Source organism: Enterobacter sp. SENG-6 (assembly GCF_001605945.1).
Classification (GTDB): domain Bacteria; phylum Pseudomonadota; class Gammaproteobacteria; order Enterobacterales; family Enterobacteriaceae; genus Enterobacter; species Enterobacter cloacae.
On the sequence record NZ_LOMM01000009.1, the window covers coordinates 57,310 to 100,595 of the forward strand.

Consider the following 43,286-nt stretch of genomic DNA (forward strand, 5'->3'; position numbering starts at 1 on the left):
AGATCCGTTTGTCAAAACTGGTGCGCCAGTTCACCTCGTCAATATAACGACGGATGAGATAACCGGATATGAAGAAAAATACCGGCATACGGAAGGGCGCGAGATAAAGGTTAAAATAGACCCAGCATTTGGCGAGAAGACCGGACAACGGATGTTGTAGCCCCGTCAGATGGGGATAAAATGTGATAACCGAATGATAGATCACCACCAGGCAGATACACAGCCCCTTTATCTGGTTAATCCATAATGCTTTTTGCTTCATTGTTCGCAACTACCTTATTGCCATAAACGAACGAACAATTGTTGGTAAACGCAGCCGGGATGTAACGGGAAACAGTCTGTATCAGGAAGTTTTTCGGAAAAGGTGGAGGGTGTAGCGCCATAATTCGAAGAGTAGCATTCTGATTTATCTGAATTTTTCAGAAAAATGATTACCAAAGCTTACGGTTTCAGTCATTTACGCTTAACGGATTCGCTTATATACTCGTGGGTCTGCTATCAGCAAACAGACGGACTTCATGTATCAACCTGTCGCACTCTTCATAGGCTTACGCTACATGCGTGGGCGCGCCGCGGACCGTTTCGGTCGCTTTGTCTCCTGGCTTTCGACTATTGGCATTACGCTTGGCGTGATGGCTCTGGTGACGGTGCTTTCCGTCATGAACGGCTTTGAGCGCGAGCTGCAAAACAACATCCTGGGGCTGATGCCGCAGGCCATTCTCTCTTCTACCAGCGGTTCCGTTAACCCGCAACAACTGCCGGAAAGTGCGGCGAAGTTACAGGGTGTCACGCGCGTTGCGCCGGTGACAACGGGCGATGTCGTCCTGCAAAGCGCCCGCAGCGTGGCGGTGGGCGTCATGCTGGGGATTGACCCGGCGCAAAAAGATCCGCTCACGCCGTATCTGGTCAACGTGAAGCAAAGCGATCTGGAAGCGGGCAAATACAACGTGATCCTCGGCGAGCAGCTTGCCGGGCAGCTTGGCGTGAACCGTGGCGACCAGCTGCGCGTGATGGTGCCGTCTGCCAGCCAGTTTACGCCGATGGGACGTTTGCCCAGCCAGCGTCTGTTCACGGTTATTGGCACGTTTGCCGCCAACAGCGAAGTTGACGGCTACCAGATGCTCATGAATATCCAGGATGCTTCGCGTCTGATGCGTTATCCGGTGGGCAACATTACCGGCTGGCGTCTGTGGCTCGACGCACCGCTGAAGGTCGATACCCTCAGCCAGCAAACCTTGCCGGAAGGCACAAAATGGCAGGACTGGCGCGAGCGTAAAGGCGAACTGTTCCAGGCCGTGCGCATGGAAAAAAATATGATGGGTCTGCTGCTGAGCCTGATCGTCGCGGTCGCGGCGTTTAACATCATCACCTCGCTTGGTCTGATGGTAATGGAAAAGCAGGGCGAAGTTGCCATCCTGCAAACCCAGGGGCTGACGCCGCGCCAGATTATGGCCGTCTTTATGGTGCAGGGGGCCAGCGCCGGGATCATTGGCGCGTTACTCGGGGCCGTTCTCGGGGCGCTGCTGGCCAGTCAGTTGAATAACTTAATGCCGATCATCGGCGCGCTGCTTGATGGCGCGGCGCTGCCGGTTGCTATCGAACCGTTGCAGGTGGTCGGTATTGCGCTGGCCGCGATGGCCATTGCGCTGCTTTCTACGCTCTATCCTTCCTGGCGCGCTGCCGCCACTCAACCCGCTGAGGCTTTACGTTATGAATAAGATCCTGTTGCAATGCGACAACCTGTCCAAACGCTATCAGGAAGGCTCTGTACAGACTGATGTGCTGCACAATGTGAGCTTCAGCGTGGGCGAAGGCGAGATGATGGCGATTGTCGGCAGCTCCGGTTCCGGCAAAAGTACCTTATTACACCTGCTGGGCGGGCTGGATACGCCGACCAGTGGCGACGTAATTTTCTCAGGCCAGCCGATGAGCAAAATGTCTTCTGCGGCAAAAGCGGAACTGCGTAACCGTGAGCTGGGCTTTATCTACCAGTTCCACCACCTGTTGCCGGATTTCACGGCGCTGGAAAACGTGGCGATGCCTTTGCTGATTGGTAAAAAGAAACCGGCAGAAATTAATGCCCGCGCCAGCGACATGCTGAAAGCCGTAGGCCTGGGGCATCGCGGTGACCACCGTCCGTCTGAGCTGTCCGGTGGCGAGCGTCAGCGTGTAGCAATTGCCCGTGCGCTGGTGAACAACCCGCGTCTGGTGCTGGCGGATGAACCAACCGGCAACCTGGATGCGCGCAATGCTGACAGTATTTTCCAGCTTCTGGGTGAGCTGAATGCCTCACAGGGGACGGCGTTTCTGGTGGTGACCCACGATTTGCAGCTGGCAAAACGGATGGGGCGCCAGCTTGAGATGCGTGATGGTCATCTGAACGCTGAACTGACTCTGATGGGAGCGGAGTAATGGCCTCACCGTTATCGTTACTCATCGGGCTACGCTTCAGTCGCGGCCGCCGTCGCGGCGGGATGGTCTCCCTGATCTCGGTGATCTCCACCATCGGTATTGCGCTCGGCGTGGCGGTATTGATTGTGGGATTAAGCGCCATGAACGGTTTTGAGCGTGAGCTCAATAATCGTATTCTGGCTGTTGTGCCGCACGGCGAAATTGAACCGGTTAATCAGCCGTGGAACAACTGGCGTGACGCCCTCAGCAAAGTGGAAAACGTGCCGGGCATTGCCGCCGCTGCACCTTACATTAACTTTACAGGGCTGGTGGAAAGCGGTGTTAACCTGCGCGCCATCCAGGTGAAAGGGGTGAACCCGGCGCAGGAGGCGCGTCTGAGCGCGCTGCCGAAGTATGTGCAGAACGGCGCGTGGGCAAACTTTAAGGCCGGTGAGCAACAGATCATCATGGGCAAAGGTGTGGCCGACGCGCTGAAGGTGAAGCAGGGCGACTGGGTGTCGATCATGATCCCAAACGCCAGCGCTGACCATAAATTGCAGCAGCCTAAGCGCGTGCGTCTGCACGTCACCGGGATCCTGCAACTGAGCGGTCAACTCGATCACAGCTTTGCAATGGTACCGCTGGAAGACGCACGTCAGTATCTGGACATGGGCGACAGCGTGACGGGCATCGCCATTAAGGTCAACGACGTCTTCAATGCCAATAAACTGGTGCGTGATGCGGGCAGCGTGACCAATAACTATGTCTACATCAAAAGCTGGATCGGCACTTACGGGTATATGTATCGTGATATCCAGATGATCCGCGCCATCATGTATCTGGCGATGGTGCTGGTGATTGGTGTGGCGTGCTTTAATATCGTCTCGACGCTGGTTATGGCGGTCAAAGACAAGAGTGGCGACATCGCGGTTCTGCGTACCCTTGGGGCAAAGGACGGTCTTATTCGCGCCATCTTTGTCTGGTATGGTCTGCTGGCGGGGCTGTTCGGCAGCCTGTGCGGGGTGGTGATTGGCGTCGTGGTGTCGTTACAGCTTACGCCAATCATCAACGGGATTGAGAAGCTGATCGGCCATCAGTTCCTGTCGGGTGATATCTATTTTATTGACTTCCTGCCGTCTGAATTGCACTGGCTGGACGTTATTTATGTGCTGGTTACAGCACTTTTACTGAGTCTGCTGGCAAGCTGGTATCCGGCGCGTCGCGCAAGCCGAATTGATCCGGCGAGGGTATTAAGTGGCCAGTAATTACGTCATGATCTAGCGGCTTACGGGCCGCCAGGTTAAAAGAGGAATGCGTTATGTATTACGGATTTGATATTGGCGGCACCAAAATTGCGCTCGGCGCGTTTGATAACGATCTCAAACTGCAGTGGGAAACCCGCGTTCCCACGCCGCGCGAAAGCTACGATGAATTTTTAACCGCCATTGCCGCGCTGGTGGCGCAAGCGGATGAACGCTTTGGCGTGAAAGGCAGCGTCGGCATCGGCATTCCAGGCATGCCTGAAACCGACGACGGCACGCTGTATGCCGCCAACGTACCTGCTGCCAGCGGCAAACCGCTGCGCGCCGATCTCTCTGCTCTCCTTGAACGCGACGTGCGTTTAGATAACGATGCCAACTGCTTTGCGCTCTCTGAAGCCTGGGATGATGAATTCCGTCACTATCCGCTGGTGATGGGGTTGATCCTTGGCACCGGCGTTGGCGGGGGAATTGTTATTAATGGCAAACCGATCACCGGGCGCAGCTATATCACGGGAGAGTTTGGTCATATCCGTTTACCGGTAGATGCGCTTGAGATCGTGGGACGCGATTTCCCGCTTACCCGCTGCGGCTGTGGTCAGCATGGCTGTATTGAGAACTACCTGTCAGGTCGTGGGTTTGCATGGCTTTACGAACACTTCTATCATCAGAAACTCGAAGCCCCTCAAATCATTACCCTGTGGGAGCAGGGCGATGCGCAGGCGCGAGAGCACGTTGAACGTTATCTCGATCTGCTGGCGGTGTGTCTGGGGAATATCCTCACCATCGTCGATCCGGATCTGCTGGTGATTGGGGGCGGGTTATCAAACTTTACCGCGATAACGGAGCACCTGTCCGGGCGTCTGCCCCGACATTTATTGCCAGTCGCCCGCGTGCCGCGTATTGAACGTGCGCGACACGGGGACGCAGGAGGCATGCGCGGAGCCGCATTCCTTCATCTCACCGACTAGTTTACGAGGTTACTATGCTGTCGCGTCGCCAGGGTCGACTCAGCCGTTTTCGCAAAAATAAACGCCGCTTACGTGAGCGCTTGCGCCAGCGGATCTTTTTCAGAGACAGAATGATGCCAGAAGCGATGGATAAACCCAGAGTGGTGGTGCTGACCGGGGCGGGGATCTCTGCCGAGTCCGGTATTCGAACCTTCCGTGCTGCGGACGGGTTGTGGGAAGAGCACCGTGTGGAGGATGTGGCGACACCAGAAGGCTTCGCCCGTGACCCGGATCTTGTGCAGGCATTTTACAATGCCCGCCGTCGTCAGCTTCAGCAGCCAGAAATAGCGCCTAATCCGGCGCATCTGGCGCTGGCGAAGCTGGAGGAGGCGCTGGGTGACCGTTTTCTGCTGGTTACGCAGAACATTGATAACCTGCACGAGCGAGCCGGCAACAAAAACATCATCCACATGCACGGCGAGCTACTGAAGGTGCGCTGTGCCTGGAGCGGCCAGGTGCTGGACTGGAAAGAGGACGTGCTGCCTGAGGATAAATGTCACTGCTGCCAGTTCCCTTCGCGTCTGCGTCCGCATGTGGTCTGGTTTGGTGAAATGCCGCTGGGGATGGATGAGATTTACAGCGCGCTGGCCATGGCAGATGTGTTTATCGCCATCGGTACCTCAGGGCATGTCTATCCGGCGGCGGGGTTTGTTCACGAAGCGCGTCTGCACGGTGCGCATACCGTAGAGCTGAACCTCGAACCCAGCCAGGTGGGAAGCGAATTTGAAGAGAAGCACTATGGGCTGGCAAGCGAGGTCGTACCCGAGTTCGTCGACAAGCTGCTCAAAGGTCTGTAATAGCGACAGTATAAAAAGGCACCCATTCAGCGGGTGCTTTTTTTTATAAACTCGTCCGCTGAAATTACCATTAATGATGTTTACTAAACCAGAATATAAGCCCTGTTAATTAGTGTGGATGCTATTATTTTGTGCATTCAATCAAAATAGTGCTTAATAATGCTCGTTATCGTGGTGTAGAAAGAGGATGCTAATAAATATAACGTCGATAAGGAGGATGGGATATGTACGGATTTATTGCGAGACAACCCATTTTTAACCCGGATATGAATACGGTAGCTTATGAACTGCTTTTCAGGGATGGGATGGCAAACCGTTTTCCGGATGTATCGGCAGAATATGCAACATCCAGAATGATATCCGACCATTTTTTATCTGTACCGTCTCAGCGTATCGCCGGGACACAGACCTTGTTTATCAACTTTCCATCCAGAATGGTCATCGACCGCAGCGGTGAGGCGCTGGACAAGGAGAGCGTGGTCATTGAGATCCTTGAAGATGCCGTTCCCGGCGAGGCATTATTGCAGGCCGTGAAAGAGATGAATGCGCACGGATATCGCTTTGCGCTTGATGATTTTACCCTCGCGCCGGAATGGGATCGCTTTTTACCCTATATTTCTGTACTTAAATTTGATGTCAGAAATTATACCTTAGCGCAAATTCAGGATTACCTGCGTACACGTAAAAGCCTGACCCACCATATAAAGTATCTCGCTGAAAAAGTTGAGACTAAAGAGGAATTCAAACGCTATCGTGATGCCGGTTTTTCGCTTTTTCAGGGTTACTTTTTCTGTCGCCCTGAAGTGATTAAATATAAGCGCTTATCACAAAATCAACTGGCGATTTTCCGCCTGCAGATGGAAGTAGGGCGGAATAAACCTGATTTTCGGATCATCGAGTCGTTAATAAAAACCGATCTCACCTTGTCCTATAAAATCATGCGTTATATGAAACACACGGCGTTTAAACACGTCGGTGCCTGCAATTTTAGCAAGTTAACGCTCAGCGAAGTCCTCAGGTATCTGGGGGAAAATCAGCTGCGACGCTTTGTTGCGGTGGTGGTGCTGGCCAGTGCCGGCAACGACACCGTCGACGAGCTGTATCCTCTGAGCATGATGCGGGGCAAATTCTGTGAGCTGATTGCTGAGAAGATGCCTGCGCCGGGGCTCGCGGAAAACGCGTTTATGTGTGGCCTGTTCTCTCTGCTTGATACCTTGCTTGAATTGCCAATGGCGGAGTTGATGAAGCAAATTGCGGTGCCGCAGGCTGTCAGCCAGGCCCTGTGTCATCAGGAAGGCGTGTTAGCCGATATGGTGACGCTGTGCCGCCACTATGAACAGCAGGAGTGGGAGGAGGCGGCCAGGATAGCGAACGGTCTTGGGCTGTCGGATGACGACGTTGTGGATGCCATGAGAATGGCGACGATCTGGGCGGGGGAAAATGCGGCGGGTTAAGGCCCCTCACGGCGTGGCGACGTGAGGAGCCAGACTGCGGCCCTTATCGGCCGGCTTTTAATTTCTGGTAATACTCTTCATACAGACGGCTCGCGTCGCCGACATCGTTTTGCCATTCACCTTTGCTGATGGTGTCGGCATCCGGGTAGAGGGACTTATCATTCGCCACTTCAGGCTTCAGCAGCTTGCGGGCGGCCAGGTTTGGCGTCGGGTAGCCAATAGTCTCGGCAACCTGCTTCGCCACGTCCGGGCGCAGCAGGAAGTTAATGAGCTTCAGGGCACCGTCAACGTTTTTCGCATTCGCGGGAATAGCCAGGCTGTCCATCCAGAAGATACCGCCTTCTTTCGGCCAGACAACCTCCAGCGGCGTACCGGCCTGACGCGCAACCCATGCAGAGCCGTTCCACACCATGCCGAGATTCACTTCCCCTTCCATGTACGGATTCGCCGGGTTATCGGAGTTGAACGCCGCCACGTTAGGCATCAGTTTTTTCAGCTCGTTATAGGCCGCTTCAATCTCTTTCGGGTCCGTTGTGTTGCCCGAGTAACCCAGCTTGCGCAGCGCCACCTGGAACACTTCACGGGCATCGTCGGTTAACAGCAGGCTGCCTTTGTATTCAGGCTTCCACAGGTCGGCCCACTGGGTGACGGTTTTAGGATCGATTGCTTCGCTGTTAACCCCGATGGCGGTCGCACCCCAGATGTACGGAATGGAGTAGTCGTTGTTCGGATCGAACGGTTTGTTGAGCATCTGCGGATCGAGGTTGTTGAAGTTGGTCAGCTTCGACTTGTCGATCTTCTGGATCATGCCCTCTTTACGCATCTTGTCGACGAAGTAGGTCGATGGCACCACCAGATCGTACGCGCCGTCCTTGTACGTTTTAAGCTTGGCGTACATGGTTTCATTGGACTCGTAGGTAGAGTAGATGACCTTAATGCCCGTCTCTTTGGTGAACTGCTCCAGCAGACCCGGCGGCACATACTCAGTCCAGTTATAGAAGTAGAGCGTTTTGCTGTCATCAGCGTGCGCGACGCCCATTCCGAGCACCAGTGCCGCAGCGGCAAGCATTTTTTTCATTTCATTGTCCCCTGAGATTTTGTTTTATCACGAGCAATAATCTGGCTGGCAATCACCAGTACCAGAGAGAACACTAACAGTATGGTCGCCAGCGCGTTCACCTCAGGCGAGACGCCGACTTTCACCATCGAATAGATTTTCAACGGCAGAATTTCATAGCTCGGCCCGGTCACGAAAGAGGAGACCACAACGTCATCCATCGACAGGGTGAAGCTGAGCAGCCACCCGGCCGCGACGGCGGGCATCGCCAGCGGCAGGATAATTTTGCGCAAAATGGTCATCTCGCTGGCGCCGAGATCTTTCGCGGCCTCCAGCATACGCACATCAAAGCCTTTCAGGCGTGCATAGACCGTCACCACCACAAATGGCAGGCAGAAGGTGATGTGGGAAAACAGCAGCGACCAGAAGCCGAGCTGGACACCCAGCAGCATAAACAGTACCAGCAGAGAAATCGCCATGACGATATCCGGTGACATCATCACCACAAACAGCATGCCGCTGACGAACGGTTTACCGCGAAAGCGGTAGCGATACAGTGCCACGGCGGTGAGAGAACCAATCAGCGTGGCGAACGTTGCTGAAAAAATCGCCATCGTTAATGAGTGCTGCGCGGCCTGGAGCAGGCTGTCGTTGTTCATCAGCAGGCTGTACCAGTTAGTGGTAAAGCCCTGCCAGTTGATCCCGAAGCGTGAACTGTTAAACGAGTTCACGATCAATATGATAATCGGAATATACAGGTAAGCGTAAATGGCGGTCATAAAACCGCCGCGAAGCAGTCGACCGATCATTCGAGTTCCACCTTCTTATTCAGCAGCCGTGAAGCGCGCCAGTAAACCAGCAGCATCAGACCCATCACCACCGTCAGCGTAATGCTGGTGGCGGAGCCGAACGGCCAGTCGCGAATGTTAAGGAACTGGCTCTTAATCACGTTTCCGATCAGCAGGTTTTTCGCACCGCCCATCAGGTCAGAGACGTAGAACAAGCCCATCGCCGGAAGCATCACCAGCAGACAGCCCGCGATAATGCCGGGCATCGTCAGCGGAATGATAATGCGGAAAAAGGTCTGCAGCTTATTCGCCCCCAGATCTTTGGCCGCTTCCAGCAGCGGTTTATCCAGCTTCTCAATGCTGGAGTAGAGCGGCATCACCATAAACGGCAGCAGGATATAGACCAGACCAATAATCACCGCACCCGGGGTAAACATAATGCGGATTGGCGTATCAATCACCCCCAGCCACAGCAGAAACTCGTTCAGATAGCCTTTGGTGCTGAGGAAAATTTTCAGCCCGTAGATGCGAATTAAGGAGTTGGTCCAGAAAGGCACAATCAGTAAAAAGAGCAGCAGCGGGCGGATTTTTTGCGGCAGACGCGCCAGGAACCACGCGAAGGGATACCCCAGCACCAGGCAGGCAACGGTGGCGATCAGCGCCATATTCAATGAGTGCAGCAGCACATCAAAGTAGAGCGGATCGAGCAAACGTGAGTAGTTATCCAGCGTAAAGACCAGCGCCACAAAGTGGGCATCGTCGCGGGTCAGGAAGCTGGTGGCGATGATCATCAGGTTGGGTAAAAAGACAAACAACACAAGCCAACCGACGATCGTGGCAATCACCACATTCTGGAATTTACTTGTGTTCTTCATCAGCCAGCACAACCTCCCAGCTTTCTACCCAGTTAATTACCATTTTCTGATCGAGCGAATGATCGAAGTCCGGGTCGTCCTCGTTAAAGAACTCGCTGACCATCACCATCTTACCGTTTTCCAGTTCGACAACGGATTCCAGCGTCATCCCCTTGTAATTACGCTCGCGGATATAGCCGATCAATCCTTCGGCTTGCGCATTGCCGTGGATCTCCTCGACGCGCAGATCTTCCGGGCGTAACAGCACGTTGAGCTTTTGTCCCTTCTCAACGGCAAAGTTAACGGTGATATTGCACTCGCGGCCTTCGACATTCGCCCGAACGCGCTGCTCATCCAGACGCTCGATAACCGTGGCGTTGAAGATATTGATCTCGCCAATGAAGCTGGCCACAAACAGGTTTTTCGGCTCTTCGTAGATTTCGCGCGGCGTGCCGTCCTGCTCGATTTTGCCATCACGCATCACCACGATACGGTCGGACATGGTGAGCGCTTCTTCCTGGTCATGCGTCACAAAGACGAAGGTGATGCCCAACTTACGCTGCAGGGCCTTAAGCTCGTTCTGCATCTGCTTGCGCAGTTTGTAGTCCAGCGCGGAGAGGGACTCATCCAGCAGAAGCAGACGCGGTTTGTTGACCACCGCACGGGCGATGGCCACACGTTGCTGTTGACCACCAGACAGCTGATGCGGCTTGCGTTGAGCAAACTCCTCCAGCTGTACCATCCGTAGTGCCTCGGTCACGCGCGGCGGGATCTCGCTGGCCGGTGTTTTTTGCATCCGCAGACCAAACGCAACGTTTTCAAACACGGTCATGTGCGGGAACAAAGCATAGCTTTGAAAGACGGTGTTAACGTGACGATCTTCAGCGGGGACCTGGGTAATGTCCTGCTTTTCAAGGTGGATATGGCCGCTATCGACGCTTTCCAGCCCGGCGATAAGGCGCAGTACGGTTGTCTTGCCGCAGCCAGAAGGGCCAAGCAGCGTGAGGAACTCACCATCATTGATGGTCAGGTTGAGGTCGGAAATGACATCTTTACCATCAAAACTTTTACGAATTCGTTCCAGTTGCACCAGCGGTGAACGTGAACGGGATTGAGTATTCAATTTTTGCGCTGTCCCATATAGACGCTCCGGGCAGCAGACCGAAGCGGGGTTTGTGTGTAACCACCTTGGTGACTCGTAATGAGGGCGGACATTCTACGGCAAACCACTGTAATCGCCAATCCTTGTCACTGATTCATAAGCTACATTTACTGACGTACACGATATAAACGGAAAATATTCTCGTTTGCGGGATAAAAGTGACCTGACGCAATATTTGCGTTTTGATGCTTATTGATAATGTTGTCACAAAAAGTGAGGGTGACTGCATGGATAAATTACTTGAGCGTTTTTTACAGTACGTTTCGCTGGATACCCAATCTAAACCGGGTGTCCGCCAGGTGCCAAGCACCGAAGGCCAGTGGAAGTTATTAAACCTGCTCAAAGAGCAGCTTGAGGCCATGGGGCTGGTCAATGTCACCCTGAGCGAAAAAGGCACTGTGATGGGAACGCTGCCTGCCAACGTCCCCGGTGATATTCCGGCGATTGGCTTTATCTCCCATGTCGACACCTCTCCGGATTTTAGCGGTAAACATGTTAATCCGCAGATTGTGGAAAACTACCGTGGCGGTGACATTGCGCTGGGAATAGGTGACGAAGTGCTTTCGCCGGTAATGTTCCCGGTGCTGCACCAGCTCCTTGGGCAGACGCTGATCACCACGGATGGCAAAACGCTGCTGGGGGCGGATGACAAAGCGGGTATCGCGGAGATCATGACGGCACTGGCGGTGCTGAAAGGAAAAAATATTCCGCACGGTGATATCCGTGTGGCCTTTACGCCGGATGAAGAGGTGGGCAAGGGGGCGAAACATTTTGATGTCGGGGCCTTTAACGCGCAGTGGGCCTATACCGTGGACGGCGGTGGCGTGGGCGAACTGGAATTTGAAAACTTCAATGCTGCATCCGTGACCATCAAAATTGTGGGTAATAATGTGCATCCTGGCTCCGCCAAAGGTGTGATGGTGAATGCGCTGTCGCTGGCGTCCCGTATTCATGCGGAAGTCCCGGCGAATGAGAGCCCGGAGCAGACCGAAGGTTATGAAGGTTTTTATCACCTGACCAGCATCAAAGGCACGGTGGACAGCGCGCAGATGCACTACATCGTGCGTGACTTTGACCGTAAAGCGTTCGAAGCACGCAAGCGTAAGATGATGGAAATCGCGAAGAAGGTGGGTAAGGGGCTACACCCGGACTGCTATATTGAGCTGATTATTGAAGACAGCTACTACAATATGCGCGAGAAGGTTATGGAGCATCCGCATATCCTGGATATCGCCCAGCAGGCCATGCGCGACTGCGATATTGAACCGGTGCTGAAGCCGATTCGCGGCGGCACCGACGGTTCGCAACTGTCCTTCATGGGATTGCCGTGCCCGAATCTCTTTACCGGGGGATACAACTACCACGGTAAGCATGAATTTGTGACGCTGGAAGGAATGGAAAAAGCGGTGAAGGTGATTGTGCGGATTGCGGAGTTAACCGCGAAGCGTTAGCCACATTAAGCCGGGTGGCGGCTTCGCCTTACCCGGCCTACATTCGGATCGTAGGCCCGGTAAGCGCAGCGCCACCGGGCATAAAGGCAAGGAGTGCCCATGTCAAACTACCGTCGCCATTACGTCCCCGGCGGCACCTGGTTTTTTACCGTCAACCTGCAAAACCGGCAGAGCGATTTACTTACCCGCCATATTGATAGCCTCCGCCAGGCCACCTCATCGGTGAAACGATCAAAGCCCTTTACGATTAATGGCTGGGTGATCCTTCCTGAACATATGCACTGTATCTGGACCTTGCCGGAAGGTGACAGCGATTTTTCCGGGCGCTGGCGTGACATCAAAAAAACGTTCTCACGAAACATTGAAATGCGCCACATCTGGCAGGCGCGTTTCTGGGAACATACCATCCGCAACGACAATGATTACCGCCGACATATGGATTACATCTACCTCAACCCAGTAAAACATGGGTACGTTGGTAAGGTCGTCGACTGGCCGTTTTCAACGTTTCATCGGGATGTACGGGAAGGGTTGTATCCGGCGGATTGGGCCGCGGAGATTGTGGATTTTGCGGCGGGGGAGTGGAAGTAAAAACGCCGGGTAAGCGCAGCGCCACCCGGCAATACATTACAACTCAGTCCTCAAAGAACCAATACCCGCTGTTGACCAGCGCGGCAAGCATGGCGAGGAAAGAGGGATCTTCCAGGGCGTCGCCAAAGGTATCGGCAGTCAGTACCAGATGGCTGGCGATGGCTTCCAGCGCCGGGCGATGCGGAGAATCCAGCTTCTCGCCGTTGACGAAGACATCTTCACCGATGCGCAGCACGCGTAACCCACCCAGGCGAACCAGCTTGTCACCCTGCTGCAGCGCATCATAAATCTCGTCGGCCTGGTACGGCGGCTCCGGAGGTGCCACATCCAGTTCGTGACGTGACTGGCTGATAAATTCACCAAACCACTGTCTGAAATGTTCCGGCTCGTTGATCAGATCCAGCATCATGCCGCGCAGCTTATCCAGTTCTGCTGGCAGAATGTCTGCCGGATGCTCGCGGGAAGGCACATCCGGATCGCTGTAGCGATGGCTGCCCAGCTCGCGTTGCAGAACGTAATCGGCAAAACCGCTGATCATCTCACGACCACTTGGCGCGCGGAATCCGACAGAATAGTTGAGGGAGTTTTCCAGCGAGTAGCCTTCATGCGGGAATCCTGGCGGAATATAAAGAATATCTCCCGGCTCCAGCTCTTCGTCGATGATCCCGTCAAACGGATCCACCTGAAGCAGGTCAGGATGCGGGCAGTGCTGTTTCATCGGCACTTTTTCACCCACGCGCCAGCGACGGCGGCCGGTCCCCTGAATGATAAACACATCGTACTGATCCAGATGTGGGCCAACGCCGCCCCCTGGCACGGAGAAGGAGATCATCAGATCGTCCATTCGCCAGTCGGGCAGGGCGCGGAATGGGCGCATTAAGGCTGCCGTCGGCTCGTGCCAGTGGTTGACCGCCTGCACCAGTAATGACCAGTTATTTTCACCGAGGTGATCGTAGCTTTCGAAAGGACCATGGCTGACCTGCCATTTTCCATCCTGGTGGCTCACCAGGCGGCTGTCGACTTCGTTTTCCATGGCCAGGCCAGCCAGTTCATCAGGCGAGATAGGGTCGACAAAATTGCTGAACCCGCGCTTAAGAACTACCGGGCGTTTCTGCCAGTAGCGTTCAATAAACTCGGGCCAGTTCAGTGCTAAGTGATAATCCATATTTTTTTATTCCGCAGGCTCTTACTGAGTCGGATTATAACGGAAGCGCAGAAGCCTGGGTGCGAGATCCGCGCATTTTTCACATAACGGGCTAACTATCGTTCGATGTGGGCTGCTGACGGCCAAAAATCACTTCCATTCTGGCACCGCCAAGTAAACTTTCACCGGTTTCGATTTTGCCGTCGTACTGGTCGACAATCTCGCGTGCGACGGACAACCCCACCCCCTGGCCGGGACGCAATGTATCCGCACGCTGACCGCGATCAAATACCACGTCACGTTTGTTTCGCGGGATCCCCGGGCCATCGTCCTCAACAATGATGTGCAGCTCGTTGTCCGTCTGACGGGCGGAAACCTCCACGAACTCCAGACAATATTTACAGGCGTTATCGAGCAGGTTACCCATCACCTCCATGAAATCATTCTTTTCGCCGACGAAACTGATTTCAGGAGAGATATCGAGACTGATGTTCACCCCTTTACGCTGATACACCTTATTCAGCGCAGAGGTCAGGTTATCCAGCAGTGGTGCCACGGGGTGCAGCTCCCGGCTCAGCAGGGCGCTGCCGGAACGCATGCTGGCGCGATGAAGATAGTAGCCAATTTGCTGCGAAATACGACTGATCTGCTCAAGCATCACCGGCTCGGCATCATCGACGCTCATTCTGGAGCTGCGCATGGATCGCAGGGTGCTTTGCATGACGGCTAGCGGGGTCTTCAGGCTGTGAGTGAGGTCAGTCAACGTGGTGCGGTATTTATCGTAGCGCTCGCGTTCACTTTTCAGCAGGCGGTTAAGGTTACGCACCAGACTTGTTAGCTCACGCGTTGTCTCAGGATTAAGCTTCTCGCGATGATGCTCCTCCAGCTCGCGAACCTCTTTCGCCAGCGATTCAATCGGGCGCAAACTCCACCAGGCGGCAATCCACAGCAGCGGTATGACCAGCAGCAGATTGGCAGCCAGCACGTAGACGAACCAGCCCCAGACCCGATAAGAGCGTTTAAGCTCGACGGGGATGGTATCCACCACCACGATGGTCAGCTGCGGCATGTCAGGCGTGGCGGGATAGAGGTTGATGGCGACGGAGTGGGTCATTTCTGTTTCGGCGTCATCGGCGCGGATCTCATTCAGCTTTTTTTGCAGAGAGCGATCTTCGCGCAGCAGGCTGCTGGTGGTATTCAGATCGGCTTCAATTTCATGAAATCCGTTGGTTTTAAGCCATTCCGGGCGGATGCTTTTCACCAGCCAGGGAACATCACGCTGTGCCCACAGCAGTTTCCCTTTTTCATTGTAAATCAGCGCCAGCGTGGGACTCTGCTGGTTAAGATTCTCCGGCATTTCGACGCTGATCTGGTTGTTTTCCCACTTTGCGAGGGTATAAAACAGGTTGCTCTCACCGCGCAGCAGACGAAAGGTCGTTTTATCAAAGCTGACGCTGTAACCAACCAGCGCCACCATGCCGTAAGAAAGCGACAGCACCAGCACAACAGCGGCTGTGGCCAGCAAAAAACGAACCCGCAGTGAAAGGGGCATAATGTGCCGCATTAGTCGTTTCATTTAGCGTAATTCGAACAGGTAGCCCTGACCGCGCACGGTTGTGATCACATCATGCGGATACTGCGCCTGAATCTTCTTACGCAAACGGCCCATCAGCACATCAATGGTGTGACTCTCACGCAGTTCGGCATCCGGGTAAAGCTGGAGCATTAAGGAGTCTTTGCTCACCACTTTACCGTTGTTACGGATCAGCGTTTCCATGATGGTGTATTCGAAGGCCGTCAGTTTGATGACTTCATTGTTGATTGAGAATTCCCGACGGGAGAGATCCACCTGGAAAGGTGGAAGGGAAATCACCTGGGAGGCGAGCCCGCTGTTGCGGCGTAACAGTGCCTGCATGCGTGCCGCCACTTCTTCAATATGAAACGGTTTGGTGACGTAATCATCGGCACCGGCACTGAGCACTTCCACTTTGTCCTGCCAGCCTTCACGCGCGGTCAGCACCAGGACAGGAAGGGAGACATCGTGGCTGCGCCAGCGGCGAATCAATGACAGTCCGTCTTCGTCAGGTAACCCGAGATCAACGATGGCGATATCCGGCAGGTGTTCATTGAGATAATAATCGGCTTCTTTTGCATCTTCCGCATCATCCACCTGATGTCCCATCTCCTGAAGCTGAACCTTCAGGTGATGACGTAGCAATGCGTTATCCTCAACAACCAGTACGCGCATCATCTTTCTCCCAGAATTAATAGTATGAATAGTTTAACGCTGATTATGTTGTTGTGGGGATAAACATTGAGTAAACCGGGGAAAAAGCAGCCCCCTTTTCGGGCGAAAAGGGGGCGGGGGAGATTACTTCAGCTCGTCGACCATGGTGATGGCGCGGCCAATGTAATTCGCTGGTGTCATCTCTTTCAGGCGGGTTTTTTCCGCTTCCGGCAATGCGAGGCTATCGATAAACTGTTTCATACCTTCCGCATCGACACGTTTACCACGGGTCAGCTCTTTCAGTTTTTCATACGGTTTTTCGATGCCGTAACGACGCATCACGGTCTGGATCGGCTCGGCCAGCACTTCCCAGTTGTGGTCCAGCTCGTCCAGCAGACGATCGCGGTTCACTTCCAGCTTGCTCACCCCTTTCAGGGTGGACTGATAGGCGATCAGCGCATAGCCAATCCCCACGCCCAGGTTACGCAGCACGGTGGAGTCGGTCAGGTCGCGCTGCCAGCGGGAAACCGGCAGTTTGCTCGCCATATGCTGCAACACGGCGTTGGCCAGACCCAGGTTGCCTTCGGAGTTTTCGAAGTCAATCGGGTTCACTTTGTGCGGCATGGTTGAAGAGCCGATTTCACCGGCGATGGTCTTCTGCTTGAAGTGGTTCAGCGCGATATAACCCCACACGTCACGGTCGAAGTCGATCAGAATGGTGTTGAAGCGGGCGATACAGTCGAACAGCTCGGCGATATAGTCGTGCGGCTCAATCTGAGTGGTGTACGGGTTCCACTGAATTCCCAGGGAGGTCACGAACTCTTCACTGAACTGATGCCAGTCCACTTCCGGGTAAGCGGCGATATGGGCGTTGTAGTTACCTACCGCACCATTGATTTTACCGAGGATCTCAATCTGTTCCAGTTGACGATACTGACGCTCCATACGGTATGCCACGTTAGCCATCTCTTTACCCATCGTCGATGGCGTAGCGGGCTGACCATGGGTACGGGAGAGCAGGGGAATGTCGCGGTATTCCACAGACAACGCTTTCACCGCGTCAATGATTTTACGCCAGTAAGGCAGAACCACCTCTTTGCGCGCGGTAGAGAGCATCAATGCGTGAGACAGGTTATTGATGTCTTCAGAAGTACAGGCGAAGTGAATGAATTCAGACACCGCGTGCAGCGCCGGAACGCTTGCCACTTTCTCTTTCAGGAAGTACTCAACCGCTTTTACGTCGTGGTTGGTGGTACGTTCAATGGTCTTGATGCGAGCAGCATCTTCTTCATTGAAGTCAGCAACGATTTTATCAAGGTAATCGTTTGCCTGGGCGTCAAAAGCAGGAACTTCCTTGATTGCTGCCTGGGCGGCCAGCTTTTGCAGCCAGCGTACTTCAACCTGAACACGGAACTTCAGCAGGCCATATTCGCTGAAGATCCCGCGCAGCGCGCTGACTTTATCGCCGTAGCGTCCATCGACAGGGGATACGGCGGTCAGTGAGGATAATTCCATAATTCGCAACTCCGGGAGGTTAACAATGAGCAAGAATTTGTTTTGCCTGAGTCGTCAGGCGATTACGAGAAAACATTAACTGCAGGCGGCCACCGCCAACCTGATGCCACAGCACGGCGGCACGGATACCGGCCAGCAGCGAGGCGCGTACTTTTGCCTGAACCTGCGGGCTTTGTAGTACGGCAGGTGAACCGGTGACCTGGATACGCGGGCCCAGCGGGCTGATGACATCAACATAAATACCGGCCATGGCGCTCAACAGCGTTTCAGACTGCAGATCAAAATGGTCGAGCTGACGCTGCAATCCGGCAATGCGGTCACCCAACGTATTCAGCGCGCCTTTCGCTGCGCTGAGTTTACGTTCCAGCACCATCAGGCTTAATGTATAACGGGTAAGCTCCGCGTTTAATCCCTGACGGCTGCTGGCATTAAGCACGCCAAGCAAGGTTTCAAGACCGAGACGAAGATTGGTTTCGCTGCCACCAAAGACACCCAGGGTTGAACCAGGGCTGAGATCGATAACGCTGTTGAGCGAAACGTGCAGCGCGTCGGCGTCACAATGACCCTGATGCGCCAGCTGTTGCACCAGACGGGCTGACTGACAAATTCCTGCCAGTGCCAGGGTGATGTCATAATAGTTCTTCGCCACACGTTCTCCTTTATGTGTGCAATCGGGTTAAACGGCCGGCAGCGGCAGGCGCTGTTCTATGATCCCACCACCCAGGCAGATATCACCGCTGTAGAAGACGGCGGACTGGCCCGGCGTGACGGCTGCAACTGGCTCGTCAAAACGCACGTCAATGCGATCGTCATCCAGCGCGGTAATGGTGCAGGGGATATCCGTCTGACGGTAGCGTGTTTTTACCGTGCAGCGCAGGGTACCTTTGAGCGGTTCACGGTCGACCCAGTGCAACTGTTGCGCGATCAGGCCAACGGACATCAGACGCGGATGGTCGTGCCCCTGAGCGACGATCAGAATATTGTTTTCGACATCTTTGTCGACCACGTACCACGGATCTTCGCTACCGTCTTTGGTACCGCCGATACCCAGGCCTTTACGCTGGCCGAGGGTATGGTACATCAGCCCCTGATGCTGGCCAATTTCGTCGCCATCGACGGTGACAATTTTGCCCGGCTGCGCAGGCAGGTAGCGACCAAGGAAATCGCGGAATTTGCGCTCGCCAATAAAGCAGATACCGGTGGAGTCTTTTTTCTTCGCGGTGATCAGATCCAGCTCTTCAGCAATTTTACGGACTTCTGGCTTTTCCAGCTCGCCAACCGGGAACAGGCTTTGTGCAATCTGTTCATGGCTTAACGTATAAAGGAAATAGCTCTGATCTTTATTACCGTCCAGACCGCGCAGCAGCTGGCTTTTGCCGTTCACATCGGCGCGACGCACGTAGTGACCGGTCGCAATATAGTCTGCGCCCAGATCTTCCGCCGCGAATTCGAGGAAGGCTTTAAATTTGATCTCTTTGTTGCACAGAATATCCGGGTTTGGGGTACGGCCCGCTTTGTACTCTTCCAGGAAAAGCTCAAACACGTTATCCCAGTATTCTGCGGCAAAGTTAACGGTGTGCAGTTCTATGCCGAGCTTGTCGCACACGGCCTGCGCATCGGCGAGATCCGCAGCGGCAGTGCAATATTCCTCGCCATCATCTTCCTCCCAGTTCTTCATGAACAGGCCCTCCACCTTATAGCCCTGTTGTTGCAACAGGTAGGCGGAAACGGAGGAATCGACACCGCCGGACATGCCGACGATCACTTTTTTCTGGCTGTTATCTGACATGGAATACTCACGACATTGAACTTCAAGGCGGCGTATTCTATCACGCCCCCCCACCATTGACACCCTCTGTAAACGGCCAGTTAAATTCTGCGATGACCTCCAGCGGCAAGCGTGCGCCTGACTGCCAGCAGCGGATGCTTTCGGCAACCAGCGGCGAGCGCAGGTTTGGCGCGTTCAGGATCTCGTCGGCGGTGACCCACAGGCAGCGATCGATATCATCGTCGTGAGGCTCAGTGGCGCACGTTTCGCTAAGCTCGACGGCAAATAAAAAACGCAGGAAGGGCGTTTTATCAGGCGCAATCCACTGATGCATACGAATGAAGTGCTGAGGCTCCGCGCGGATGCCCGTCTCTTCCCAGAGTTCACGTTTTGCGGCCTGTAATAAGGTTTCATTGGCTTCCAGATGCCCGGCTGGCTGATTCCACAGCGCTTTGCCGTTAATGCTCTCTTCTACAACCAGGAATTTCCCCTGCGCGTGAACCACACAGGCGACCGTGACATGAGGTTTAAACATATTGACTCCTTAAGGGGCAACGTCCCGCCATTCACCGTTAGCCAGGGAATCCAGGGTGTAACTGCCCATGGCATAGCGAATCAGGCGCAGGGTAGGGAAGCCCACGTGGGCGGTCATGCGCCGAACCTGACGGTTGCGGCCTTCATAAAGGGTGATTTTGAGCCAGCTGGTGGGAATAGATTTGCGCTCGCGAATGGGCGGGTTGCGCGGCCACAGCCACTCCGGTTCATTCACGCGTTCAATACCTGCGGGCAGGGTGGGGCCATCGTTTAACGTCACGCCGTTGCGGAGTGCGGCGAGCGCCTCTTCATCCGGCTCACCTTCCACCTGCACAAAGTAAATTTTGCCGGTGCGTTTTCCGGGCTGCGTGAGTTTTGCCTGTAGGGCTCCGTCGTTGGTTAAGACCAGCAGACCTTCGCTATCGCGGTCCAGACGACCCGCGGCATAAACGCCCTGAACAGGAATGTAATCCTTTAACGTGCTGCGCCCGGCTTCGTCGGTAAACTGCGGCAACACATCGTAGGGTTTATTGAACAAAATAACCCGCTTTGGCTGGCTTTCTTGCGGTCTTCTGGCGGCTTGTCGTGAGCTGAATCGCTCAACCCGGTGTTTTGTAAAAGAAGTTTTCTTCATGGTATTTTCAGGCGTTATCAATTGCCGCATTATAGCCTAATAACGAAGACCTTTCATGGCGCAGGACAATCAGGTACTATCGAAGGGCTCATTACAATTTATTAACATAAGATCAGTAACAACCAGAAGCGCTCGAAGGAGAGGTTAATGGAAAGCAAAGTAGTTGTTCCGGCGGAAGGTAAAAAGATCACCCTGCAAAACGGCAAGATTAACGTTCCTCACAATCCGATCATTCCATTCATCGAAGGTGATGGTATCGGTGTAGACGTTACCCCGGTAATGCTTAAAGTGGTTGATGCCGCTGTTGAGAAAGCCTACAAAGGCGAGCGTAAAATTTCCTGGATGGAAATTTACACCGGTGAAAAATCTACTCAAGTTTATGGCCAGGACGTTTGGCTGCCAGCAGAAACGCTGGACCTGATCCGCGACTACCGCGTTGCTATCAAAGGCCCACTGACGACGCCAGTTGGCGGCGGTATCCGTTCCCTGAACGTGGCACTGCGTCAGGAGCTGGACCTGTACGTGTGTCTGCGTCCGGTTCGTTACTATCAGGGCACCCCAAGCCCGGTTAAGCACCCTGAGCTGACCGATATGGTTATCTTCCGCGAAAACTCAGAAGACATCTACGCGGGTATCGAATGGAAAGCTGACTCTGCTGACGCAGAAAAAGTGATTAAATTCCTGCGCGAAGAGATGGGCGTGAAGAAAATTCGCTTCCCTGAGCATTGCGGTATCGGCATCAAGCCGTGCTCCGAAGAAGGGACCAAACGTCTGGTGCGCGCAGCAATTGAATACGCGATCACCAACGACCGTGACTCTGTGACCCTGGTTCACAAAGGCAACATCATGAAGTTCACCGAAGGCGCGTTCAAAGACTGGGGTTACCAGTTGGCGCAAGAAGAGTTCGGCGGTGAGCTGATCGACGGCGGCCCATGGCAGAAGATCAAGAACCCGAACACCGGGAAAGAGATCATCATTAAAGATGTTATCGCCGATGCGTTCCTGCAGCAGATCCTGCTGCGTCCAGCGGAATACGACGTGATCGCCTGTATGAACCTGAACGGTGACTACATCTCCGACGCCCTGGCTGCACAGGTTGGCGGTATCGGTATCGCCCCAGGCGCGAACATCGGTGACGAATGCGCCCTGTTCGAAGCAACCCACGGTACTGCACCAAAATACGCAGGCCAGGACAAAGTGAACCCAGGCTCTATCATCCTGTCCGCAGAGATGATGCTGCGTCATATGGAATGGTTCGAAGCCGCAGACCTGATCGTTAAAGGTATGGAAGGCGCGATTAACGCGAAAACCGTAACCTACGACTTCGAACGTCTGATGGAAGGCGCTAAGCTGCTGAAATGTTCAGAGTTTGGTGACGCGATTATCGCGAATATGTAATCCAGATTCTGGGTTAAACAAGAACGGGAGCTTGCTGGCTCCCGTTTTTATTTTGTGTGAAACCGGTATCACGACTACCACGGAAATTTCATAAAAAAATTCATACTCAGAACATTCCCGGGAAATAAGCGAAAGCGAGACTATAGCTTCTGACAGAAATGGCTATGTGAGCGCATCAGCGTTATTCGCTCTCGAAAGCGAACGGTGTGGAAATGTTATCCGGCATGACGTTAGCAGTCATAAATACTTTGGGAATGGACGCAACTGTTCGTATTATGTCCCTGAAAGATTTAATCAGGAGAAATTGATATGGAAGAGGTTATTTATGTTATCGATGATGATGATGCATATCGGTCGTTTGTTGTTCAGTTCTTAACAGCCGCGGGCTATCAGACGTTTGACTTCAGTAATGCCGAAGAATTTTTATCCTCTCCCATCGTTGATCATCCTTCATGCTTAATCCTTGAATTAAACCTTCCGCGTATGAATGGCTTTGACGTGATGGATGCACTCAAAGTGCGTGGATGCGCTATACCGGTACTCATTCTGACGAAGAGCGGCTCCATCCCTTCCTGCGTACGGGCAATGAAAGCAGGCGCCCGGGATTTTTTGACCAAACCGGTCGAACCTGAACAACTTTTGCGCGTGGTGAATGAGGTATTGATCGACGCGACAAACCATTTTCTGGAACAGCAACGGTTATTTGAACTGTGCAAAAATTACCAGGCGTTGACGCGACGTGAGAAACAAATTTTTGAGCTGGCAATTAATGGCTTGCAAAATAAACAAATCGCATCGGAACTGGGCATAACAGAAATTACGGTGAAGGTACATCGACGCAGGGTGATGGATAAAATGCAGGTTCGTACGTTAGCGGATCTGGTGCATGCTGCCGGCACGTTGCAAATCGGTAAATCCCGATGTCCACCCCGCAGGCTTTATTGATAACGCGGCGATCGTCACCGGACAGTTTATATCACCCTGACATTCATTCAGATTATTGTCCCCCTGGGGTGTTGAATTTTGCTACCCTATGAGAGGTAACGCCTCTCAACCGGGGCGGTCTACGATAATGGAATGAACTGATTATGAGTGAAAATGATACTATCCCAAAGAAGTCTACAAGCCAGATTAACAAAGCGGTATTCTTCACATCTGCTTTGTTAATTTTCCTTCTTGTCGCCTTTGCCGCAGTATTCCCGGATCTGGCCGACAAAAAATTCAAACTCCTGCAGCAACAGATATTCACCAATGCCAGCTGGTTCTACATTCTTGCTGTCGCCCTGATTTTACTGAGTGTTACTTTCCTCGGTCTTTCGCGTTACGGTGATATCAAACTGGGGCCGGATCATGCCCAGCCTGATTTCAGCTACCATTCCTGGTTTGCGATGCTGTTTTCGGCAGGGATGGGGATCGGCCTGATGTTCTTTGGCGTTGCCGAACCGGTAATGCATTACCTTTCGCCACCCGTCGGCACCCCTGAAACCGTAGCCGCAGCGAAAGAAGCCATGCGCCTGACGTTCTTCCACTGGGGACTGCATGCATGGGCCATCTATGCCATAGTGGCGCTGATTCTGGCATTCTTCAGCTACCGTCACGGTTTGCCATTAACGCTGCGTTCCGCACTCTATCCCATCATCGGCGATCGCATCTACGGTCCTGTCGGCCATGCAGTCGATATTTTTGCGGTGATAGGGACGGTCTTTGGCGTTGCCACATCGCTGGGTTACGGTGTTTTGCAGGTTAATGCCGGTCTGAACCATCTTTTTGGGGTGCCCATCAATGAAACGGTGCAGGTCATTCTGATTGTGGTCATCACGGGGTTAGCGACGATTTCAGTGGTGTCCGGTCTGGACAAGGGAATACGTATCCTCTCTGAACTCAATCTGGGTCTGGCTGTTTTACTTCTGGCGCTTGTGCTGTGTCTTGGACCAACCGTACTTTTACTGAAATCTTTTGTCGAAAATACCGGCGGTTATCTTTCGGAATTAGTGAGTAAAACCTTTAACCTTTACGCCTACGAACCGAAATCAAGCAACTGGCTTGGTGGCTGGACGCTGTTGTACTGGGGATGGTGGCTTTCCTGGTCGCCGTTTGTCGGTATGTTCATCGCGCGCGTATCCCGTGGCAGGACAATTCGTGAGTTTGTTACGGGCGTGCTGTTTGTTCCCGCAGGTTTTACCCTCATGTGGATGACGGTGTTTGGTAACAGCGCCATTTATCTCATCATGAATCAGGGAGCAACAGACCTGGCAAATACCGTCCAGCAGGATGTCGCGCTGGCCCTGTTTAATTTCCTTGAACATTTCCCGTTTTCCTCAGTGTTGTCATTTATTGCAATGGCGATGGTCATTGTCTTCTTTGTCACCTCGGCTGACTCCGGGGCGATGGTTGTGGATACGCTGGCATCGGGTGGCGTCGCTAATACGCCTGTATGGCAACGAATTTTCTGGGCCTCGCTTATGGGGATTGTGGCCATTGCACTGCTGATTGCGGGTGGGCTAAGCGCGCTGCAAACCGTGACAATAGCGAGCGCATTACCGTTCTCCGTGATCTTATTGATCTCAATATACGGACTGTTAAAAGCCCTGCGTCGGGATTTGACCAAACGTGAAAGTCTGAGCATGGCGACGATTGCGCCGACTGCCGCACGTAACCCTATTCCGTGGCAGAGAAGGTTGCGCAATATTGCCTATCTGCCGAAACGTTCTCTGGTGAAACGGTTTATGGACGACGTTATCCAGCCTGCCATGACGTTGGTTCAGGAAGAACTGAACAAGCAGGGGACGTTGAGTCATATCAATGATGCGGCTGACGATCGTCTCCGGCTTGAAGTTGATTTAGGCAATGAGCTGAACTTTATTTATGAAGTGAGGCTACGTGGCTATAATTCGCCAACTTTTGCTCTTGCCGCTATGGATAATGACGAGCAACAGGCAGAGCAACACCGCTATTATCGCGCTGAAGTGTATCTGAAAGAGGGCGGTCAGAACTATGATGTGATGGGCTGGAATCAGGAACAGCTTATCAATGACATACTGGACCAGTACGAAAAACATTTGCACTTCCTGCATCTGGTTCGTTAATACCAAAATGCCGTCCGATGGGACGGCATTTATTTTGCCACTGACTGTGTGAGACAGCCTCATGTTAGCCACTGTACTTATCGTTATTGTTGCGTTAATCCATCTCTATATTCTGGTGCTGGAGATGTTCCTGTGGAACACCAAAACCGGGCACAAGGCTTTCAATCTCACGCCCGATTTTGCGCGAGACACCCGCGTACTGGCTGCGAATCAGGGGCTGTATAACGGTTTTCTGGCGGCGGGTCTGCTCTGGGGACTCTGGCTCGGAGAGCGCGGTGTCCCTGTGACCGTCTTTTTCCTGAGCTGCGTGCTACTTGCCGGAATTTTTGGCGCAGCGACTGCCAGTCGAAAAATCCTCTATGTTCAGGCTATGCCGGCTCTCGCTGCCTTACTTGCGCTGCTTATCTAATACTTTGGTCAACGTAATGCGTCCGCTATACTCGGTGCATCACCCGCTAAATGACAGACGAGAGACTGTTTATGAACAACGATATTCCGCTTAAATATTATGACATCGTCGATGAGTATTCGACGGAAACCGCTGAGCCAGTCAGTGAGTCAGAGCATGACGCGCTGGCGTACTATTTCCAGCTGCTGCTGACGCGGTTAACGAACAACGAGGAAATCAGTGAGGAAGCCCAGCAGGAAATGGCCAGTGAGGCGGGGATCCGCTCGGCACGCATCGATGATATTGCGAATTTCCTTAATCAGTGGGGGAACGAGTAGCCCGCAAGGGCATTCTCATCGTAAGTTTCTTCGCCAGTTCACTGCGTGTCAGTGATTTTGAGAAGTACCACCCCTGGATCAGAGCGTCAGGATACCTGTCCGCAATAAAACGATACTGGGTTTCACTTTCCACCCCTTCGAAAACGAGCGTTTTGTTGAGCCTGGCAAGCGCATCGCAAAAAATAGCAAAAATATTCTGCTTATAATGTTCATTGATACCGTCCACCAGCGACTTATCGATTTTGATTTCGTCATATTCCAGCAGAGAGAGTCGGTCCAGGTTTGAGTTTTTCACGCCGAAATCGTCTATCGATATTCTCACCCCAAGTTTTTTCAGCTCCAGACAAAACCCTTCCAGAATATCCGCACTGGATACCGCTTTTTCTGAAAGTTCCACTTTTATCAAAGACAGGGGGATGTGATTAAATGCACATTCACGACGTAACGTCTGGATAAACTGTCCATCTTCAATCTCTGTTCGCCCAACGTTTAGCGAAATCATCAGCTGATGTTTAATGGCAAGCGGTGCGATCTCAGACAGCGATTTTTCAATAATATTAATATAATACTGTCGGTACAGCCCAATTTTCTTAATTAAAGGAATAAACAGTTCCGGAGAAACATCGGTGCGATGATAATCGCGCCATCTCGACAGCACTTCTACCCCGACAATGCTTTTATCCTGGATACGTATAATCGGCTGGTAGTTAACGCTGATAGAATTGTTTTTTACCGCCTTAACCAGCGTTCGCTCCAGTGAGAAGCGATCTTCGTAAATGCGCATGAAAAACAACGAGATTGCGGTCCAGATAAAACACAAAATAGTCGTCAGAAGAATAAACACCACAACGGGGAGCGAAGCCAGGCCCGCGTCGTAATGCTTCACCGTAACGCATATGTCCCATCGCGTGCTGCACTGCGTCAGGATCAGGGTAAATAGCGCTGAATCTGGCCAGTGGTGTTTTATGACATCTGGCTTAACCGAGAAAAAAGTTCGGTCGAAATCTTTCGTCGTGGTACTCAGCGCATAGTTTGCCGTAACCGGCATGAATTTATCGTAGGCATAACGCGAGGTGAAAATAATCACATTATTATAGATTGCCGCGTTGCCAGTGAAAAAATCTTTTCTCGAAAACTGCGCTAACAGAAAGCCTCTTGGTGTTTTATGGAGTTCTGTTGGTAGAGGGACTGGAGTGGCGAGCTTACCCCAAAAGGCAGTACAGACGACTTGCCCATTTTCAACAAAACCGATATCGGAAAAATAGGGGCTGTCGAGTTTTAGCTTTCTGTAGCGATCAAGGCTGGTTTGATCGCAGCCTCGGGTTGTTACCTCTTTAAGGGCCAGCGCGATGCTTTCGGATAATCCTTCGGAATAGTGCAAAAGCGTCTGGGCGATCTCACGCTGTTTATCCTTCTGCTGGCTGATGATAACCCCATTCACCGCATACAGAGACAGAATGACCAGAATCGTTGATACGATAGCAACGGCAATGATTTTTTTCATTTTCCGGTTATCCTGTCAGCTCCCTGATGGGGTGAATCTTAACACAGCCGGGGCAGGGTACAAGCCTGGTACTCACGGGGGAGAGCGGCAGGTGCCAGGGATCTCCGTAATAACCCTGACGCAAATTTTAGTGAAGCAAAATAATAACCGCTTCTTATTGTGCGCTTAAGTGCAATTTATTTTCCTCTTATCCTGACCTTTGTTACAGTGACACGAGTTGTCAGCCAGGGATGTCAGGCGTGATAAGGTGGAAAAGCTCGTGCATGTGAAAAATACTTTTTACACAACAACCATTACTGTCATCATTGTCTCGTTGATCATCTCGTTGTCGCTTGCGGTCCAAATTACCACGTCCAGACAGCAGTCAATTCAGCAAATTAATACCGGCGTTGCTAACCTGAGCCATACCCTGGATGTTTATACTGAGGGGATCATGCGTCAAAGCGAAATGCTGATCACCACCATTTCAGACATGATCGACATTTATGGTATGACCCCGGAACAGGCGACCAATATTCAGCGGATAATAGAAAATCAGGATAATCTTCTTAGCCAGATTAACAATGTGGTTATTTACGATGTCAATGGTGACATCTTTACGGCATTGTACGGACGTTTTTCCGGGCCGCGAAAAGGGGCTGACAGATCGTTTTTTATCTATCACAAGGAAAATAAAAGTCAGCAGATTTTTATTGGCCAGCCGGTCGTGAGCAGAACGAACGGGAAATGGGTGATTACGATCAGTCGACGGCTTGAAACGCAGACCGGAGACTTTAACGGCGTTGTCGTGGTGACGCTTGGAATCGAAAATTTTCTGGCACTGTACGGGCAGATTAATATTGGCCATGCTGGTGTCATTGGCCTCACGACACAATCCGGCGTGTTGCTGGTTCGTTATCCGTTTAAAAATAACTACATTGGCGCGATTGTTTCAGACTCACCCCTGTTCAGAGAATACCTGAAGGTACAAAATTCAGGGATTGCCAGCTCGGTTTCGCGGTTTGATAAAGTCGAACGCATTTTCGCTTTTGAGAAAAACAAACGTTACGGATTGGTTACCACCGTTGCAGTGAGTAAAGAAGAAGCACTTGCAGCCTGGCGTAAGCAGGCCATTCAGCTCGCCGTACTCATTCTTATTTTTACCGTGGCGCTTATCGTCGCGTCTTATTTCCTCTATTCGGATCTGTCCAGAAAAACCAGAGATAACAAAGAGCTCAAGATAATAGCCTCTGAAGATGCGCTGACGGGGCTTTTCAACCGCCGCACGTTTGATGAAAAAATTCTGTCTGAAATCGCCACGTGTGCGGATAACGACACGCCAATTTCTATCCTCATTGTCGATGTCGATTATTTCAAAAAATACAATGATAACTACGGTCACCCAGAAGGAGACCGATGCCTTACCCTACTGGGGAATAGCCTCAGAGAGAGCCTCACCCGCAACAACCAGCTTGTGGCGCGTTATGGCGGCGAAGAGTTTGCGCTGATCCTGCCAGACGCCGATATTCAGGAAGCCATCCGCCTGGCCCAGACGATCATCCGCAATGTATTTTCACTGCATATTGAGCATGCCTTTAGCCCCTTTGGACGGGTAACGGTCAGCGTCGGGGTGTCAACCGCACGTGCCGTTGACATTGCAGGCAGCCAGCAGAACATTATTATTGCGGCTGACCAGGCGCTCTATCAGGCAAAACGCGCAGGACGCAACCGCTATGCCTTTATCGCCGTGTAAGCGGGCAAAAAAATGCCCACTAAAGCGTGGGCAAAAATACTGGAAGCAATGTGAGCAATGTCGTACTGAATACCTGAGCGTTTAACTCAACTATTCAGTGTTGAGAAAGATAATCTTTCTCATCTTAAGTTGCAACCCCACATTTCGTGTGGTGCGGTTTTGGATACTAAATGCGCGCTCTCTCGCTGTGATACTAATCACAAATTTCCTTTCCCGGATCCTGTGCTATCCTTTTTGTGTCGTTGATTTAATGACAAAAACCATACAGAGAGGAAAGTTATGGGAATTTTATCCTGGATTATCTTTGGGCTTATTGCGGGTATTCTGGCGAAGTGGATCATGCCGGGCAAAGATGGCGGTGGTTTTATCGTTACCGTGATACTGGGTATTGTCGGCGCGGTCGTCGGCGGCTGGATCAGTACGCTGTTCGGGTTTGGCAAAGTTGACGGTTTCAACTTCGGCAGTTTTGCTGTCGCCGTGATCGGCGCGCTGGTTGTTCTGTTTATCTACAGAAAAATCAAAAGCTAAGTTTGATAAGCGTTAAAAAAGGCTGCCAGATGGCGGCCTTTTTACGTTGCGGTGTTACCACCAGCCAAATTGCGTGCCAGCAACGGCGACGATGGCGACGAGCAGCATAATGAGGGTGGTTTTTCTCATTTATGCTCCCGGAGCCGCGTAACCACCGACAAAAAACCATGCTAAAAAAACCACCGCCGTTATAAAAATAACGACCGGGAAGAGGATCCCTATTCTCATGCCATCACCTGTTTTGGTTTTCAGAATGCCGTAGAGTGTACGGGGTTAATCCAAAACGTGAAAGCGCGTTTTGCCTTTACCCTTTTTATCCTGATACATCGCAACATCCGCGACGCGTAATGCGCTGTCCGGATCCATCCCGGCAGGATCAACTTCGACAACTCCCAGGCTTGCACCCGGGTACACAATACTCACACTGCCCAACCCGTATTGGCCGGCAATGCGGTCGCGAAGCCGTGCCCTGAGCTGGTTAATCTGACCCTCATCAGCCTGATTTTCCGCTTTACTCAGGCAGGCTACCAGGAACTCATCGCCCCCCAGGCGGCCGATAATCTCGTCTTCGGTCTTTTCATCTGACAGACGTTTGCCGACTTCAATGAGGAATTGATCGCCTGCTTCATGCCCGTACAGGTCGTTAATCCGTTTAAAATCATCCAGATCGATAAAAGCGATAATTACGTTGCGTTTAAGGTGGCGGCCTAAAGAAAACAGGGTGTTGAGATCTTCAAAGATGGCGCGGCGGTTGGGTAAACCGGTGAGAACGTCGGTAAAGGAATAGGCGATGAGCGCTGCATTCGCTTCTTGAAGTTGAGAAAGCAACGACTCTTTCTGAATATACTGGGCAATCAGCCCGGCAAAGAGTTTTAGCACGTGTTCGCCGCGTTCACTGAGCAGCTTCTTTTCCGTGCTGGTCGCACAGAGCGTGCCGTACAGGGAACCATCCGCCAGGTGAACCGGCACGCTCATGTACGTGGTAATACCGAGCGCTTTCGCGGCGTCGCAATCCGCCCAGCGTTCAGAAACCTCGTTACTGAAAATGGTGTCACTGTCCAGCGCACGTTTGCACAATGTATCGCCCCAGGGCACGCTTAGTCCCTCCGGGATCTGCATCTGCTTACTGTTTCGGGCATACAAAATATGCTGAAGACGGGCATTGATATCGACCTTCGTCAGGTAGGTCGACTCCATTTCGGTCACAAGTTCCAGCATCTCCAGCAACTGGCGAACGAGACTTTCAAGGGATTGTTCCGTGGTGAGCGTTTCTGACACTCGGGCCAGGATGATATCTGACATGACGTAGGTTGACTCCCATGCACAAGACGTCTGCATCTGCATGTTATGCTGAAAATTTCGACTTCAGCCATAGTAAAACATGAATGGTGAAAATTTTATATATCCACCAGAAGCAGGCAGGGGAGAAAAAGGCCCCGTTGTTGAGACCGGGGCAAAGACATCTTGATTACGGAATGATGTTCTCTGGTCATAAGGAGAACACGCCTCACTATAGTGTTGAAAAGTGCAGTTAAAATGGAGAAATGATGGAGAAAGCGACGGCGACCCGTTACCCTTATCTTCTGATGATGTAAAAAGGATCAACACGATGAGATTTCTGCTTTTGGCTCTCGCGCTACCCCTGGCGGCCTGTACCACAAAAACGTCTCCACCTGTTGCCCCACCGCCGCCGCATAGGGTGGGGATGGCTAACCCTGCCTCTGTCTATTGTCTGGAAAAAGGGGGAGAGCAGATCCCAATCCAGAGCCCGCAGGGCGTGCGTACGGAGTGTAAATTGCCCGGTGGCGAAGTGATCGACGAATGGGAGCTCTACCGCCGCGATCATCCGCAACCCGCCAGGTGACAGCAGGACAAAGATTGCGATACACTTCTCTTTAGGATTATTCTTAGCCAGTTTCTGGCCACCGTTATCGTGAGAGAAGTATGTTTCAGCTTAAACCGGGCAGCATGGCGTTGATCATTGGTGCCCGCACGGCCTCAGGCCGTCGCAATGTGGGTAAATCCGTTGAGTTGTTTGGCCTTTGCCAGCCCGGCCAGCGCTTCGTTAACCCGGTCAATGGCGTGATGACGCAACTGCCTGCGACAGCGGATCGCGCGCTCTGGCTGGTGACGGGCGATGTCTACGCCTTTGATAATCAGCACGGTTTTGCGTTTGTGCGCGCCGAACATCTGCTGCCGCTCACGCCGGATGAGGCACCGCAAACCTTCGATGCGCTGACGGCCAGCTAATCACAAATGGCGCAGCCAGTCGGCTAAGACCATTGCGTGATTCTGTTTGGTATTTTTCGCGGCGTAGAGAAGGGTTAAGGTTTGCTGTCTGGCGAGGGTTGCAAGACGCAAACCTTCGTCTTTATGCTGCGCCAGCTCTTCCTGATACGCCTGGCTGAAGGCAGCGAAATCAATGGTTTCACTGTGAAAGGCCTTACGTAACCCGTCAGAAGGCGTGAGCGCCTTGCACCATTCATTATGCACAAGGTCTGCTTTTTTCACCCCTCGCGGCCACAGTCTGTCCACCAGCACCCGATAACCATCCTCCGGGGCTGCCTGTTCATAGACGCGCTTGCACTGAATCATCATTTCCCCCTCCCAATTTAAGGTATTGTGATTATTGCAGAAGATCGGTAGTCTGAGGTTCCTTATGTTATCTGATAATACTCTGGCATAAGGAACCTTTCATGGAACACCTCCCGGTTAAAACGACGCTGCGCATTGCGCTGGTTGGCGATTACAATCCCGATGTGATTGCGCACCAGGCGATCCCGCTGGCCATTGATGATGCTGCTGCAGTACTGGATCTCATCGCTGATTACGACTGGCTTGCGACGACGGAGCTGACCAGCCCTGAAGACCTGGTGGGTTACGATGCCATCTGGCTGGTTCCTGCAAGCCCCTACAAAAACACCGAAGCCGCCTTTATCGCTGCACGCTACGCGCGCGAAAACAGCATTCCGTTTCTCGGCACCTGCGGCGGTTTCCAGCATGCATTGATTGAGTATGCGCGTAATGTGCTCGGCTGGAGCGATGCGGCGCACGCCGAAACGGACACCGAAGGCTCAATGGTGATTGCGCCGCTGACCTGCTCGCTGGTGGAAAAAACCGATGCGATTGAACTGCGCAACAACACGCTTATTGCGAAAGCCTACGGCAAGCCGGAAATTGAAGAGGGATATCACTGCAACTACGGCGTATCGCCGGAATTTGCGCAGGAGCTGGAGAGCGGTGATATGCGCGTGACGGGCTGGGACGAGCAGGGGGAAATCCGTGCCGCAGAGCTGGTCACCCATCCGTTCTTCGTGATTACCTTATTCCAGCACGAGCGTGCAGCGCTGGCGGGGCGTCCGGTGGTGTTGGTACAGGCGATGCTGCGTGCGGCACGGGGATAAATAACAGGCAGACCGTCAGGTCTGCCACTGTTTTTAGCGGGGCGTGATCTCCCGGTCGCGCCCGGCAAGCATGCCGCAGATGGCCATCACCACCGAGGCCAGCGCGCAGGCCAGAAGGGGGATCTGCCAGTCACCGGCGGTATCGTGAATTTTCCCCATCAGCGGAGGCCCGCAGGCGGCCAGCAGATAACCAATCGACTGCGCCATACCGGACAGTGCCGCCGCCTGATGGGCAGAGCTGGCGCGCAGGCCGATGAACGTCAGACCGAGGATCATCGTTGCTCCGGTGCCAAAGCCAAACACCAGCGTCCACACGACTGCCAAATCCGGTGCAAACCAGAAACCGGCCGCACTCACTGCGCACATCAGGGCTACGGCACCGGCGATCCCGCGCTGATCGTTCAGGCGATGCAGGATCAGCGGCACGGCAAGGCCCGGAATGGCCGTGGCCAGCTGTAAGAGCCCGTGCATGGAGCCTGCCTGCGCTTCGCTGTAGCCGTGGCTGAGTAATATCGCGGGTAACCAGCCGATGATGACGTAGTAAATCAGCGAGTTAATGCCGAGAAAGAGCGTCACCTGCCAGGCGAGGGCAGAACGCCATATGGCGCGGTTGTGCAGCGCTCCTGCACCGGTCACTGTGGCGACCTGCTTCTGGCGCCACTGTGGCAGCCAGAGCAGCAGCGCCAGCAGGGGAAAGATCATCAGCATTAGCAGCGCGCCATGCCAGCCTGCGGCTCCCTGGGCGAGAGGAACAATCAGCGCCGAACCGAGCGCCGCCGAAACGCCCATCGTCAGGGAATAGGCCCCGGTAAGGCGGGCAACCTGGCCGGGAAAGTCGCGTTTGATTAAGCCCGGTAACAGCACATTCCCGAGCGCGATCCCGCAACCTATCACCGCCGTACCGGTAAACAGCAGGGCCGCGGAGGGCAGAGAGCGCACGACAATCCCGGCGCAGATCAGCAGCAGGGCGAGGAACAGGCTGCGCTCCATGCCGATACGCCGTGCTACGCCCGCGGCAAGCGGCGAGACAAGGGCAAACGCTAATAGCGGCAGGGTGGTTAGCAGGCCGCTTTGCGCGGTGGTTAATCCATATTCAAGGCGAATGGTATCGAGCAGCGGCGCTGCGCCGGTAAAGGTGACGCGAAGCGTCGTGGCAATCATCAGAATGCCGGCGATCAGCAGCGCGCCTTTGCGAGTAGCAGTAGTCATTGTTTTCTCATACGTTCAGGCGAGCGCACACAATACCGATTTTCGCCGTGGTTGAAATCAGGCTAAAATGACAGTTTATCGCTAATATCGGACAACCTGATGAACGGTCTGGGACTCGACGGCTACGATCCCGATAGCCAATTCGATGCCGCGGTCGCGTTTCGCATCCGCGTGGTAGCGCAGGAGCAATATATTCCGCTCCATCAGCACCGCAAAGGGCAGCTGATTCTGGCGCTGGGTGGTGCAATCACCTGTGAGGTAGAAAATGCCATGCTGATGGTACCGCCCCAGTATGCCGTGTGGATCCCCGGGCAGATGCCCCACAGCAACAGGGCCACGCCAGGCGCGCAGCTCTGCTTTTTGTTTATTGAACCTGGTGCCGTCAGTCTGCCGGACCGGTGCTGTACCCTGAAAATATCGCCGCTGGTGCGGGAGCTGATTCTGTCGCTGGCGGGAAAAACGCGTGAGCAACTGCCGCTTGCCACCACCTCGCGTCTGGTGGATGTGCTGTTTGATGAACTGCCGCTCCAGCGGCAGGAGCATTTACAGCTGCCCGTTTCCCCTCATCCTAAAATTCGGTTGATGAGCGAAAAGATGGCGGAAGAGCCCGCCGCGTGGCAGACGCTGGCGCAATGGGCGAGCCACTTTGCCATGAGTGAGCGCAACCTGGCGCGGCTGGTGGTCAAAGAGACGGGCTTAAGCTTTCGCCGCTGGCGTCATCAGCTGCAGTTGATTGTGGCGTTGCAGCTGCTGATTGGCGGGAAGTCAGTTCAGCAGGTGGCGCAGTCACTTGGTTATGACTCCACCACCGCCTTTATTACGATGTTTAAAAAGGGGCTGGGGCAAACGCCCGCGCGCTATATTGCCAGCCTGACTACGACTTCCCAATAAACAGCGAAACCAGCCCGGCGGCAATGAGCGGGCCCACCGGAACGCCGCGAAAGAGCGCCACGCCAAGCACCGTTCCCACCAGCAGGCCAGCCACCAGCGAGGGCTGGCTGCTCATCAACGTGACGCCGCGACCACCCAGCCATGACACGAAAATCCCCACCGCGATAGCCACCAGTGATTTCCAGTTAACAAACGAGTGCAGCAGCGTTGAGGCCGGAAGCGTGCCGCTGGCAATGGGGGCCATCACCCCAATGGTCAAAATGATTATCCCGATCGTCAGGCCTTGTTTTTCTATCCACGGGAAAAAAGTGTTTAACGGGGTGACGCGCACAATGATCAACACCAGGATCGAGATGGCGACGGTGGTGTTATGGCTGATAAAGCCGAGTGCAGCGAGTGCCAGAAGAATGAGCAGAGTAGGGTCAAACATGAGGAGTCCTTGCCAGAATAGTAAGCCTGCTTACTTTACGCGGAAAAACGGCTAACGACAGTGTTTTAAAAAAAATAGGAGATTGTCATATCCGTGTCATTTGCAGGGGATAAAACGGCATCAGGCATCGCAAAGGGTCGCTAAAGATGAACGATCACATGTTTGTTGAAACGCTGGTTATCTCCTCATCGTTTTTCGCTATTGCGGTGATTTTGATCGCATCAGTTCTGTTTCTGGAAAAGAGAGGCTGACAGAGGCGTCAGCCATCACGGTCACGCTTTACGAAACGTCACCAGTTCAGGGCGGGCAATGCGCAGATAATCCTGGGTATCCATGATCACGGATTTTTCCAGCAGACCGGCATTGAACGCGATTTCGTCAAAACGCTCGAACAGGAGCGGGTCGGCGACCAGCGTCAGATCCGGATGGAAGCTAAACGGTGGGATAGCGCCAAACACGCAGGCGGTCAAATGATCGACTTCAGCCGGGCTTGCGAGAGAGGCTTTTAAGCCGCCGAAATGGCTGGCAAGCTGGCTCAGGTCGGCCTGCTGGTCAGCGGCCAGGATCGCCAGAACGTGTTTTTTTACGCCGTTTCCCTTCACTTTGCAGACCAGCGCTTTTGCGCCTTGCCCCAGATCGGTTCCGCGGATTTCGCTTACCGCTTCGCATTTTCCTACGGCCTCGTGCTCCATCACGCGAAAGCGCGCACCTTGCTGCGTTAACAGCGAAATGAGTTGCTGGTGGGTAGCAGTACCCTTAACCTCATCAGACATAGTCAGTTTACCTGTTATCTGCCAATACGCAGTTTCCAACAGTAGCACAGATCTTTTTGCGAAGGGGATGGACGAAACGGAAAGAAAACAGCCAGCGTGTCGCTGGCTGTGGGGTCAGGCATTGCTGGTGGCCGATTGCTTGTGGAACAGCTCCCGGAACACCGGATAGATATCATCCTGGTCACGGATGTGTTGCATGGCGAAGTTATCGAACATCGATTGCAGATGTTCATATTCACGCCACAGCGTCTGGTGAGCACGACGCGTGATTTCGATATAGCTGTAGTAACGCACCACCGGCAAAATTTTCTTCGCCAGAATGTCGTGACACAGCGGCGAATCATCCGCCCAGTTGTCGCCATCCGACGCCTGCGCAGCATAGATGTTCCACTGAGCCGGATCGTAACGCTCTTTCACCACCTCATCCATCAGCTTCAGGGCGCTCGATACGATGGTGCCGCCGGTCTCCTGCGAGTAGAAGAACTCATGTTCATCCACCTCTTTGGCCTGGGTGTGGTGGCGAATATAAACCACTTCCACGTTCTTATAGGTTCTGCTCAGGAACAGATAGAGCAGAATGTAAAAACGCTTCGCCATATCCTTGGTGGCCTGGTCCATTGAACCGGAGACGTCCATCAGACAGAACATGACAGCCTGGCTCGAAGGCTCCGGCCGTTTTTCGAAGTTTTTATAGCGCAGGTCGAAGGTATCAATAAACGGTACCCGCTCAATCTTCGCCCTCAGCTCGGCAATCTCTTTACGCAGGCGCTCCTCTTCCAGCAGTTGCGCTGGTTCTGTGTTTTCTACCACCTTCAGGCTGCTTTCCAGTTCGCGCAGTTCCCGCCGTTTACCGGCCGTCATGGCCGTGCGCCGCGCCAGCGAGTTCTGCAGCGAACGAACGACGCTGATATTGGCCGGTACGCCGTTTGCGGTATAACCCGCGCGATGGGTTTTGTATTCGTTAAGCTGACGGTGCTGGTTCTTTTTCAGATTAGGCAGCGCCAGATCCTCAAAGAGCAGGTCGAGATATTCATCTTTTGAGATCTGAAAGACGAATTCATCCTGGCCTTCACCATCCTGACTGGCCTGTCCTTGACCGCTTCCAGAACCGCCGCCGCCTCCTTGTGGGCGCTCGATTCTGTCGTTCTGAACGAAGTGGTCATTACCTGGGTGTACGCGATGGCGCAGGCCGCCACGCCCCTGATGAAACATCGGTTCGCTGATGTCATCGGTGGGGATGGAGACAGACTCGCCGCTGTCGACGTCGGTTACCGAGCGTTTGTTGATGGCCTCGGAGATCGACTGTTTAATTTGCGCTTTGTAACGGCGCAAGAAGCGCTGGCGATTCACCATGCTCTTGTTTTTGCCGTTCAGACGCCGGTCAATAAACCAGGTCATATACCCCCCGTACTGCATTTGCCAACTTGCATTTTGTCGGCCCGGTGAGCGTTAAACGCTACCGGGCACTTGTTTTAAGACGATTTCCGTACGCGCAGATACCATTCGCAAAGCAAACGAACCTGTTTGCGGGTGTAGCCTTTTTCCATCATACGGTCGACAAAATCGTCGTGTTTTTTCTGCTCGTCAGTTGAGGTTTTGGTGTTAAACGAAATGACGGGTAACAGCTCCTCGGTATTAGAGAACATTTTCTTCTCGATGACCGTGCGCAGTTTCTCGTAGCTGGTCCAGTTCGGATTACGACCGTTGTTATGCGCTCTGGCACGCAGTACGAAGTTCACAATTTCGTTACGGAAGTCTTTCGGGTTGCTGATCCCGGCAGGCTTCTCTATTTTTTCCAGCTCCGCGTTCAGGGATTCACGGTCAAACAGCTGTCCGGTATCCGGGTCGCGATACTCCTGATCCTGGATCCAGAAGTCAGCATAAGTGACGTAACGGTCAAAGATGTTCTGGCCGTATTCTGAATAGGATTCCAGGTAGGCCGTCTGGATCTCTTTGCCAATGAACTCGGCATATTTCGGGATCAGATAACCTTTCAGGAACTCAAGGTAACGTTCCGCCTGCTCCTGTAGGAACTGCTCGCGTTCAATCTGCTGCTCCAGCACATAGAACAGGTGGACCGGGTTGGCCGCCACTTCCGCATGGTCGAAGTTAAACACGCGGGAGAGGATCTTAAACGCGAAACGCGTGGACAGACCGTTCATGCCCTCGTCGACACCCGCGTAATCGCGGTACTCCTGATACGACTTCGCTTTCGGGTCGGTATCTTTCAGGCTTTCCCCGTCATACACGCGCATTTTGGAGTAGATGCTGGAGTTTTCCGGCTCTTTCAGACGCGACAGGATGGAGAAGCGCGACAGCGTTTCCAGCGTGCCCGGTGCGCATGGGGCATGCATTAGCTCACTATGGTTAAGCAGTTTTTCGTAAATTTTGATCTCTTCGGAGATCCGCAGGCAATAAGGCACTTTGACGATGTACACACGGTCAAGGAACGCCTCATTGTTTTTGTTATTACGGAAGGAGACCCACTCTGATTCGTTCGAGTGCGCCAGGATGATGCCGTTGAACGGCAGGGCAGAGATACCTTCCGTCCCGTTGTAGTTCCCCTCCTGGGTGGCCGTCAGCAGTGGATGCAGCACTTTAATGGGTGCTTTAAACATCTCGACGAATTCCATGATGCCCTGGTTTGCCCGGCACAGTGCGCCGGAGTAGCCGTAGGCATCCGGGTCATTCTGGGCGTAATTTTCCAGCTTACGGATATCGACTTTACCGACCAGCGCCGAGATGTCCTGGTTGTTCTCATCACCCGGTTCCGTTTTGGCGATGGCGATCTGCTCCAGAATGGATGGCCACACTTTCACGACGCGGAATTTGGTGATATCGCCACCAAACTCATGCAGGCGTTTCGCCGCCCACGGCGACATGATGGTGCCGAGATAACGACGCGGAATGCCGTACTCTTTATCCAGAATTTGCGCATCTTCCTGCGGGTTAAACAGGCACAGCGGATGGTCGTTCACCGGGCTGCGTTCACCGTTGGCGCTCAGTACATAGATAGGCACGCGCTGCATCAGCGATTTCAGCCGTTCAGCCAGCGACGATTTACCGCCACCCACCGGGCCGAGTAAATAGAGGATCTGTTTCTTCTCTTCCAGACCCTGAGCAGCATGCTTCAGGTAGGAGACGATTTGCTCGATGGCATCTTCCATGCCATAGAACTCTTCAAACGCCGGGTATCGGGCGACCACCCGATTCGAAAAGAGACGGGAAAGCCGTGGTTCCTGGGCAGTATCAACCATGTTTGGCTCACCAATAGCCATCAATAGCCGTTCTGCCGCGTTGGCATAGGCACTGCGATCTTGCCGACAGATGGTAAGAAACTCCTGCAGTGTGAACTCTTCGTCCTTGGCAGCTTCATAGCGCTGGCGATAGTGATCGAATATATTCATGGCATGCCGTCCTTTTGTATAATCTGGGAACATTTGCGAATCAGCACTTTTAGCGTAATTCTTCAACGGGATAAAAAAATGCTCCGTCCTATTTGTTATGAGCGAGTATCAAGCATTCAGCAAGTCGAAATGGGGAATGGATTGGATGATCAGAGGTCTTCTTTAACTGCCTATTTAGACAAAAACTCTGATAAATTCACGAATGATAGAGTTTTCATAACGGATGCGGGGCTTTCGGCATTTAAAAATGCCAATATTTCACCTGAGTCTCAACTTGGGATATTTTTGCAAGATGTGGGGAACCGCAAGTACGGTAAGGGTGACGCACTTATAGTCATTAGCCTTGATAGGTTATCGCGTCGTTCAAGTTGGGCTGAAAGTACTATCCAGTACATCGTGAACAGCGGTGTAGAAATCCACGATATTTCTACAAATCTTGTGTTACGGGCAGATGATCCTATGTCGAAAATCCATATGGAACTCATACAGCATCGCTCGCACAATGAATCATTGATGAAGTCGGTACGTGCTAAGTTAGCTTGGGATAACAAAATTTTACGTGCATTACAGAATGGAGAGGTGATTTCCAATCGTATGCCTAACTGGTTAAAAAACGTTGATAACAAGTATCAGGTGATCCCTGAACAGGCTGAACTTATTGTTAAGTGTTTCGAGTGGTATAGGGAAGGGCTTAGTACTGGAGAGATTGTTAAGCGTATCGGTAAAAAGTGGCAGATGGTAACAGTGTCAAGGCTAATACGTGACCGCCGCTTATTGGGTGAACATGAGCGATATAATGGTGAGGTTGTACCAAATGTGTACCCGAAAATCATTGATGAAGACTTGTTTCTAACGGCGAACAGGATGATGGATCGCGTTATGCTGGAGAAGAAAAAGCCAGCCGAGGATCTGTTACTTGAACCTGATGTAGTTCGTGAAATTTTCAAACTGTATGAAAGTGGACTTGGCTCAGGGGCAATTGTTAAACGCTTGCCTAAAGGGTGGAGTACTGTAAATGTACTGCGAGTACTACGCGATAAGAAAGTAGTTACTATGAAGATTATCGATAATCTCACTTTTGAACGGGTCAATGAGAAGTTATCAAGGAATGGTATAGCCAATCGTATTCGTAAAGATATAACAATTGCTCAGGATGATTACATCACAAACCTGTTCCCCAAAATATTAAAGTGTGGTAATTGTGGAGGAAACATTGCCATTCACTATAACCATGTCAGAACTAAATACGTCATTTGTCGCAACAGGGAAGAGAAGAAGATTTGTGATGCCAAATCTTTCCAGTACACAAGAATTGAGAAGAATATTCTTCAGCTTGTCAAAAACATCGATTTCAATAAATTAATGATGGAAGGACAGTCTGATTCTGACCTTTTGCTTGCATCGTTACGAGAAGAATTGTCTACTCTGAAGAAGGAAGAGGAAACCTATCAGATAAAAATTAATGAACGTAAGGTAGCAGGTAAGAAGACCTCTTTACCATTAATGACTGGTTTGACCGAGGTTCAAGATAGAATTGAAGAAATTGAATCCGATATTTTAAATGCTAAAAATATCAAAGAAATCCCTGTTTTTGACTTTGATATTAATAAAGTACTTGATCCGATGAATGTTGAACTACGTGCAAAGCTAAGAAAGGAATTAAGATTAGTACTTAAATCAGTAAAGTACTGGATTTTTGGAAAACGTATTTTCGTTCAGTTAGAATATTTCAATGAAATCCTATCCCATGTACTTGTGATTGATAATAAGCGGGGTGGTGGTGAAGTACTACATGAAATTGTCATTTCAGAATCTAATGGTGAACGTGTTTATACGGTCAATGAAGAAGGTAAAACAGTATTCATTGCGTCAGTAACATCTGGTACAGATATGTGGTCACTTGCTATTAGTCGTACAAAAACACTGGATGATGTTGGATTGTATCTTAATTTACTCAATCGTGAAAATTTTGAGATCGTGGTGAATGAAGATTTGATTGATTGGATAGATTAACTTATGAACACTCTTGGCTGATTAATAATAAACAGAGTGTTCAAACCCTCACATACTACCTTTCATTTCAACAACTTTTTGAAGGTTCCGAATAAATATCTAAAAGATAATTAAAAAGGAACCTCAAATGAATTTTCTAATAGAAGTACTCGCAGCCATTCTTTACATTTTAGTTATTTTCCCCATGTACATAGTCTGTTCAATATTCTTTATGGTGCTGTGTATCATTACTCTACCTTTGAAGATACCGGTAATAAATAGATGGGTTAGGAACTACCTGAAACGGGAAAAATAAATATGGTATAATATTGGTATAAAGTACTTAATGCTTTGTCTCAACTTCCTCAGTACTTCCAGATTGAATCAACAATAAGGATTTAAAAATCCGTGAAACGATTTTGAAAAAAATCCTATACTAAAAATGTCTTCACATATTTCGCATGTTTCGAAAAATATTAATAAATAATATATAGATTGTGACTCATCTATCTTTCCATTGAAAAGAAACCCTACGCCGTAGGGTTCTTTTTACATGGGATTTATTACGAAATCGAAATCATTTAATAAGGAAAAACAAATGAAAAACAAAAAGGATGTAAAAAATAATTGTGTAACTGTGCGATTAACTGACGCTCAGTTAACCGCATTGCAGGAACTATCTAAGAGTGGAGTCTGCGAGCGTGAAACACTCGCAAGTGCTTTTCAGCACCTACTGACGCAATTCATTATTTTGAAAAAAGGCTAATGCTGTACGCCTAATAAAGTTATAGCAAATGGTGAGACAGGATGTTTCATCACAAAAGAAAGGAATCTTAAAATGGATAGAGTAAATGATTTAAAAAATGTACGTGAACATATTGATTATCCTCATCTAAAAGAAGGTCGCAAGGCATTCAATAATATGTTCGATAGAACGCTATATAACCCTGATTATGCTGATGTAAGTATTGGTGAAGGTTTTAGCAAACTAACATTATTCTTGGATTGGCATGAACAGAATTATGAAGAGCATTGGCAACTTGATAAAGATATACTAAATCCATGTTCACGAGAGTACTCACCTCAAAACTGTATGTATGTTCCTCCTGAAGTTAACCAACTCTTCAAAAGTACCAAACCTGGTAAGTACATGAAAGGTGTTGAAGCATCAGGTAAGAAATTCAAAGCATATTGTAGTGTTGATGGGAAAAAGATTTGTTTAGGTACTTATCCCACAGAACTTGAAGCACATGAAGTACATATGAAGTGGCGTAAGGCACGTTTGATAGAACTCGCTGAGAAGTACAAAGATTATGAAAAACTAAGTGCGGCACTATTAGAACACGCCAACAAAATTTAATAAAAAAGGCACTACGTAGAGGTAGTGCCATAAAATATATGGAGATATTATATAATGTATAACTATTTATCGAAAAATAAAATGAAGTTTATCAGCGGTGATTGTGGTAGTGGTAAAACACACTCGTTGACCTGCTCCCCGTTGATTAGTACACCCCGATGTTAGTAATGTCTTCATAAGCCACATGAGGACATCCCCATGAAGAAGCGT

46 protein-coding genes (1 of these 46 running past the window's edge) are annotated in these 43,286 nt (G+C 51.8%); 23 read left to right on the plus strand and 23 right to left on the minus strand.

Annotation, left to right across the window (positions count from 1 at the left end):
- On the minus strand, window positions 1-262 hold the 5' end (the start) of the coding sequence (locus AX755_RS05690; RefSeq protein WP_062856433.1) for an acyltransferase family protein. 812 nt of this gene lie to the left of the window's left edge; only the first 262 of its 1,074 coding nucleotides appear in the window; it begins with the start codon at window positions 260-262; its stop codon lies beyond the left edge, outside the window.
- A gap of 256 nt (window positions 263-518) precedes the next feature.
- On the opposite strand from AX755_RS05690, the gene lolC reads away from it, so the two are divergent.
- The 6 genes from lolC to AX755_RS05720 all read left to right on the plus strand — a co-directional run bounded on the left by lolC (window position 519) and on the right by AX755_RS05720 (window position 6,911).
- Window positions 519-1,718 carry a lipoprotein-releasing ABC transporter permease subunit LolC gene (gene lolC, locus AX755_RS05695; protein ID WP_023621889.1) on the plus strand — a complete coding sequence of 400 codons (1,200 nt, stop codon included), beginning with the start codon at window positions 519-521 and terminating at the stop codon, window positions 1,716-1,718.
- Window positions 1,711-2,412, plus strand: a complete 702-nt coding sequence (gene lolD, locus AX755_RS05700; protein WP_013097097.1) for a lipoprotein-releasing ABC transporter ATP-binding protein LolD — start codon at window positions 1,711-1,713, stop codon at window positions 2,410-2,412. Before lolC ends, lolD begins: the two co-directional genes overlap by 8 nt.
- Window positions 2,412-3,656 carry a lipoprotein-releasing ABC transporter permease subunit LolE gene (lolE, locus tag AX755_RS05705; protein WP_013097096.1) on the plus strand — a complete coding sequence of 415 codons (1,245 nt, stop codon included), beginning with the start codon at window positions 2,412-2,414 and terminating at the stop codon, window positions 3,654-3,656. Before lolD ends, lolE begins: the two co-directional genes overlap by 1 nt.
- A 53-nt stretch (window positions 3,657-3,709) precedes the next feature.
- A complete protein-coding gene (nagK, locus tag AX755_RS05710) occupies window positions 3,710-4,621 on the plus strand; it encodes an N-acetylglucosamine kinase (protein ID WP_062856434.1) in 912 nt (303 codons plus the stop codon).
- A 14-nt stretch (window positions 4,622-4,635) separates the two neighbouring features.
- The gene (gene cobB / locus AX755_RS05715; protein WP_029881967.1) at window positions 4,636-5,457 is read left to right on the plus strand and encodes a Sir2 family NAD+-dependent deacetylase; all 822 of its coding nucleotides are present in this window, start codon (window positions 4,636-4,638) and stop codon (window positions 5,455-5,457) included.
- Between the two features lie 224 nt (window positions 5,458-5,681).
- The gene (locus AX755_RS05720; RefSeq protein ID WP_058679145.1) at window positions 5,682-6,911 is read left to right on the plus strand and encodes an EAL and HDOD domain-containing protein; all 1,230 of its coding nucleotides are present in this window, start codon (window positions 5,682-5,684) and stop codon (window positions 6,909-6,911) included.
- 43 nt (window positions 6,912-6,954) lie between these two features.
- On the opposite strand, the gene potD is transcribed toward AX755_RS05720, so the two are convergent.
- The 4 genes from potD to potA are packed head-to-tail and all read right to left on the minus strand — an operon-like array spanning window position 6,955 to window position 10,733.
- Entirely contained in the window at window positions 6,955-7,989 is a 1,035-nt protein-coding gene (potD, locus tag AX755_RS05725) for a spermidine/putrescine ABC transporter substrate-binding protein PotD (RefSeq protein WP_013097092.1), read from the minus strand.
- A complete protein-coding gene (potC, locus tag AX755_RS05730; protein WP_013097091.1) occupies window positions 7,986-8,777 on the minus strand; it encodes a spermidine/putrescine ABC transporter permease PotC in 792 nt (263 codons plus the stop codon). The genes potD and potC overlap by 4 nt, the downstream gene beginning before the upstream one ends.
- Window positions 8,774-9,631 (minus strand): spermidine/putrescine ABC transporter permease PotB, encoded by an 858-nt coding sequence (potB, locus tag AX755_RS05735; RefSeq protein ID WP_040019558.1) that lies wholly within the window; start codon window positions 9,629-9,631, stop codon window positions 8,774-8,776. Before potB ends, potC begins: the two co-directional genes overlap by 4 nt.
- Window positions 9,615-10,733: a spermidine/putrescine ABC transporter ATP-binding protein PotA gene (gene potA / locus AX755_RS05740; RefSeq protein WP_013097089.1), complete on the minus strand. Its 1,119-nt coding sequence runs from the start codon at window positions 10,731-10,733 to the stop codon at window positions 9,615-9,617. The genes potB and potA overlap by 17 nt, the downstream gene beginning before the upstream one ends.
- A gap of 266 nt (window positions 10,734-10,999) precedes the next feature.
- Between potA and pepT the strand changes: the two genes are divergently transcribed.
- Both pepT and AX755_RS05755 read left to right on the plus strand, forming a co-directional pair.
- Window positions 11,000-12,223 (plus strand): peptidase T, encoded by a 1,224-nt coding sequence (gene pepT, locus AX755_RS05750; protein ID WP_062856435.1) that lies wholly within the window; start codon window positions 11,000-11,002, stop codon window positions 12,221-12,223.
- Between the two features lie 99 nt (window positions 12,224-12,322).
- Window positions 12,323-12,814 carry an REP-associated tyrosine transposase gene (locus AX755_RS05755; protein ID WP_038979836.1) on the plus strand — a complete coding sequence of 164 codons (492 nt, stop codon included), beginning with the start codon at window positions 12,323-12,325 and terminating at the stop codon, window positions 12,812-12,814.
- 43 nt (window positions 12,815-12,857) lie between these two features.
- Here the strand turns inward: AX755_RS05755 and AX755_RS05760 are convergent, their stop codons facing one another.
- From AX755_RS05760 to rluE, 8 genes are all read right to left on the minus strand, one after another.
- Complete coding sequence (locus AX755_RS05760) at window positions 12,858-13,979, minus strand: ribosomal protein uL16 3-hydroxylase (protein WP_014831472.1); 1,122 nt, start codon at window positions 13,977-13,979, stop codon at window positions 12,858-12,860.
- Between the two features lie 91 nt (window positions 13,980-14,070).
- Window positions 14,071-15,534, minus strand: a complete 1,464-nt coding sequence (gene phoQ, locus AX755_RS05765) for a two-component system sensor histidine kinase PhoQ (protein WP_029881973.1) — start codon at window positions 15,532-15,534, stop codon at window positions 14,071-14,073.
- On the minus strand, window positions 15,535-16,206 hold the full coding sequence (gene phoP / locus AX755_RS05770) for a two-component system response regulator PhoP (RefSeq protein WP_013097083.1): 672 nt from the start codon (window positions 16,204-16,206) through the stop codon (window positions 15,535-15,537).
- Between the two features lie 123 nt (window positions 16,207-16,329).
- Window positions 16,330-17,700, minus strand: coding sequence for an adenylosuccinate lyase (gene purB, locus AX755_RS05775; protein ID WP_062856436.1), 1,371 nt, complete (start codon window positions 17,698-17,700; stop codon window positions 16,330-16,332).
- 19 nt (window positions 17,701-17,719) lie between these two features.
- On the minus strand, window positions 17,720-18,349 hold the full coding sequence (gene hflD, locus AX755_RS05780; protein WP_062856437.1) for a high frequency lysogenization protein HflD: 630 nt from the start codon (window positions 18,347-18,349) through the stop codon (window positions 17,720-17,722).
- Between the two features lie 27 nt (window positions 18,350-18,376).
- Complete coding sequence (mnmA, locus tag AX755_RS05785) at window positions 18,377-19,489, minus strand: tRNA 2-thiouridine(34) synthase MnmA (RefSeq protein WP_013097080.1); 1,113 nt, start codon at window positions 19,487-19,489, stop codon at window positions 18,377-18,379.
- Window positions 19,490-19,529: 40 nt separating this feature from the next.
- Window positions 19,530-20,003, minus strand: coding sequence for an NUDIX hydrolase (locus tag AX755_RS05790; RefSeq protein ID WP_029881976.1), 474 nt, complete (start codon window positions 20,001-20,003; stop codon window positions 19,530-19,532).
- Between the two features lie 9 nt (window positions 20,004-20,012).
- Entirely contained in the window at window positions 20,013-20,666 is a 654-nt protein-coding gene (gene rluE, locus AX755_RS05795; RefSeq protein WP_029881977.1) for a 23S rRNA pseudouridine(2457) synthase RluE, read from the minus strand.
- 117 nt (window positions 20,667-20,783) lie between these two features.
- Between rluE and icd the strand changes: the two genes are divergently transcribed.
- From icd to AX755_RS05820, 5 genes are all read left to right on the plus strand, one after another.
- A complete protein-coding gene (gene icd, locus AX755_RS05800) occupies window positions 20,784-22,034 on the plus strand; it encodes an NADP-dependent isocitrate dehydrogenase (RefSeq protein ID WP_062856438.1) in 1,251 nt (416 codons plus the stop codon).
- 309 nt (window positions 22,035-22,343) lie between these two features.
- Window positions 22,344-22,979 (plus strand): response regulator transcription factor, encoded by a 636-nt coding sequence (locus AX755_RS05805; protein WP_062856439.1) that lies wholly within the window; start codon window positions 22,344-22,346, stop codon window positions 22,977-22,979.
- 143 nt (window positions 22,980-23,122) lie between these two features.
- Complete coding sequence (locus tag AX755_RS05810; RefSeq protein ID WP_038979854.1) at window positions 23,123-25,120, plus strand: BCCT family transporter; 1,998 nt, start codon at window positions 23,123-23,125, stop codon at window positions 25,118-25,120.
- Window positions 25,121-25,181: 61 nt separating this feature from the next.
- Window positions 25,182-25,529 carry a DUF1304 domain-containing protein gene (locus tag AX755_RS05815; protein ID WP_023622625.1) on the plus strand — a complete coding sequence of 116 codons (348 nt, stop codon included), beginning with the start codon at window positions 25,182-25,184 and terminating at the stop codon, window positions 25,527-25,529.
- Between the two features lie 71 nt (window positions 25,530-25,600).
- A complete protein-coding gene (locus AX755_RS05820) occupies window positions 25,601-25,846 on the plus strand; it encodes a YmjA family protein (RefSeq protein WP_038979855.1) in 246 nt (81 codons plus the stop codon).
- Here the strand turns inward: AX755_RS05820 and AX755_RS05825 are convergent.
- Complete coding sequence (locus AX755_RS05825; protein WP_062856440.1) at window positions 25,824-27,350, minus strand: EAL domain-containing protein; 1,527 nt, start codon at window positions 27,348-27,350, stop codon at window positions 25,824-25,826. The genes AX755_RS05820 and AX755_RS05825 overlap by 23 nt on opposite strands.
- A 247-nt stretch (window positions 27,351-27,597) precedes the next feature.
- Here AX755_RS05825 and AX755_RS05830 point away from each other — a divergent pair, with 247 nt between their 5' ends.
- Together AX755_RS05830 and AX755_RS05835 are read left to right on the plus strand one after the other, a co-directional pair.
- On the plus strand, window positions 27,598-29,082 hold the full coding sequence (locus AX755_RS05830; RefSeq protein WP_045295800.1) for a sensor domain-containing diguanylate cyclase: 1,485 nt from the start codon (window positions 27,598-27,600) through the stop codon (window positions 29,080-29,082).
- 279 nt (window positions 29,083-29,361) lie between these two features.
- Window positions 29,362-29,610: a GlsB/YeaQ/YmgE family stress response membrane protein gene (locus AX755_RS05835; RefSeq protein WP_008500746.1), complete on the plus strand. Its 249-nt coding sequence runs from the start codon at window positions 29,362-29,364 to the stop codon at window positions 29,608-29,610.
- 54 nt (window positions 29,611-29,664) lie between these two features.
- Here the strand turns inward: AX755_RS05835 and yoaJ are convergent, their stop codons facing one another.
- The 3 genes from yoaJ to AX755_RS05840 are packed head-to-tail and all read right to left on the minus strand — an operon-like array spanning window position 29,665 to window position 30,912.
- The gene (gene yoaJ / locus AX755_RS26035; RefSeq protein ID WP_071830143.1) at window positions 29,665-29,739 is read right to left on the minus strand and encodes a protein YoaJ; all 75 of its coding nucleotides are present in this window, start codon (window positions 29,737-29,739) and stop codon (window positions 29,665-29,667) included.
- Window positions 29,740-29,838, minus strand: a complete 99-nt coding sequence (locus AX755_RS25295; RefSeq protein WP_014883431.1) for a YoaK family small membrane protein — start codon at window positions 29,836-29,838, stop codon at window positions 29,740-29,742.
- Window positions 29,839-29,883: 45 nt separating this feature from the next.
- Window positions 29,884-30,912, minus strand: a complete 1,029-nt coding sequence (locus AX755_RS05840) for a sensor domain-containing diguanylate cyclase (RefSeq protein ID WP_062856441.1) — start codon at window positions 30,910-30,912, stop codon at window positions 29,884-29,886.
- A 307-nt stretch (window positions 30,913-31,219) separates the two neighbouring features.
- On the opposite strand from AX755_RS05840, the gene AX755_RS25075 reads away from it, so the two are divergent.
- Entirely contained in the window at window positions 31,220-31,474 is a 255-nt protein-coding gene (locus AX755_RS25075; RefSeq protein WP_038979863.1) for a putative hemolysin, read from the plus strand.
- Window positions 31,475-31,554: 80 nt separating this feature from the next.
- Window positions 31,555-31,860, plus strand: a complete 306-nt coding sequence (locus tag AX755_RS05850) for a hypothetical protein (RefSeq protein ID WP_013097068.1) — start codon at window positions 31,555-31,557, stop codon at window positions 31,858-31,860.
- On the opposite strand, the gene AX755_RS05855 is transcribed toward AX755_RS05850, so the two are convergent.
- Window positions 31,861-32,205, minus strand: a complete 345-nt coding sequence (locus AX755_RS05855) for a DUF488 domain-containing protein (RefSeq protein ID WP_062856442.1) — start codon at window positions 32,203-32,205, stop codon at window positions 31,861-31,863.
- A 101-nt stretch (window positions 32,206-32,306) separates the two neighbouring features.
- Here AX755_RS05855 and AX755_RS05860 point away from each other — a divergent pair, with 101 nt between their 5' ends.
- A complete protein-coding gene (locus tag AX755_RS05860) occupies window positions 32,307-33,014 on the plus strand; it encodes a CTP synthase C-terminal region-related (seleno)protein (RefSeq protein WP_062856443.1) in 708 nt (235 codons plus the stop codon).
- 33 nt (window positions 33,015-33,047) lie between these two features.
- Here the strand turns inward: AX755_RS05860 and AX755_RS05865 are convergent, their stop codons facing one another.
- Window positions 33,048-34,223 carry a CynX/NimT family MFS transporter gene (locus AX755_RS05865; RefSeq protein WP_062856444.1) on the minus strand — a complete coding sequence of 392 codons (1,176 nt, stop codon included), beginning with the start codon at window positions 34,221-34,223 and terminating at the stop codon, window positions 33,048-33,050.
- Between the two features lie 99 nt (window positions 34,224-34,322).
- Between AX755_RS05865 and AX755_RS05870 the strand changes: the two genes are divergently transcribed.
- Window positions 34,323-35,114 (plus strand): AraC family transcriptional regulator, encoded by a 792-nt coding sequence (locus AX755_RS05870; RefSeq protein WP_038419134.1) that lies wholly within the window; start codon window positions 34,323-34,325, stop codon window positions 35,112-35,114.
- Here the strand turns inward: AX755_RS05870 and AX755_RS05875 are convergent.
- A complete protein-coding gene (locus AX755_RS05875) occupies window positions 35,098-35,544 on the minus strand; it encodes a DUF441 domain-containing protein (protein WP_008500737.1) in 447 nt (148 codons plus the stop codon). The genes AX755_RS05870 and AX755_RS05875 overlap by 17 nt on opposite strands.
- 146 nt (window positions 35,545-35,690) lie before the next feature.
- Between AX755_RS05875 and yoaI the strand changes: the two genes are divergently transcribed.
- On the plus strand, window positions 35,691-35,795 hold the full coding sequence (gene yoaI, locus AX755_RS25720) for a small membrane protein YoaI (RefSeq protein WP_224085044.1): 105 nt from the start codon (window positions 35,691-35,693) through the stop codon (window positions 35,793-35,795).
- A 21-nt stretch (window positions 35,796-35,816) separates the two neighbouring features.
- On the opposite strand, the gene AX755_RS05880 is transcribed toward yoaI, so the two are convergent.
- The 3 genes from AX755_RS05880 to yeaG all read right to left on the minus strand — a co-directional run bounded on the left by AX755_RS05880 (window position 35,817) and on the right by yeaG (window position 39,724).
- Window positions 35,817-36,317, minus strand: coding sequence for a YbaK/prolyl-tRNA synthetase associated domain-containing protein (locus tag AX755_RS05880; RefSeq protein WP_013097062.1), 501 nt, complete (start codon window positions 36,315-36,317; stop codon window positions 35,817-35,819).
- A gap of 114 nt (window positions 36,318-36,431) precedes the next feature.
- Complete coding sequence (locus tag AX755_RS05885; RefSeq protein ID WP_062856445.1) at window positions 36,432-37,715, minus strand: YeaH/YhbH family protein; 1,284 nt, start codon at window positions 37,713-37,715, stop codon at window positions 36,432-36,434.
- Between the two features lie 74 nt (window positions 37,716-37,789).
- A complete protein-coding gene (gene yeaG, locus AX755_RS05890) occupies window positions 37,790-39,724 on the minus strand; it encodes a protein kinase YeaG (protein WP_062856446.1) in 1,935 nt (644 codons plus the stop codon).
- A 78-nt stretch (window positions 39,725-39,802) separates the two neighbouring features.
- Here yeaG and AX755_RS05895 point away from each other — a divergent pair, with 78 nt between their 5' ends.
- From AX755_RS05895 to AX755_RS05900, 3 genes are all read left to right on the plus strand, one after another.
- Window positions 39,803-41,737, plus strand: coding sequence for a recombinase family protein (locus AX755_RS05895; protein ID WP_062856447.1), 1,935 nt, complete (start codon window positions 39,803-39,805; stop codon window positions 41,735-41,737).
- A gap of 577 nt (window positions 41,738-42,314) precedes the next feature.
- Window positions 42,315-42,482, plus strand: a complete 168-nt coding sequence (locus tag AX755_RS25300; RefSeq protein WP_156773533.1) for a hypothetical protein — start codon at window positions 42,315-42,317, stop codon at window positions 42,480-42,482.
- 72 nt (window positions 42,483-42,554) lie between these two features.
- On the plus strand, window positions 42,555-43,076 hold the full coding sequence (locus tag AX755_RS05900) for a hypothetical protein (RefSeq protein WP_062856448.1): 522 nt from the start codon (window positions 42,555-42,557) through the stop codon (window positions 43,074-43,076).
- The last annotated feature ends 210 nt before the right edge of the window (window positions 43,077-43,286 follow it).

Excerpts from the sequence above, each read along its gene's own strand:
- AX755_RS05790 (WP_029881976.1), bottom strand. The coding sequence starts at position 20,003 with ATGTTTAAACCTCATGTCACGGTCGCCTGTGTGGTTCACGCGCAGGGG.
- pepT (WP_062856435.1), top strand. The coding sequence starts at position 11,000 with ATGGATAAATTACTTGAGCGTTTTTTACAGTACGTTTCGCTGGATACC.
- yoaI (WP_224085044.1), top strand. The coding sequence starts at position 35,691 with ATGAACGATCACATGTTTGTTGAAACGCTGGTTATCTCCTCATCGTTT.
- AX755_RS05895 (WP_062856447.1), top strand. The coding sequence starts at position 39,803 with ATGCTCCGTCCTATTTGTTATGAGCGAGTATCAAGCATTCAGCAAGTC.
- AX755_RS05815 (WP_023622625.1), top strand. The coding sequence starts at position 25,182 with ATGTTAGCCACTGTACTTATCGTTATTGTTGCGTTAATCCATCTCTAT.
- AX755_RS05720 (WP_058679145.1), top strand. The coding sequence starts at position 5,682 with ATGTACGGATTTATTGCGAGACAACCCATTTTTAACCCGGATATGAAT.
- phoP (WP_013097083.1), bottom strand. The coding sequence starts at position 16,206 with ATGCGCGTACTGGTTGTTGAGGATAACGCATTGCTACGTCATCACCTG.
- AX755_RS05880 (WP_013097062.1), bottom strand. The coding sequence starts at position 36,317 with ATGTCTGATGAGGTTAAGGGTACTGCTACCCACCAGCAACTCATTTCG.
- phoQ (WP_029881973.1), bottom strand. The coding sequence starts at position 15,534 with ATGAAACGACTAATGCGGCACATTATGCCCCTTTCACTGCGGGTTCGT.
- potD (WP_013097092.1), bottom strand. The coding sequence starts at position 7,989 with ATGAAAAAAATGCTTGCCGCTGCGGCACTGGTGCTCGGAATGGGCGTC.
- yeaG (WP_062856446.1), bottom strand. The coding sequence starts at position 39,724 with ATGAATATATTCGATCACTATCGCCAGCGCTATGAAGCTGCCAAGGAC.
- AX755_RS05760 (WP_014831472.1), bottom strand. The coding sequence starts at position 13,979 with ATGGATTATCACTTAGCACTGAACTGGCCCGAGTTTATTGAACGCTAC.
- AX755_RS05805 (WP_062856439.1), top strand. The coding sequence starts at position 22,344 with ATGGAAGAGGTTATTTATGTTATCGATGATGATGATGCATATCGGTCG.
- AX755_RS25075 (WP_038979863.1), top strand. The coding sequence starts at position 31,220 with ATGAGATTTCTGCTTTTGGCTCTCGCGCTACCCCTGGCGGCCTGTACC.
- AX755_RS05850 (WP_013097068.1), top strand. The coding sequence starts at position 31,555 with ATGTTTCAGCTTAAACCGGGCAGCATGGCGTTGATCATTGGTGCCCGC.
- AX755_RS05875 (WP_008500737.1), bottom strand. The coding sequence starts at position 35,544 with ATGTTTGACCCTACTCTGCTCATTCTTCTGGCACTCGCTGCACTCGGC.
- potC (WP_013097091.1), bottom strand. The coding sequence starts at position 8,777 with ATGATCGGTCGACTGCTTCGCGGCGGTTTTATGACCGCCATTTACGCT.
- purB (WP_062856436.1), bottom strand. The coding sequence starts at position 17,700 with ATGGAATTATCCTCACTGACCGCCGTATCCCCTGTCGATGGACGCTAC.
- icd (WP_062856438.1), top strand. The coding sequence starts at position 20,784 with ATGGAAAGCAAAGTAGTTGTTCCGGCGGAAGGTAAAAAGATCACCCTG.
- AX755_RS05900 (WP_062856448.1), top strand. The coding sequence starts at position 42,555 with ATGGATAGAGTAAATGATTTAAAAAATGTACGTGAACATATTGATTAT.
- AX755_RS05885 (WP_062856445.1), bottom strand. The coding sequence starts at position 37,715 with ATGACCTGGTTTATTGACCGGCGTCTGAACGGCAAAAACAAGAGCATG.
- nagK (WP_062856434.1), top strand. The coding sequence starts at position 3,710 with ATGTATTACGGATTTGATATTGGCGGCACCAAAATTGCGCTCGGCGCG.
- AX755_RS05835 (WP_008500746.1), top strand. The coding sequence starts at position 29,362 with ATGGGAATTTTATCCTGGATTATCTTTGGGCTTATTGCGGGTATTCTG.
- AX755_RS05855 (WP_062856442.1), bottom strand. The coding sequence starts at position 32,205 with ATGATTCAGTGCAAGCGCGTCTATGAACAGGCAGCCCCGGAGGATGGT.
- AX755_RS05825 (WP_062856440.1), bottom strand. The coding sequence starts at position 27,350 with ATGAAAAAAATCATTGCCGTTGCTATCGTATCAACGATTCTGGTCATT.
- AX755_RS05820 (WP_038979855.1), top strand. The coding sequence starts at position 25,601 with ATGAACAACGATATTCCGCTTAAATATTATGACATCGTCGATGAGTAT.
- AX755_RS05860 (WP_062856443.1), top strand. The coding sequence starts at position 32,307 with ATGGAACACCTCCCGGTTAAAACGACGCTGCGCATTGCGCTGGTTGGC.
- lolC (WP_023621889.1), top strand. The coding sequence starts at position 519 with ATGTATCAACCTGTCGCACTCTTCATAGGCTTACGCTACATGCGTGGG.
- AX755_RS05840 (WP_062856441.1), bottom strand. The coding sequence starts at position 30,912 with ATGTCAGATATCATCCTGGCCCGAGTGTCAGAAACGCTCACCACGGAA.
- AX755_RS05810 (WP_038979854.1), top strand. The coding sequence starts at position 23,123 with ATGAGTGAAAATGATACTATCCCAAAGAAGTCTACAAGCCAGATTAAC.
- cobB (WP_029881967.1), top strand. The coding sequence starts at position 4,636 with ATGCTGTCGCGTCGCCAGGGTCGACTCAGCCGTTTTCGCAAAAATAAA.
- AX755_RS25295 (WP_014883431.1), bottom strand. The coding sequence starts at position 29,838 with ATGAGAATAGGGATCCTCTTCCCGGTCGTTATTTTTATAACGGCGGTG.
- rluE (WP_029881977.1), bottom strand. The coding sequence starts at position 20,666 with ATGCGGCAATTGATAACGCCTGAAAATACCATGAAGAAAACTTCTTTT.
- AX755_RS05755 (WP_038979836.1), top strand. The coding sequence starts at position 12,323 with ATGTCAAACTACCGTCGCCATTACGTCCCCGGCGGCACCTGGTTTTTT.
- AX755_RS05865 (WP_062856444.1), bottom strand. The coding sequence starts at position 34,223 with ATGACTACTGCTACTCGCAAAGGCGCGCTGCTGATCGCCGGCATTCTG.
- lolD (WP_013097097.1), top strand. The coding sequence starts at position 1,711 with ATGAATAAGATCCTGTTGCAATGCGACAACCTGTCCAAACGCTATCAG.
- potB (WP_040019558.1), bottom strand. The coding sequence starts at position 9,631 with ATGAAGAACACAAGTAAATTCCAGAATGTGGTGATTGCCACGATCGTC.
- mnmA (WP_013097080.1), bottom strand. The coding sequence starts at position 19,489 with ATGTCAGATAACAGCCAGAAAAAAGTGATCGTCGGCATGTCCGGCGGT.
- lolE (WP_013097096.1), top strand. The coding sequence starts at position 2,412 with ATGGCCTCACCGTTATCGTTACTCATCGGGCTACGCTTCAGTCGCGGC.
- AX755_RS05870 (WP_038419134.1), top strand. The coding sequence starts at position 34,323 with ATGAACGGTCTGGGACTCGACGGCTACGATCCCGATAGCCAATTCGAT.
- AX755_RS25300 (WP_156773533.1), top strand. The coding sequence starts at position 42,315 with ATGAAAAACAAAAAGGATGTAAAAAATAATTGTGTAACTGTGCGATTA.